Origin of the sequence: Pseudomonas sp. CCI3.1, from assembly GCF_034313985.1 — a bacterium.
Classification (GTDB): domain Bacteria; phylum Pseudomonadota; class Gammaproteobacteria; order Pseudomonadales; family Pseudomonadaceae; genus Aquipseudomonas; species Aquipseudomonas psychrophila.
Map to the genome: position 1 here is coordinate 4,843,481 of NZ_JAVIWO010000001.1, position 56,830 is coordinate 4,900,310.

Annotated in this window: 52 protein-coding genes and 2 pseudogenes (2 of these 54 cut by a window edge); 25 read left to right on the forward strand and 29 right to left on the reverse strand. The window is 57.2% G+C overall.

The window, feature by feature from the left end; genetic code table 11:
* From RGV06_RS22320 to RGV06_RS22350, 7 genes are all read right to left on the reverse strand, one after another.
* Positions 1–954 carry the 5' portion of a 2Fe-2S iron-sulfur cluster-binding protein gene (locus tag RGV06_RS22320; RefSeq protein ID WP_322151446.1) on the reverse strand. It extends 144 nt beyond the left edge of the window, so the window shows 954 of its 1,098 coding nt (coding positions 1–954); it begins with the start codon at positions 952–954; its stop codon lies beyond the left edge, outside the window.
* Between the two features lies 1 nt (position 955).
* Complete coding sequence (locus RGV06_RS22325; protein ID WP_048350845.1) at positions 956–2,023, reverse strand: aromatic ring-hydroxylating dioxygenase subunit alpha; 1,068 nt, start codon at positions 2,021–2,023, stop codon at positions 956–958.
* A gap of 240 nt (positions 2,024–2,263) precedes the next feature.
* A complete protein-coding gene (locus tag RGV06_RS22330; protein WP_322151448.1) occupies positions 2,264–3,364 on the reverse strand; it encodes a DUF2817 domain-containing protein in 1,101 nt (366 codons plus the stop codon).
* Positions 3,365–3,393: 29 nt separating this feature from the next.
* Positions 3,394–4,161: an ABC transporter ATP-binding protein gene (locus RGV06_RS22335; protein ID WP_019827608.1), complete on the reverse strand. Its 768-nt coding sequence runs from the start codon at positions 4,159–4,161 to the stop codon at positions 3,394–3,396.
* A gap of 27 nt (positions 4,162–4,188) precedes the next feature.
* Entirely contained in the window at positions 4,189–4,902 is a 714-nt protein-coding gene (locus RGV06_RS22340; RefSeq protein WP_019827609.1) for an ABC transporter permease, read from the reverse strand.
* A complete protein-coding gene (locus RGV06_RS22345) occupies positions 4,899–5,588 on the reverse strand; it encodes an ABC transporter permease (RefSeq protein ID WP_019827610.1) in 690 nt (229 codons plus the stop codon). The genes RGV06_RS22340 and RGV06_RS22345 overlap by 4 nt, the downstream gene beginning before the upstream one ends.
* 111 nt (positions 5,589–5,699) lie before the next feature.
* Positions 5,700–6,470: an ABC transporter substrate-binding protein gene (locus tag RGV06_RS22350; RefSeq protein ID WP_019827611.1), complete on the reverse strand. Its 771-nt coding sequence runs from the start codon at positions 6,468–6,470 to the stop codon at positions 5,700–5,702.
* A gap of 350 nt (positions 6,471–6,820) precedes the next feature.
* On the opposite strand from RGV06_RS22350, the gene RGV06_RS22355 reads away from it, so the two are divergent.
* The gene (locus RGV06_RS22355) at positions 6,821–7,756 is read left to right on the forward strand and encodes a LysR substrate-binding domain-containing protein (protein WP_322151450.1); all 936 of its coding nucleotides are present in this window, start codon (positions 6,821–6,823) and stop codon (positions 7,754–7,756) included.
* A gap of 51 nt (positions 7,757–7,807) precedes the next feature.
* Here the strand turns inward: RGV06_RS22355 and RGV06_RS22360 are convergent, their stop codons facing one another.
* Both RGV06_RS22360 and RGV06_RS22365 read right to left on the reverse strand, forming a co-directional pair.
* Entirely contained in the window at positions 7,808–8,884 is a 1,077-nt protein-coding gene (locus RGV06_RS22360) for a 3-deoxy-7-phosphoheptulonate synthase (protein WP_019827613.1), read from the reverse strand.
* 131 nt (positions 8,885–9,015) lie between these two features.
* Positions 9,016–9,462: a PilZ domain-containing protein gene (locus RGV06_RS22365; protein ID WP_037032650.1), complete on the reverse strand. Its 447-nt coding sequence runs from the start codon at positions 9,460–9,462 to the stop codon at positions 9,016–9,018.
* Here RGV06_RS22365 and RGV06_RS22370 point away from each other — a divergent pair.
* From RGV06_RS22370 to cysB, 4 genes and pseudogenes are all read left to right on the forward strand, one after another.
* A pseudogene (locus tag RGV06_RS22370) lies at positions 9,461–9,846 on the forward strand (thioredoxin). The gene RGV06_RS22365 and the pseudogene RGV06_RS22370 sit on opposite strands and share 2 nt — an antisense overlap.
* Positions 9,847–9,883: 37 nt before the next feature.
* The gene (locus RGV06_RS22375) at positions 9,884–10,801 is read left to right on the forward strand and encodes a 5'-nucleotidase (protein ID WP_046809564.1); all 918 of its coding nucleotides are present in this window, start codon (positions 9,884–9,886) and stop codon (positions 10,799–10,801) included.
* A gap of 94 nt (positions 10,802–10,895) precedes the next feature.
* A complete protein-coding gene (locus RGV06_RS22380; protein ID WP_019827619.1) occupies positions 10,896–11,396 on the forward strand; it encodes a universal stress protein in 501 nt (166 codons plus the stop codon).
* 113 nt (positions 11,397–11,509) lie between these two features.
* Positions 11,510–12,484: an HTH-type transcriptional regulator CysB gene (cysB, locus tag RGV06_RS22385; RefSeq protein WP_046809565.1), complete on the forward strand. Its 975-nt coding sequence runs from the start codon at positions 11,510–11,512 to the stop codon at positions 12,482–12,484.
* Positions 12,485–12,547: 63 nt separating this feature from the next.
* On the opposite strand, the gene RGV06_RS22390 is transcribed toward cysB, so the two are convergent.
* Positions 12,548–13,684, reverse strand: coding sequence for a catalase family protein (locus RGV06_RS22390; RefSeq protein ID WP_046809566.1), 1,137 nt, complete (start codon positions 13,682–13,684; stop codon positions 12,548–12,550).
* A gap of 43 nt (positions 13,685–13,727) precedes the next feature.
* Positions 13,728–15,542 carry a di-heme-cytochrome C peroxidase gene (locus tag RGV06_RS22395; RefSeq protein WP_046809567.1) on the reverse strand — a complete coding sequence of 605 codons (1,815 nt, stop codon included), beginning with the start codon at positions 15,540–15,542 and terminating at the stop codon, positions 13,728–13,730.
* 244 nt (positions 15,543–15,786) lie between these two features.
* Between RGV06_RS22395 and RGV06_RS22400 the strand changes: the two genes are divergently transcribed.
* The 4 genes from RGV06_RS22400 (at position 15,787) to RGV06_RS22415 (ending at position 18,071) form a co-directional block, all read left to right on the forward strand.
* Positions 15,787–16,506, forward strand: coding sequence for an FKBP-type peptidyl-prolyl cis-trans isomerase (locus RGV06_RS22400; RefSeq protein ID WP_019827626.1), 720 nt, complete (start codon positions 15,787–15,789; stop codon positions 16,504–16,506).
* Positions 16,507–16,920: 414 nt separating this feature from the next.
* Positions 16,921–17,262, forward strand: coding sequence for a helix-turn-helix domain-containing protein (locus RGV06_RS22405; protein WP_019827627.1), 342 nt, complete (start codon positions 16,921–16,923; stop codon positions 17,260–17,262).
* Positions 17,259–17,627, forward strand: a complete 369-nt coding sequence (locus RGV06_RS22410; RefSeq protein WP_019827628.1) for a hypothetical protein — start codon at positions 17,259–17,261, stop codon at positions 17,625–17,627. The genes RGV06_RS22405 and RGV06_RS22410 overlap by 4 nt, the downstream gene beginning before the upstream one ends.
* Positions 17,628–18,071: a tetratricopeptide repeat protein gene (locus tag RGV06_RS22415; protein ID WP_019827629.1), complete on the forward strand. Its 444-nt coding sequence runs from the start codon at positions 17,628–17,630 to the stop codon at positions 18,069–18,071.
* A gap of 58 nt (positions 18,072–18,129) precedes the next feature.
* Here RGV06_RS22415 and RGV06_RS22420 read toward each other — a convergent pair whose 3' ends face one another.
* A complete protein-coding gene (locus RGV06_RS22420; protein ID WP_173667391.1) occupies positions 18,130–20,211 on the reverse strand; it encodes a carboxy terminal-processing peptidase in 2,082 nt (693 codons plus the stop codon).
* A gap of 139 nt (positions 20,212–20,350) precedes the next feature.
* Here RGV06_RS22420 and RGV06_RS22425 point away from each other — a divergent pair, with 139 nt between their 5' ends.
* The gene (locus tag RGV06_RS22425; RefSeq protein ID WP_019827631.1) at positions 20,351–21,313 is read left to right on the forward strand and encodes an NAD(P)H-quinone oxidoreductase; all 963 of its coding nucleotides are present in this window, start codon (positions 20,351–20,353) and stop codon (positions 21,311–21,313) included.
* Positions 21,314–21,447: 134 nt separating this feature from the next.
* Here the strand turns inward: RGV06_RS22425 and RGV06_RS22430 are convergent, their stop codons facing one another.
* The 6 genes and pseudogenes from RGV06_RS22430 to RGV06_RS22455 form a co-directional block, all read right to left on the reverse strand.
* Positions 21,448–22,101, reverse strand: coding sequence for an HAD family hydrolase (locus tag RGV06_RS22430; protein ID WP_019827632.1), 654 nt, complete (start codon positions 22,099–22,101; stop codon positions 21,448–21,450).
* 34 nt (positions 22,102–22,135) lie between these two features.
* Positions 22,136–23,125: an ABC transporter ATP-binding protein gene (locus tag RGV06_RS22435; RefSeq protein WP_046809569.1), complete on the reverse strand. Its 990-nt coding sequence runs from the start codon at positions 23,123–23,125 to the stop codon at positions 22,136–22,138.
* Positions 23,122–23,922, reverse strand: a complete 801-nt coding sequence (locus RGV06_RS22440; protein ID WP_048350843.1) for an ABC transporter permease — start codon at positions 23,920–23,922, stop codon at positions 23,122–23,124. The genes RGV06_RS22435 and RGV06_RS22440 overlap by 4 nt, the downstream gene beginning before the upstream one ends.
* Positions 23,909–24,744 (reverse strand): annotated as a pseudogene (locus RGV06_RS22445) (ABC transporter permease). Before RGV06_RS22445 ends, RGV06_RS22440 begins: the two are co-directional and overlap by 14 nt.
* Positions 24,741–25,556, reverse strand: coding sequence for an alkaline phosphatase family protein (locus RGV06_RS22450; RefSeq protein ID WP_019827638.1), 816 nt, complete (start codon positions 25,554–25,556; stop codon positions 24,741–24,743). Before RGV06_RS22450 ends, RGV06_RS22445 begins: the two are co-directional and overlap by 4 nt.
* A gap of 136 nt (positions 25,557–25,692) precedes the next feature.
* On the reverse strand, positions 25,693–26,760 hold the full coding sequence (locus RGV06_RS22455) for an ABC transporter substrate-binding protein (RefSeq protein ID WP_019828582.1): 1,068 nt from the start codon (positions 26,758–26,760) through the stop codon (positions 25,693–25,695).
* A gap of 346 nt (positions 26,761–27,106) precedes the next feature.
* On the opposite strand from RGV06_RS22455, the gene RGV06_RS22460 reads away from it, so the two are divergent.
* The gene (locus tag RGV06_RS22460; RefSeq protein WP_019828581.1) at positions 27,107–27,826 is read left to right on the forward strand and encodes a UTRA domain-containing protein; all 720 of its coding nucleotides are present in this window, start codon (positions 27,107–27,109) and stop codon (positions 27,824–27,826) included.
* A 140-nt stretch (positions 27,827–27,966) separates the two neighbouring features.
* Here RGV06_RS22460 and RGV06_RS22465 read toward each other — a convergent pair whose 3' ends face one another.
* The 7 genes from RGV06_RS22465 to minC all read right to left on the reverse strand — a co-directional run bounded on the left by RGV06_RS22465 (position 27,967) and on the right by minC (position 34,878).
* Entirely contained in the window at positions 27,967–30,126 is a 2,160-nt protein-coding gene (locus tag RGV06_RS22465; RefSeq protein WP_019828580.1) for a mechanosensitive ion channel family protein, read from the reverse strand.
* Between the two features lie 118 nt (positions 30,127–30,244).
* On the reverse strand, positions 30,245–30,427 hold the full coding sequence (locus tag RGV06_RS22470) for a hypothetical protein (RefSeq protein ID WP_019828579.1): 183 nt from the start codon (positions 30,425–30,427) through the stop codon (positions 30,245–30,247).
* Positions 30,428–30,635: 208 nt separating this feature from the next.
* Complete coding sequence (locus tag RGV06_RS22475; RefSeq protein ID WP_019828578.1) at positions 30,636–31,925, reverse strand: M18 family aminopeptidase; 1,290 nt, start codon at positions 31,923–31,925, stop codon at positions 30,636–30,638.
* A gap of 230 nt (positions 31,926–32,155) precedes the next feature.
* Positions 32,156–32,791, reverse strand: coding sequence for an RluA family pseudouridine synthase (locus RGV06_RS22480; protein WP_016780153.1), 636 nt, complete (start codon positions 32,789–32,791; stop codon positions 32,156–32,158).
* A gap of 90 nt (positions 32,792–32,881) precedes the next feature.
* On the reverse strand, positions 32,882–33,136 hold the full coding sequence (minE, locus tag RGV06_RS22485; protein ID WP_019828577.1) for a cell division topological specificity factor MinE: 255 nt from the start codon (positions 33,134–33,136) through the stop codon (positions 32,882–32,884).
* 3 nt (positions 33,137–33,139) lie between these two features.
* Positions 33,140–33,952, reverse strand: coding sequence for a septum site-determining protein MinD (minD, locus tag RGV06_RS22490; RefSeq protein WP_019828576.1), 813 nt, complete (start codon positions 33,950–33,952; stop codon positions 33,140–33,142).
* A gap of 188 nt (positions 33,953–34,140) precedes the next feature.
* A complete protein-coding gene (minC, locus tag RGV06_RS22495; RefSeq protein WP_019828575.1) occupies positions 34,141–34,878 on the reverse strand; it encodes a septum site-determining protein MinC in 738 nt (245 codons plus the stop codon).
* A 119-nt stretch (positions 34,879–34,997) separates the two neighbouring features.
* On the opposite strand from minC, the gene RGV06_RS22500 reads away from it, so the two are divergent.
* Both RGV06_RS22500 and RGV06_RS22505 read left to right on the forward strand, forming a co-directional pair.
* Complete coding sequence (locus tag RGV06_RS22500; RefSeq protein WP_019828574.1) at positions 34,998–35,930, forward strand: lipid A biosynthesis lauroyl acyltransferase; 933 nt, start codon at positions 34,998–35,000, stop codon at positions 35,928–35,930.
* 27 nt (positions 35,931–35,957) lie between these two features.
* Complete coding sequence (locus RGV06_RS22505; RefSeq protein WP_048350840.1) at positions 35,958–37,103, forward strand: patatin-like phospholipase family protein; 1,146 nt, start codon at positions 35,958–35,960, stop codon at positions 37,101–37,103.
* 133 nt (positions 37,104–37,236) lie between these two features.
* Here RGV06_RS22505 and RGV06_RS22510 read toward each other — a convergent pair whose 3' ends face one another.
* Complete coding sequence (locus RGV06_RS22510; RefSeq protein ID WP_019828572.1) at positions 37,237–38,025, reverse strand: VacJ family lipoprotein; 789 nt, start codon at positions 38,023–38,025, stop codon at positions 37,237–37,239.
* Positions 38,018–39,316: a lipoprotein gene (locus RGV06_RS22515; RefSeq protein WP_019828571.1), complete on the reverse strand. Its 1,299-nt coding sequence runs from the start codon at positions 39,314–39,316 to the stop codon at positions 38,018–38,020. Before RGV06_RS22515 ends, RGV06_RS22510 begins: the two co-directional genes overlap by 8 nt.
* Before the next feature lie 227 nt (positions 39,317–39,543).
* On the opposite strand from RGV06_RS22515, the gene RGV06_RS22520 reads away from it, so the two are divergent.
* Entirely contained in the window at positions 39,544–39,906 is a 363-nt protein-coding gene (locus RGV06_RS22520; RefSeq protein ID WP_046809573.1) for a hypothetical protein, read from the forward strand.
* Positions 39,907–40,028: 122 nt separating this feature from the next.
* On the opposite strand, the gene RGV06_RS22525 is transcribed toward RGV06_RS22520, so the two are convergent.
* On the reverse strand, positions 40,029–41,579 hold the full coding sequence (locus RGV06_RS22525; protein WP_046809574.1) for a beta-1,6-glucan synthase: 1,551 nt from the start codon (positions 41,577–41,579) through the stop codon (positions 40,029–40,031).
* Between the two features lie 290 nt (positions 41,580–41,869).
* Here RGV06_RS22525 and RGV06_RS22530 point away from each other — a divergent pair, with 290 nt between their 5' ends.
* The 3 genes from RGV06_RS22530 to RGV06_RS22540 all read left to right on the forward strand — a co-directional run bounded on the left by RGV06_RS22530 (position 41,870) and on the right by RGV06_RS22540 (position 44,917).
* A complete protein-coding gene (locus RGV06_RS22530; protein ID WP_322151463.1) occupies positions 41,870–42,727 on the forward strand; it encodes a glycine betaine ABC transporter substrate-binding protein in 858 nt (285 codons plus the stop codon).
* A 223-nt stretch (positions 42,728–42,950) separates the two neighbouring features.
* The gene (locus tag RGV06_RS22535; protein ID WP_019828567.1) at positions 42,951–43,262 is read left to right on the forward strand and encodes a DUF485 domain-containing protein; all 312 of its coding nucleotides are present in this window, start codon (positions 42,951–42,953) and stop codon (positions 43,260–43,262) included.
* Entirely contained in the window at positions 43,259–44,917 is a 1,659-nt protein-coding gene (locus tag RGV06_RS22540) for a cation acetate symporter (protein ID WP_019828566.1), read from the forward strand. The genes RGV06_RS22535 and RGV06_RS22540 overlap by 4 nt, the downstream gene beginning before the upstream one ends.
* A gap of 205 nt (positions 44,918–45,122) precedes the next feature.
* On the opposite strand, the gene gltA is transcribed toward RGV06_RS22540, so the two are convergent.
* On the reverse strand, positions 45,123–46,412 hold the full coding sequence (gltA, locus tag RGV06_RS22545; RefSeq protein WP_019828565.1) for a citrate synthase: 1,290 nt from the start codon (positions 46,410–46,412) through the stop codon (positions 45,123–45,125).
* Between the two features lie 350 nt (positions 46,413–46,762).
* Between gltA and sdhC the strand changes: the two genes are divergently transcribed.
* From sdhC to sucC, 8 genes are all read left to right on the forward strand, one after another.
* Positions 46,763–47,149, forward strand: a complete 387-nt coding sequence (sdhC, locus tag RGV06_RS22550; RefSeq protein WP_019828563.1) for a succinate dehydrogenase, cytochrome b556 subunit — start codon at positions 46,763–46,765, stop codon at positions 47,147–47,149.
* The gene (gene sdhD / locus RGV06_RS22555; RefSeq protein WP_003446906.1) at positions 47,143–47,511 is read left to right on the forward strand and encodes a succinate dehydrogenase, hydrophobic membrane anchor protein; all 369 of its coding nucleotides are present in this window, start codon (positions 47,143–47,145) and stop codon (positions 47,509–47,511) included. Before sdhC ends, sdhD begins: the two co-directional genes overlap by 7 nt.
* A 3-nt stretch (positions 47,512–47,514) precedes the next feature.
* Positions 47,515–49,290 (forward strand): succinate dehydrogenase flavoprotein subunit, encoded by a 1,776-nt coding sequence (sdhA, locus tag RGV06_RS22560; RefSeq protein ID WP_019828561.1) that lies wholly within the window; start codon positions 47,515–47,517, stop codon positions 49,288–49,290.
* An 11-nt stretch (positions 49,291–49,301) separates the two neighbouring features.
* A complete protein-coding gene (locus RGV06_RS22565) occupies positions 49,302–50,006 on the forward strand; it encodes a succinate dehydrogenase iron-sulfur subunit (protein WP_019828559.1) in 705 nt (234 codons plus the stop codon).
* A 259-nt stretch (positions 50,007–50,265) separates the two neighbouring features.
* Positions 50,266–53,097: a 2-oxoglutarate dehydrogenase E1 component gene (locus tag RGV06_RS22570; RefSeq protein ID WP_019828558.1), complete on the forward strand. Its 2,832-nt coding sequence runs from the start codon at positions 50,266–50,268 to the stop codon at positions 53,095–53,097.
* Positions 53,098–53,138: 41 nt separating this feature from the next.
* Entirely contained in the window at positions 53,139–54,353 is a 1,215-nt protein-coding gene (odhB, locus tag RGV06_RS22575) for a 2-oxoglutarate dehydrogenase complex dihydrolipoyllysine-residue succinyltransferase (protein WP_019828557.1), read from the forward strand.
* Between the two features lie 159 nt (positions 54,354–54,512).
* Complete coding sequence (gene lpdA / locus RGV06_RS22580; RefSeq protein WP_019828556.1) at positions 54,513–55,949, forward strand: dihydrolipoyl dehydrogenase; 1,437 nt, start codon at positions 54,513–54,515, stop codon at positions 55,947–55,949.
* A gap of 226 nt (positions 55,950–56,175) precedes the next feature.
* A protein-coding gene (gene sucC, locus RGV06_RS22585) for an ADP-forming succinate--CoA ligase subunit beta (protein ID WP_019828555.1) crosses the window boundary here: on the forward strand, positions 56,176–56,830 show its 5' portion. 512 nt of this gene lie beyond the right edge of the window; 655 of the gene's 1,167 nt are visible here — the first part of the coding sequence; the start codon lies at positions 56,176–56,178; its stop codon lies off the right edge, out of view.

Below are 56,830 nucleotides of genomic sequence, written 5' to 3' on the forward strand. Positions count from 1 at the left end.
GCAGTTGAACGCCGGTTCAAGCCCCGCCTGTTCGGCCAACTCCAGCAGCGAGTTACAGCTTTCATTCCACATCACCCGAGTACCGGACGGCATGAAGCAGACACTCAGGGTGTCGTCATCCGTGCCCGCAGCAGTCTGGACGATGGCGGGTTCGGCAACCGCACTGGCTTCATCTTCTTCCAGCACCGCAGCGGGCCCAAAAAACTCATAGTGAATACGCTCCCTCGCCACCCCAAGGCTGCGCAACAGGCGCCAGTTTGCCTGCATGAACGGCCGGGGGCCACACAGGTAGACATCGTAATCGTCCAGTGGCAGCAGCTGTTGCAGGGTTTGACGCGTGATCAGGCCCTCACTGTGATGGCGGCCCCCGTCGTCTGCCCCGGGGTTGCGGTAGCAAAAATGCACGGCAATGCCCGAGCGCTTGTCGGCCAGGGCCAGGACCTCCTCGCGTAACGCGTGCACCGCCCCGTTCTCACAGGCATGCACAAAGTGCACGGTCCGGCCCGGCTGCTGGCTCAGGGTGTGGAGCATGCTGACCATCGGTGTCAGACCGACCCCGCCGCTGAACAGCAGCACAGGTCGTGTACTGATCTCGTCCAGTACAAACGTGCCGGACGGGCCCGCAACGTCCAGCAGGTCCCCGACCTGCACGCAGTCGTGTAGATGGCTGGAGCCCAGCCCGGATGGCAAATGGGGTTGGTCGAAGGGCGCAGGTTCGCGCTTGACCGAAATCCGCACCTGGCGCCCATTGGCAGCGCAGGCACTGAAGCTGTAATTGCGTATCACCGTGCTGCGGTCTGTCAGTGTCAGGCGCAGCGTGAGGAATTGGCCAGGGCGGAAATCAAGCTGGCTGATTCCGTCTGCGGGCGTCAGGACGAAGGACGTGATGATTGCGCTTTCAGGTTGCTTGTCGATCACCCGCCAGGCTTTAAAACCCGGTGTTTGAGTGCTCATCTCAGGCCTCCACGGTATTCGGCTTGGCGGGTACCAGCGGGATCAGCTCCTGGGGTTGTTCCAATGCAATCAGTCGCGCCAGATTGCGTCGAAACCGCAACGGCCCCGCGTCTGAAGCCAGGTCAATATTCGGGCTGCGCTTGTGGGCCATGCCCTCATGCACAGCGCTAAGTACAACCCGGTCCTCGGCAAACGCGTGGCGCACGTCTTCGTCAAACTGACGGGAAATGTCCTCGTTGTCCTGATCGAAATTACGCACTTGAAACCAGTAATAGCGCGTGTTCGAGTCGTCGATAGGGGTCATGAAATTGTAGGAGTTCATCAGGAATACCTGCTCATGCAGCGCGCCGTCATCGCTGCCTGTGCCCGCCGGGGTGAAGATGGCCTTGATGATGGCCTGGGCCGGATAGTGGACTTCGTAGTGTTGCTTGCGATCACAGTGGCCGCTGAATTTGACGAACTTGGCATAGAAGGGCGCGACTTCAACGTCACGCATCCAGCGCGAAACGATCACGCCGACATCGGTAACCGTGGTTTGCAGCGGTTCCTGGGCACAGGCAGCGTTGCCGAACGAGGACTGATGGACCCACGCCACATGGGACGGATCAAGCAGGTTGTCGGTCATGTACAGGTAGTTGCAAGGAATGATCATGCTGTCGCCACGATTCAGGCCCCAGTCAGGATCGCCCCACTCGGGTACGTGACAGATCTTGTCGGCATCGGCCAGTTCGGCGTCGCCCATCCAGATCCAGATCAGGCCGTAACGCACCTGCAGCGGGTAGCTGCGCACTTTGGCGCCTTTGGGCACATGGCTGCTGCCAGGGGCTTTTACGCAACTGCCGGAGCAGTCGAAGGTCAGGCCGTGATAGCCGCACTCGATGTCATCGCCTTTGCGTCGGCCCAACGACAGCGGCAGCTTGCGGTGCGGGCAAGCATCCTCCAGGGCTACCGGGGTGCCATCCTCCTTGCGATACAACACCACCGACTCATTGAGCAGCTTGACCGCAAGTAACTCCTCACCCAACTCGGTTTCACTGGCTGCGACATACCACGCGTTGCGCATAAACATGCGGTCTCTCCTTATTATTCTGGTGTGTGCCCTGTGCGAGGACGTGACCAGAATAAGAGGCATCGCATGAGTAAGAATAGAGGTCTAAAACTGTTGTGTGCTTTAGTTTTTCTTAACTAAAAGACATCGGATACGCAAAAAACTGTGGGAGCGGGCTTGCTCGCGATGCAAGCAACACGGCACATCCGGCACGCTGCGCTAATGCCATCGCGAGCAAGCCCGCTCCCACAGGACAAGGGGCTACTGGGTAAGGGACGCTAGCGCCCGCTCCCAAATCTGCCGTGTACGCACCCATACCAGCTCTTGCCAGTCAGGGTCGGCCGGGAAAAATTGCTCCAGCAGTTTGAGCTTGATCTGCCGGGCTTGCGGGCTGAACAGGTCGCCGTGCAGGTGCAGCCACTGGTCGTCGCGCAACACCGTATGAATCTGCTCGCCCGGATAGGTCCCGCACTCGATCACAAACGGCATCAACCGCACGCCGGGCAGGGCATTGATGATGGCTTGCGAGGTGTACCCGGTTGCCGTGGCGGCAACGCCCGTATCACTGTGGCTTCCAGCGCCGGTCATCAGGGTGAACAGCCATGGGCCAAACAGCCGTTGAGCATCCTCCAGTGCCGGATAAGGTGCTTGGGCGATGGTCATCAGCATCGGATGGCCGTAATCACCGGCACCGGTGTGCAGATCGAAACACATGACGCTGCTGGCGTGCGCCACATGCTCCTGGAGAATGCGGTGCAGGGTCCGGTTCGACCAGCTGGCGCCGTCGCCACCGTAAAACAGCCCGTCGGGATGGCGATACTGCCCCCCTTCAACAATCGACATCACCGCTGACCAACCTTCGCGTTGAACCCGCTCATTGAGCAGGGCATCGGCCTGTTCCCGTTGCGGCCCGCGCAGTTGGTCGCAGGCGTAAATCCTGTGCAACGCTTCGTACGCCTGGTTATCAGGGGGGGGCTGGTTGAAGTCCAGATAGTTGCGATTGAGGTCGATATTGTCTTCGTTGACCCGGCGCATCCAGGCCGTGCCCCACGGATTGATCAAGTGAATCAACAACACGGCCACATCATCGGGCAGGCTGCGCTCGCGCAAGGTGTGTAGCCACTGGCGCTGACTGTCCGAACCGTAAAAACCCTCTACACCGTGGGTGCCGCTCAGGGCCACCAGCAAGTGTTTTGCCTGGGGGTTTCCGAGCAGAGCGACGTCGGTGCTCAGGGCCTCGCCAAACGGGCCGCGAAGTGGATGTGGGTACTCGTAAAGCTGTGCGCCTGCCTCGTTGGCTGCAGCCAAAAACTGCTCACGCTGGCTGGCAAAACTGCGGTGCGAAGGGAAACCTGTGGTCATGCTGTGCTCCTGCTGAACTGCCTGACTGTTCACTTCAAGCGCCCTGAAAGAAACTGGGTCAAGCGCTCGCTCTTGGGGTTGACCAGCACTTCGCCCGGCGGGCCTTGCTCCTCAACCAGCCCCTGATGAAGGAACATCACATGGTTGGAAACATTGCGTGCAAAGCCCATTTCATGGGTCACCACCACCATGGTGCGGCCCTCTTCGGCCAAGGCTTGCATGACCTTGAGCACTTCACCGACCAGCTCCGGGTCCAGAGCCGAGGTGGGTTCGTCGAACAGCATGACTTCCGGCTCCATCGCCAAGGCCCGGGCAATGGCCACGCGCTGTTGTTGACCGCCGGACAGGTGGGACGGGTATTTGCTTTCGACCTCGGGTGCCAGGCCCACCTTGTGCAAGTATTGGCGTGCGCGCTCGATGGCTTCCTTGCGCTTGATGCCGAGCACATGCACCGGGGCTTCGATGATGTTTTCCAGCACGGTCATGTGCTGCCATAAATTGAAATGCTGAAACACCATTGCCAGCTTGGTACGTACTTTCTGTAATTGGCGCGGGTCAGCCACACACAGCGCCCCGTTCAGATCCTGTTTGGTGCGGATAGGCTCGTCGTTCACCGTAATGCTGCCGGCGCAGGGCTGTTCCAGAAAGTTGATGCAGCGCAAAAAGGTGCTTTTACCTGAACCGCTGGAGCCAATAATGCTGATCACGTCACCGGCCTTGGCCTTCAGGGACACGCCCTTGAGGACCTCGTGATTACCGTACTTCTTGTGCAGCCCCTCGATACTGAGTTTGTACATGCTCGATGTTCTCCAGGTGATGCCGGTTCAATGGGCCTGCGGTTGCAAGAAGGCTAGCCAGCGGTTTTCGCAGCGGCGAAACAACCAGACCAGGGTAAAGACCATCACCGCGTACAACACGGCGGCCAGGCCAAAGGCTTCAAACGAGGAGTAAGTGGCCGAGTTCACATCGCGCGCGACCTTCAACAGATCCGGAACCGTGGCGGTGAATGCCAGCGTTGTGGAGTGCAGCATCAGGATCACTTCATTGCTGTAGAACGGCAGCGAGCGGCGCAACGCAGAAGGCAGGATGATGCGTCGGTAGAGGGTAAATTCAGACATGCCATAGGCGCGTCCGGCTTCAATCTCGCCATAGGGCGTGGCGCGGATGGCTCCGGCGAAAATCTCCGTGGTGTAGGCGCAGGTGTTGAGGGCAAAGGCCAGCAGCGTGCAGTTGATGCCTTCTCGAAAGAAAGCATCCAGCGTCGGTTGGTCACGCACCACCTGCAAGCTGTAGATCCCGGTGTAGAGAATCAGCAGCTGGATGTACAAGGGGGTGCCGCGAAAAACGTAGGTGTAGAACCACACAGGAAGGCGCAGCAGTGGATTGCGCGATACACGCGCCACCGCCAGTGGCACGGCCAGGGTGCCGCCGATGGCGATGGAGGCGACCAGCAGCCATAGGGTCATGGCGACGCCCGAGAGTTGATAGCCATCGAACCACAGGTAGGACTTCCAGTATTCCTGGATGATTTCGTTCATAGCTGGGCACCTCTGACGCCGACCGAGTAGCGGCGCTCAAGCCACATCAATACACCGTTGGACACTGTGGTCAGGGCCAGATAGATCAACCCGCCGATCACGCTGAAAAAGAACAGGTCCATCGAGTTCTTGCCGGCATCCTGGGTGACTTTGACGATATCGATCAGTCCGATGATCGACACCAGGGCCGTCGCCTTGATCAGTACCTGCCAGTTATTGCCGATGCCCGGCAGCGCGAAGCGCATCATTTGCGGGAACAGCACGCGCATGAAGACCTGGCGCCGATTCATGCCGTAGGCCACGGCTGCCTCAAGCTGGCCAGCCGGTACGGCCTGAAAGGCACCGCGAAAGGTTTCAGTGAAGTACGCCCCGTAGATAAAGCCCAGAGTCAGCACCCCGGCGGCGAACGGGTTGATATCGATTTGCTCGAATTGCAGCCATTCGGTGAGGTTGTTCAGCCAGATTTGCAGGCTGAAGAACAGCAGCAACATGATGACCAGATCCGGCACGCTGCGGATCAGCGTGGTGTAGCCCGCTGCCAGGTAGCGCACTGCCGGTTGCTTGGACAGCTTGGCTGACGCGCCGATCAGTCCCAGCGTGACGGCCAGCAGCATCGACAGCAGTGCCAGCTGGATAGTCGCCAGCGTCCCATCGACAATCAGTGAGCCATAGCCCTGTAAGAACATGTTCTGTCGCTCCATGGGCAACGACGGTCCGCAGACCGGTTGCACGAAAGTGAACTGCAAGGCACCGGATCGCCTTCATGCAGGCCATCCGGCACCGTTCAGACGCGGGCTTCAGTTATAGATGTCGAAGGTGAAGTACTTTTTCTGGATCGTGTCGTAGGTGCCGTCCTGATGCATGGCAGCCAATGCCCGGTTGATGGCTTCGAGCAGTACCGGGTCGTCCTTGCGCAGGCCGATGGCGATGCCTTCGCCCAGGATCTCAGTGTTGGTAACCGCGTCGCCGGCAAAGGCGAAGCCGTTGTTTTTGCTGGTTTGCAAGAAGCCGATATCCGCCACTGCTGCATCGGTCAGGCTGGCATCAATCCGGCCGCTGACGAGGTCGGGGTATAGCAGGTCCTGGTTGGGGTAGGTGACCATGATCACCCCTTGCGGTGCCCAAATGGCCTTTACGTAAGCCTCTTGAGTGGTGCCTTGGGCGACGCCTACGCGCTTGCCTTTGAGCGACTCGGGGGTCGGCAGCAGGCCGCTGTCTTTTTTGGCGATCAATCGGTTAGGCGAGTTGTACAGACGATCCGAGAACGCGACGTTCTTTTTACGCTGCTCGTTGACGGTCATGGCCGACAGCACAGCGTCGAACTTCTTCGCCCGCAAGGCAGGGATGCTGCTGTCAAACGGGGTCTCGACCCATTTGCACTTGACCTTGAGCTCGGCACAAATGGCATTGCCCAGATCGATGTCAAAGCCTACCAGCTCGCCTTTTTCGTTTTTGGATTCAAAGGGGGCGAAGGTCGGGTCAACTCCGAAGCGAATCTCGGTCAAGTCCTTGGCCAGGATGCCGGTGGATGTCAGGGCTAAGACAGCTGCGAGGACAAGTTTTTTCATTTTTATTTTCCTTTGTCTGACGGGTTCGGCGTGAGGACCGTTCAACAGATACGTCGCGCATTGATCGTACCTGTATATACATGATGAGCAAATTACAGGCCAATTCAGCTGGATAGCGTGCCAGAGCAGTTGGCTGGATAGGTTAGGGCCAGGAATGCACTGGTTTTGTCACTCAGCAGCGGTGTGTCGTTACGTAGAGTTACATTCGTGTGGGAAATTTCCTCGACCTGTTGAGGGGGAGTGGCTCTACCAGAATACGAGGCTTTCATTTTTCTAAAAGAGGGTGAAAGCTGTGGCTTCCTATAGCTCAGCTAAAGTATCAATCCGTCAATTTGCATCAGGAGATGCTGATGAACAGCTTGCCTTCCCTGCGTGCCTTGCAGGTTTTTGAAGCCGTTGGACGCTTCGGCGGGATTGTTGAGGCGGCCAGGCGCCTCGGGATTTCGGCAGGAGCGGTGAGCCAGCAGATGAAGTTGCTGGAGGACACCCTGGGTTTGAGCCTGACCCACAAGGTCGGCAAGCGCATCCGCCTGACCGTTGCCGGGCAGCGTTACCACGAGAGTTGTGCTGCGGCGTTTGAAAGTTTGCGCGTCGCCCAGACCGAGGTCGAGCGTTCGAAAAATGCCAGCAACCTGCGCATCAGTGCGTTGCCGTCGTTGCTTTCGCAGTGGCTTGCCCCCCACATCTATGCCTGGCAGAACGAGCACCCACAGCTCAATGTATTTCTCGACGCCAGCCATGCCGAACCGTCGACAGAGGGCTATGACATCGATTTTCGTTTCACCTACGGCGATTACGTGGCGGGCGAAAACGCCATCGAGTTGTACCGCGATTGCGTGGTGCCGGTGCTGAGCCCGCACTTGTTGCGAGCCGATGCTGCGCTCAACAGTCCCGGGGATTTATTGGCGTATCCCTTGTTGTCGATTGACTGGCTGCCCAAGTTTGCCTCGCCGCCGTCCTGGCGCGACTGGTTCAAGTCACGGCAGGTGGACTGTGAAGGCCTGCGCGATGGTTACCGGGTCTATTCACTGTCGTCCATGGCGATCCATGCGGCGCTGGCGGGGCAGGGCGTGGTGCTGGCGCAGTATTCGATGGTGGCGGATGAGTTGGCGCAGGGGCGCCTGATCATGCCGTTCGCCCACGGCTTGCCATTGCCTTCGGCGTATTTTCTGGTGGGGGCAAAGGGGGCGTTTGACCGGGCGCACTGTCGCGACTTTCATCGCTGGATGGTGGCCAGGGGGCGGGAACAGATGGTGGCGAGTCAGCGGTTGCTGGAGAACACATAATCTGAAACCAACGTGGGAGCGGGCAAGCCCGTTCCCACCTGTCAGTGCGTTTTAGCCGCGATCACGCTTTGGTAGCACATCCTTGAGCTTGGCACGCATGCTGCGCAGGGTGCTTTCGGTAGATGCCCAATCGATGCAGGCATCGGTAATCGACACGCCGTACTGCAGGTCTTCGAGGTTTTTAGGGATTGCCTGGCAGCCCCAGTTCAGGTGGCTTTCGACCATCAGGCCGATAATCGACTGGTTGCCCTCGACGATCTGGTTGGCCACGTTCTCCATCACCAGCGGTTGCAGGGCCGGGTCTTTATTGGAGTTGGCGTGGCTGCAGTCGACCATGATGTTCGGGCGGATTTTCGCCTTGTTCAGTGCCTGCTCGCAGAGCGCAACGCTGACCGAATCATAGTTCGGCTTGCCGTTGCCACCGCGCAATACCACGTGGCCGTAGGCGTTACCCTTGGTGGTCACGATCGACACGCCGCCTTCCTGGTTGATACCCAGGAAGCGATGCGGGCTGGAAACCGACTGCAGGGCGTTGATCGCAACGGTCAGGCCGCCATCGGTGCCGTTTTTGAAGCCTACCGACGAAGACAGGCCAGAGGCCATTTCGCGGTGGGTCTGCGACTCGGTGGTGCGAGCGCCAATGGCCGACCAGCTGATCAGGTCCTGCAAGTACTGCGGGGAGATCGGATCGAGGGCTTCGGTGGCCGTTGGCAGGCCCATTTCAGCCAGATCCAGCAGCAGCTTACGGCCGATGTGCAGGCCATCCTCGATCTTGAACGAGTCGTCCAGGTACGGGTCGTTGATCAGGCCTTTCCAGCCTACGGTGGTGCGTGGCTTTTCAAAATAAACGCGCATGACCAGATACAGCGTATCGCTGACTTCTGCGGCGAGCACTTTCAGACGCTCGGCATACTCGTGGGCAGCCTTGATATCGTGGATCGAGCAAGGCCCGATGACAACGAACAGTCGATGGTCAGTGCCATCCAGGATGTTGCGAATCACCTCGCGTCCTTTGGTCACCGTCTGCAGAGCAGCTTCACGCAAAGGCATTTCGCGCTTGAGCTGTTCAGGTGTGATCAGGGTTTCGTTGGAGGCAACGTTTAGGTCGTCGATCGGTAAATCAGCCATCGTGTTACTCGTCAGGTCACGGGTGCCGGCCGCCAGCGATCCCCGTGCGGCGGAGCACAGCTTGATTGAGCGCATCGGGGAGCCGAACCTTAACGCGTTATCCGGTTATTCGACAATGGGCAGGCGCAGCTTTAATCCAGTACTGCCTGCGCCATCGCGTGATCCAGGGTTGCCTGAGAGAACTCGGTGGCGTGATGACTGACCCATTCCAGGGCAAGGGCTTCCAGGTCTTGCGGGCATGAGTTTTGTCGTTGCTGGAGGCGTGAATAGTGTTCGATCTGGCATACCTGTTCGCCCATGCGCGCGCCGAACAGTGTTTGTTCGTCGATCAGGGCAACGCCTATGCGGTAGCCCTTCGGCTGTTTCTCGCACCAGGCTATATAGCCCGGGTAGTGTGCGCTTTCCCCCAGGGTGGGCATGTACATGTCGACGGCGGTACCCCGTCGCCAGGCTCTATCGCTGTTGCATGACACGCCTGCGAGGCTGATAGAGTGCAGCTTGTGGCGCGAAAGTGAAGGTTGTTTGCGTCGCGTTATCTCAACGGGAATATCGTCAGGGTGAGGTAAAAAACGACCCATGAAAGCTGACTCCAAGTGCCATCAAATTAGTATTGTCTTTTGAGTATAGTGACTGAAATGGAACTGACAGACTTTGATGCCGATCAGCGCCTGCTGGCGTTGCCCGGGACTTCGCTGCTGATCTTCACCGGCGCGGGCTGTTCGGCATGCCGTACGGCCCGCCGCCTATTGCCCGATATGCAGTTGCCTGTTGATCGGTTGTGCTGGATCGATGCCGGTGACAATGGTGGCCTGGTCGAGCGTTACGAAATTTTCCATCTGCCAACCCTGTTTGTGGTGCGTGACGGGGCCTTTTACGGTGAGTTGAAGTCCCGCCTGAGCGAGGGCGAACTGGCGCACCATGTCCGACTGGCCTTGATGCATGAGCCTGACGAGCTACCGTGAACCGATGTCCGAACCCGCTTGAACCTGTGGAGGCAACATGAGCAAAGGCTTAAAGGGCAAGCTGGTGCTGGCCATTTCTTCTCGAGCCCTGTTCGATTTGAGTGATAGCCATCAGGTATATCTGAGCAAGGGGATCGAGGCGTACCGGCAATATCAGATTGAGCATGAAGATGAAGTGCTGGCGCCGGGGGATGCCTTCGCGCTGGTCAAAAAGCTCCTCAGTTTTAACGCAAGCCTGGGGCGTAACCGGGTTGAAGTGGTTCTGGTCTCGCGCAACAGTGCCGACACCGGACTGCGGGTGTTCAATTCAATCCAGCACTACGGCCTCGATATCTCCCGTGCAGCCTTCAGCGGCGGGCGCAATCCCCATCCGTATCTCAATGCCTTCGGCTGTGATCTGTTCTTGTCGACTCATGCCGAGGATGTGCGCAGCGCACTGGATGCGGGCTTTGCAGCGGCGACGATCCTGTCGGGTGGCGCGCTGCGGGCCGAGAGCAACGAGCTGCGCATTGCCTTTGATGGTGACGCGGTTTTGTTTTCCGATGAGGCGGAACGGGTTTTCCAGTCTGGCGGCCTGGAGGCTTTTCAGTCTCTAGAGCGCGAATCTGCTCGCAATCCACTGCGTGGCGGGCCGTTCAAGGGCTTTTTGGAGGCGCTTAACCTGCTGCAACGCGAGTTTCCTGACGACTCTTGCCCGATTCGAACCGCGCTTGTCACTGCTCGCTCGGCACCGGCCCATGAACGGGTTATTCGTACACTGCGCGATTGGGATATTCGTCTGGATGAGTCGCTGTTTCTCGGTGGGCTGGACAAATCGGCGTTCCTGGAAGCGTTTGCTGCCGATGTGTTTTTTGATGATCAGGCAGGCCATTGCGAACGGGCGCGTCAAGTTGTCGCTACCGGTCATGTCCCTCACGGCATCAGCAATGAATCCCGGGACTGCGCCCCTGAGTAAGCGCCACATGCAAGTTGTCGAGCGGGTCTTCGCAGTTGTCCGGGCGCTGCTAAGCTGAATCTACCTCGTCCATTAAAGCTGTCGGGAAGGTCGCATGATTCGCTCAATTCTGTACGCCACTGACCTTGGCGTTTATGCGCCCGTTGTAATGCAGCATGCGTTGGGGCTTGCCCGCAGCTTCGGCGCAGACCTGTTTGTGGTGCATGTGGTCGAACCCATGGGGTTGTTTGCCGAGTCAGTCCTGCAGAGCTACCTCGATGAACAGGCGTTGAATGAACTGCATCGCCAGGGCATGCACACCATGCTTTCGAATATAGAGTTGCGTGTGCTTGAGAATCTTCGTGAAGAGTTGGCGGGGTGGGAGCCGGAACTGGCCTTGATTCGTTCGGTCAAGGTGATTCAGGGTGAACCTTCGCAGGTCATTTTGGAACAGTCACAAAAGTTGTGCGTAGACCTGTTGATCCTGGGCAGTCACGCCCAGCCCACGGGGGGCGAGTCGCATTTGGGGCGAACCGCAACCCGGGTTATCGAGCTGGCGCAGGTGCCGGTGTATCTGGTGCCGCTGATACAGCGTCGGCGCAGCGCTGATGTGTAAGGCTGATGAATCGATAAAAACGATAAAAAGTTCTAGATTTCTTATTCCAACCTTCCATATAGTTATATATCGCCGCCGATACCCTTGGCGTCTATCAGCTTTGAGGGATGCATATGAAGCTTCAACAATTGCGCTACATCTGGGAAGTGGCGCACCACGACCTCAACGTTTCGGCTACCGCACAGAGCCTTTACACCTCACAGCCGGGTATCAGCAAACAGATCCGCCTGCTTGAAGACGAGCTGGGGGTCGAAGTCTTTGCCCGCAGTGGTAAACACCTGACCCGAGTGACGCCGGCAGGCGAGCGCATCATCACGACAGCTGGCGAGATCCTGCGCAAGGTCGAAAGCATCAAGCAGATCGCTCAAGAATTCTCCAACGAGAAGAAAGGCACGCTGTCGATTGCCACCACCCATACCCAGGCGCGTTATGCCTTGCCGCCGGTGATCAGCAACTTCATCAAGCAGTACCCGGACGTCGCGCTGCATATGCATCAGGGCTCTCCTATGCAAATTGCCGAGATGGCCGCTGATGGCACTGTCGACTTCGCCATTGCCACTGAGGCCCTGGAGCTGTTTGGCGATCTGGTCATGATGCCGTGCTACCGCTGGAATCGCTGCGTGGTCGTGCCACAAGGTCACCCGCTGACCAAGCTGCCCAAGTTGACCCTCGAAGCCCTGGCTGAATACCCGATCGTGACCTACGTGTTCGGCTTTACTGGCCGTTCCAAACTTGACGAAGCCTTCAGCCATCGCGGCCTGACCCCAAAGGTGGTGTTCACTGCGGCTGATGCTGACGTGATCAAGACCTATGTGCGTTTGGGCCTGGGTGTTGGCATCGTGGCCAAAATGGCCGTCGACACCAAACTCGACAACGACCTGGTGGTACTGGATGCCAGTGAGCTGTTCGAGTCCAGCATCACCAAGATCGGTTTCCGTCGTGGCACCTTCCTGCGCGGGTTCATGTGCGACTTCATCGAGAAATTTGCCCCGCACCTCACCCGTGAAGTGATGGCAAAGGCTATTGCCTGCCACAACAAGCAAGAGCTAGAAGACCTGTTTGCAGGCGTCGAACTGCCGGTGCATTGATCACGGGCAGCGCACAAATCCTGTGGGAGCGGGCTTGCCCGTTCCCACATTTATTTGGGCGTTTTACTGCTGCGAATTACGCGTATGCCGGTAATCGCTCACTGCGTCATACACCGCCCTGCGCAGGCGGTTGATCCCGCCAATCGGCCGATGCTCTTCGATGCCATGCCACGGACTGAACGACAGGTTGTCACACGCCAGATTCTGGCTTGGGGTGTCGAAGTCCTGAGGGGCAATTTTGACCCGCGCCACGGTCTCGAAGGGGGCGTCAGACTCTTTCCATTCAATGCTGGTGTCTTCGATCGGCATGAAGCGATTGGCGTTCTGGCGTTGAATCTGCAACACAAAACAGGCGGCAACCCGGTCTGTGGAGAGTTGCTGGTTCAAGGCATTGCGCAAGAAGTTGGGCAGCGCCTCATTTTGTTTCGGTAACGTGTAAGCCGGGCAGCTGTCAGGGTCCGGCGCTACACGGTATTTGGCATTGGCGGTGCCAAACTTGTAAGGCGATACCGAAAAATACGTGGTTTGCGTTGGGCTCGTCGGGGCGGGCGCCAGTGTGGCCAGGGCAATAAACAAATGGCGGATCTGCCAGCTGCGTGGATCCCATGACGGGAAGAAGGCCAGGGCCTTTTTGCCATCTGCCTGCGCACCGATGTTCTGGCGGTATTCGGCCACATCGCTGACGAAGAAGTTGGGGTGGTTGAACATCACAAAATCCTGTTCGCCACGGCCCTGCTGACTGGGTAGCAACTGAGTCCCCGGTACGTCCAGCAACTTGATCGCCATGCCCCGCGCATCACGGATGCTGTCGAATTGCGGGTAAGCGTTGCCATTGGACAGACGCATCACTGCTTGCCAGTGTTTCCCCGGTGTTGCGAATACCCCTTCACGTAATGCCGGATCGAGGTCGTCGAGCACCTGGACCTGCGCTTTGACGCAACCGTGAGCCTTGGCGTGTGCATCGCGCAGATAACGAGTGTTCTCGCGGTGCTGGTCAACGATCCTGATCGCTGTCTGAAGAGTGTCCTGGGTCATGGCGGCTTCACCCGCCGGGATTTGCTCCTGGGCCGAGACGGGGCCGCGATGCTGCCAAGCGTACCAGCCCGTGGCCAATCCCCAACCGAGCAACCCCAAGGCGATCAGCGCCAGTAGTAACCTGCCCAGCCATTTGCCGAGTCCAAGCCAGAAAGCGGTCAGCATGCAAACATCCTTTTAGCGAAATCTTCAGTGTATGAAGGGCCCATCATTGGTTGGGCAACTGTTGTTCCAGGGGGCCGCCAAGCACCTTCAAGTACTCCAGCAACGCCCAGCGTTCTTCGGGTTGCAGCAAGCGCCCGATTACGCCGTTACCGCCAAGGCCGGCGCGGAATTCGTGCCCGCTGTTGTGGTTGCCGCTGATACGCGTATCGAGCACAAACCCGCCGTCAAAAGCGTGTGTGCGGTAGCCCAAATGCCGCGGGTCGTACTCGAAGCTGCCGCGATAGAAAGTCTGGTCGCGCTCGGCCTGTGGCGATAGCAACTGGTACAGCGTAGGCACTGAACCGTTGTGCAGGAAGGGCGCAGTGGCCCAGATCCCGTCGAGGGGCCGCGCCTTATAGGCACGTACTTCCAGGACCCCGATCGGCAAGCCAAAACCGTTGAGGCGCGCCTGCTCTTGCGGGCCAATGTTGGCGTCATGGTAGGCGCGCTTTTCAACAAACGCAGTAACGTAGGCCAGGCCCTTGGCGACGGACAGTTGACTCATGTCCAGAGGTGTTTCGGTTTTGGGGTACAAGTCCACGTTCATACTGGCCAGTTCAACCGGGTCCCATTGCAACGCCCTGAGGTCGTATCGATTGTCGGCAATGTTGTTAGCGGTATTGGGATCGGTACCGATCACCTCGACCGGCACTATTTTCAGTTGCTTGACCAGGCGCCCGTTTTCTTCGACCACAGGCGGCACGTGACAGCCAGCGCAGTTTTCGTTGAAGAGTGCACGGCCTTTGGTTGCCAGAGGGCGATCAATCTTGCCGAACAACTCTTCGGGCCAGACCGGGGGCTTGAGTTTTTGCAGGGTTTCTTCGATCAGGTGCAAATCGTTTACCCGCACGCTGGACGGGTAGCGTGCATCGCCTTGCAGTGGTTGGCCGTGGGCATCGAAAAAGTTCAGGGTGGCGCCAACGCCAAGGGCTTCGCCAATATTGCGCGCCATCGGCTGCTTGGCTGATCCGTTCCACTGTACCCAGTCGAACGTCCACATGTCCCACAGGTGCGGATAGTCCACCGGGGCGTTGGCTACGCGGTAGTTGGCCGGGGAAATGGCATCACCGAAGCTTGCGTTGGCGATTCGCCCGAAAGCATCGGTACGGCCCGGCCCTTCAAGTGTGGGATAGAGGCCGCGATGGGTGTCATTCCAGGCCACCGCCAAAAACGTATCCAGGGAGGCCTTGAAATCCTTGCGCAACTGTTTGTGCTGCGCTGCGTATTGGTCGCCCAGGACCGTGCGTGCGAAACGCTCGAATTTCCAGGGGTTGTAGTAGGTCGCAGCGAGGCTGGCGACCAATGCTTGACCAAAACTGCCGCCGCGCAAGGTCGGTACGCTGGATGGCAGCACGTGTTGTGCCGGAGCGCCATCAATGCGCAGTGCCTGGCCTTTGAAGCGCAGTTCGCCGGTGTGGCAGGCAGCGCAGGTGATGTCCAGGTACTCAACCTTGCTGCCCGGGTTCTGGTGGCGCGTAAAGCCTACGGGCAGGTTACCCGGGTTGGCGGGGCTGGCGTGTTGCTGGGGATCGACTAAAAAACCGAAGCGCGCCAAATACTCGGGCGCTGCGAAAGGCTGTTTTGAAAAGGGCAGTTCGAGGGCGCTGAACCAGTCGTAATGCAAACCTTTAACTTGTGTGCCCTGGGGCGTGTAGTAATAGGTTTGGCGCTCGGCAGGGCTCCACTGATCCAGGTAATGCAGTTGCTGCGGGGGCTGGTAAACAGGCAGTTTCGGGTTGGCAATATAGTAGATCACCAGCCCAAGCAAGAGGATCAAAGCCAGCAGCAATCCCAGCAGAACACGGTAAAACAGACGCACAGTAACGCTCCTTGTAAAAATAATTACAGCCTTATGCCTCAGGGAGGGGCAGGCATCAAGTGACCTGTAGGCTTTGGAGGGTTTAGATAGGTGTTAATAAAAGTTGCTGTAATAGTGAATTGTTATTAATGCATGAACTTATCGGCATTTCGTCCCTCTTATGCCGGTAGCCATTGGTCGCGGCCGCCTGATAAGCTCGCGGCTTTACTCGATTGCCCATTTGGCGCATGAACAAGGAAATAGCATGAAACAGCATCGGTTGGCGGCAGCTGTGGCCCTGGTAAGCCTGGTACTGGCGGGTTGTGATTCGCAGACCAGCGTAGAGCTGAAAACCCCGGCGCAAAAAGCCTCGTACGGCATTGGCCTGAACATGGGCAAAAGCCTGGCTCAAGAAGGCATGGATGATCTGGATTCCAAGGCCGTAGCTCAAGGCATCGAAGATGCCGTCGGCAAGAAAGAGCAAAAGCTCAAGGACGACGAACTGATCGAAGCGTTTGCAGCACTGCAGAAACGTGCTGAAGAACGTCTGACCAAAATGAGCGAAGAAGCCTCTGCTACTGGCAAAAAATTCCTCGAAGAAAATGGCAAGAAAGCGGGTGTTGTCACCACCGCGTCTGGCCTGCAGTACGAAGTCATCAAAAAAGCCGATGGCCCTCAGCCTAAAGCTACCGACGTGGTGACTGTTCACTACGAAGGCAAACTGATTGATGGCAAGGTGTTCGACAGCTCGGTTGAGCGTGGCAGCCCGATCGACCTGCCGGTTAGCGGCGTGATCCCGGGTTGGGTTGAAGGTCTGCAACTGATGCATGTTGGCGAGAAGTACAAGCTGTACATCCCTAGCGAACTGGCTTACGGCGCACAAAGCCCAAGCCCGTCGATCCCGGCCAACTCGGTGCTGGTATTCGACCTGGAACTGCTGGGCATCAAAGATCCTGCCAAAGCAGAGCAAGACGCGGCCAAATAAGTAGCATTTCGTACGCGTAGCGCCCCGTCCCGACGGGGCGTTGTTGTATCTGCAGTCAGGGTTTTGTTTGCCCGGGTTGTGTCCTGCAAGGTTTCAAATCGCCCATAAGTTCCCTTGGCTAGTAGTTGCTGACTGCCAAGTCAATGAATTTATGGGTTTTTTTATGTGTGTAAAAAACGCCCGATCTGACTCCAGCCCTTATGGGGCGGGCCTTTCAGCGTTAAAAAACAGCTCTGTTCACAAGGTTATCCACAATTTGTGTGGATAACATTTTCGCCCAGCGGATCGATAAGGTCTGTTTTCACAAAAATTTCACCTCAGAGTGAAAAGCCGGGAGACCTTGGTGGCTGATAGGATTAAGCTTCAAGGGAAAGTTCTGACTCGATTTATTTAAAAGTCTGACGGGGTTTAGTAATGGATCTTCAAATCATCAAGCGTAATGGTGAGCCTGAATACGCCGTTCTTTCATGGGAAAGTTACCAGGCGCTGCTCAAGGCTGCAGGCCTCAAGGAGCGAACTGCAACGCCTGACCCTGTATTGCCGACACCCGCACCCGAGCAGGTGCACCCCGGACTCGATCAACTGCGCAGCCTGCGCGAGAACAAGGGCCTGGCCCTTGAAGTGCTGGCGCGCACAGTGGGTATCAGTCCGTCGTATCTGGGCATGATAGAAACCGGTGAGCGTCTCCCCGACCTCGCCATTCGTCGCAGCTTGGCCTGGGAGCTAGGTATCCCGGGCTGGAGGGAAGCATCATGAGCGTTCGCATCAGTCGTCAACACTGGGATGAGTTGTTGGCTGAGCTCGATCAGGCGCGTCGACAGCGCCACTTGCTGACGTACCGTGCGCTACTGGAACGGTTGCAATTACCGAGCCCTGCAATGTTGACCCTTACCGCAGCACTTGAGCACCTGGCGGCCATGGATGCCAGGGCCGAGCAGCCCTTGCGCAGTTCGCTGGTGATCAGTCAGGGCGCAAGTCGCCTGCCACGTACCGGATTTTTTGAATGCGTTGAGCGACTTGGACGCTTCCCCGGCCCGCCGGATGGCATTGCGGCCGCATCATGGCATGCCTCAGAGGTGGTGCGCGTGTTTGAGCATGCTTATGAGCACGAGGAGGCTTGAGTGCTCTGGCGGTTTAAGGCGCGCCTGAGCTACTGGCTGGCGCGCAAGTTGTTTCGCTGGTCCTGGTGCGTCCGCCAGCCGCGTATCTGGCGCTGGATGGAGGGGCAGTTTGCTCGGATGGCCAACCTTGGCGATACCCGTGCCCAAAGCTTCTATGGGCACATTCTGGCCTTTCGCGGCCAAGGCCTTGGAGCGAAGGAGGAGGGCGTACGCCTGTTGCGTCTGGCAGCATTGAGCGGCGACGCGAAGGCAGCTTATCAAGTGGGTGTTTTCAGCCTGGCGGGTTCGCTCGGCAAGACCCCGGATGCTGCAGAAGCGGCGCGCTGGTGGACGATGGCGGTAAAGGCGGGACATCCACTGGCCGCGCACAAGCTGGCGATGTTGTATCAGGAAGGTGGGCCGGGATTGCTGGCTGATCCGCAATTGGCCCGGCTTTACCAATAGCCAATAAATAAAAAGGGCGGGACGCATAACGCGGCCCGCCCTTTTTTTCAGCCTTGATTTACTTCTTTGCCACTTGCGAGCTGAGCTTGAGGTAGTCCAGCAGAATCCGCCCGGTTTCACTCAGGTAGGCGTCATCTTCCGGTTTGGTCTTTTCAGGCTCTACCGGCAACGCATCTTCGTCTTCTTTCTTCATTTCCTTGAGCGGTGCTTCGCCTTTGGCCTGACGGCGAGCGTTCTCCATCACCAATTGCTTGGCATCGATATCGGCGTGCTGTGCACGGCGCTCGGCCTCGTTCAGGCTGACGGTCTTCTCGGCCATCAGTTTTTCGGCCAGAGCCAGTTTGTCGCGGATAAAGATGAACTCCGCATCTTTTGCCGCGCGCGTGTCGTGGTTGGCTTTTAGCCGGTCGATGTAAGGCTTGAATGGATCCGACGCGGGCTTGATTGCTGGGCGGATCGTGTCCCAGGGCATGGCTTCAGGCAGTGCGCTTTCGCCGATTTCCTTGGTGTCGATAATCGACGGGAAAGCGACGTCAGGCAGTACACCCTGATGCTGGGTGCTCTGGCCGGAAACCCGGTAGAACTTGGCCAGAGTCAGTTTAAGCTCGCCGTGGTTCAGTGGCTGGATGGTTTGCACCGTCCCTTTGCCGAACGTCTGGCCGCCGATAATCAGCGCACGATGGTAGTCCTGCATGGCGCCGGCAAAAATCTCCGAGGCCGAAGCCGACAGGCGGTTGACCAGCAACGCCATCGGGCCCTTGTAGAACGCGCCCGGGTTTTCGTCTTCAAGTACGTCGACCTTACCGTCGGCGTTACGCACCAGAACCGTTGGACCCTTGTCGATAAACAGACTGGTCAGCTCGGTCGCTTCCTGCAACGAGCCGCCGCCGTTGTTGCGCAGGTCGATAATCACGCCATCGACTTTTTCTTTCTGCAACTCGGTCAGCAGTTTTTTGACGTCGCGGGTGGTGCTCTTGTAGTTCGGGTCGCCTGCACGGAACGCTTTGAAGTCCAGGTAGAAGGCCGGGATTTCAATCACGCCGAGCTTGTAGTCTTTGCCATCCTGTTTCAGGTTGAGGATCGACTTTTTGGCAGCCTGTTCTTCAAGCTTCACCGCTTCACGGGTGATGGACACAACCTTGCTGGTCTGGTCGTTCGGTGCGTTGCTGGCTGGAATCACTTCCAGGCGCACCACGGAGCCTTTAGGGCCTCGAATCAGTTTGACCACTTCGTCCAGTCGCCAGCCGATCACGTCGACCATCTCTTTGTCGCCCTGGGCAACGCCGATGATCTTGTCAGCCGGTGCGACTTGCTTGGTCTTGTCGGCCGGGCCTGCTGGCACCAGTCGAACAATTTTTACCTGGTCGTTATCGCTCTGCAACACGGCGCCGATGCCTTCCAGCGAAAGGCTCATGTTGATGTCGAAATTCTCCGCGTTATCTGGCGACAGATAATTGGTGTGCGGATCGTAAGACATGGCGAAGGTGTTGATGTAGGCCTGGAAGATGTCTTCGCTGCGGGTCTGGTCCAGGCGTGACAGCTGATTCTTGTAGCGCTTGGTCAGCAGTTCCTGGATTTTCGCAGGCTCTTTACCGGCGATCTTCAAACGCAGGACTTCGTCCTTGATGCGTTTGCGCCACAGGTCATTGAGCTCGGCTTCGGTCTTGAGCCACGGAGCGTCCTTGCGGTCGATCTGCAAGGTTTCGCGTGCCGAGAAGTCCAGCGAGTCAGGGCCTTTTTTCAGCTCTGCAAGGGCGAAGTCCAGGCGCGATTTGACCCGGTCCAGGTAGCGCTTGTAGATGATGAATCCGGGATTGAGATCGCCGCTCTTCAGGAAGTCGTCAAACTGGTACTTCCATTTGTCGAATTCGGCAATATCGCTGGCCAGGAAATAGCTGCGAGAAGGGTCGAGCAACTTCAGATAGCTGTCATAGATGATCGCGGAACGCGCGTCATTTAATGGCGGCTTGCTGTAATGATGGCGCTTGAGCAGCTCAACAACGTTAAGACTGGCAATTACCTCATCACGATCGGGCTGAAGGTTATCCCAACTGTTAGCGGCGAACGTATTGGCCGAAAACGGCAAAACGCCTAGGCCAATGAATAGGGCAAGTGCGGTGCTAGGGAATAAATGCTTCATGCTGATTCGACGCGGGGGCAATTGATAACGCATATTAGGCCGTCTTTGAAGTCGCCGGTTCCATCAAGGACCGGTCGCATAATGCAAAAAGCCCGGTGCAACAGCTCCGGGCTCAGTCCAGACTTACTATGGAGGCACTGTGAAAGCATTGCAAGGCGTTGAAGGTCAAGTGACATGGGTTGAAGAGCCAAGCCCTGCATGTGATGTGGGACAAATTCGAATTCGCGTGGCGGCTGCCGGGCTCAATCGGGCCGATCTTTTGCAGAGCGCCGGGTTGTATCCGCCGCCGCCGGGCGCCAGTCAGGTGTTGGGCCTGGAGTGCTCCGGGGTGGTCAGTGAGGTTGGGCCCGGTTCGTCCTGGCAGGTGGGCGACAGGGTCTGCGCGCTCTTGGCGGGCGGGGGCATGGCGCAAGAGGTGGTGGTCGATGCCCGTCACGCCCTGCCGGTGCCTGAAGGTCTTTCGCTGATTGAAGCGGCTGCTTTGCCAGAGGTGTACAGCACTGCGTGGCTGAACCTGTTCCAGCTGGCCGCCTTGAAGCCGGGGGAAAAAGTGCTGTTGCACGCCGGCGCAAGTGGTGTCGGTTCAGCGGCCATTCAGCTGTGCAAGGCCTTCGGAAGCCCGTGCTGGGTGACCGTTGGCTCGGATGAACGTTTGGCTTATTGCCAGGCGTTGGGTGCACAGGGCGGTGTGGTGCGTACCGAGGGGCTGGACAGCCTCAAGGCCATGGGGCCTTTTGATGTGGTGCTGGACCCTGTGGGCGCCAACTACGCCGAATCCAACCTTAAGTTGCTGGCGCTGGACGGGCGTTGGGTGTTGATCGGTTTGATGGGCGGTCGCAAGGCCGAGCTGGATCTGGCGCAGGTATTGGGCAAGCGTATCCAGCTGTTGGGTTCGACCCTGCGCAGCCGCAGCGATCAGTTCAAGGCGGACCTGCTCAGTGATCTGGGGCAACAGGTATGGCCATTGTTCACTGAGGGCCGCTTGAGCCCGCAACTGGCAAAAACCTTCCCGATTGAAGAGGCTCAGGCCGCGTTTGCCGAACTGGCCAGCAATCAGGTGTCAGGCAAGTTGGTGCTGGTGATAGACAGCAGCCTGAGCTGATCCTTTAAGAGGGAGGCAGACTGTGTAGCCGCAGCCTGCGGCAGCGGCTACAGGAAAACGGCAACTGTGGGAGCGAGCCTGCTCGCTCCCACATAGGGCTTGACCTACAACAGAGTCTCTACAGGTGTGAGGTGTTACTTCCAGTGATGGATCGGCCATCCGGCCTTTTCAGCCTGTTCGCGCAATACAGGGTCCGGATTGACAACATGGGGATGGTCAACCTTGAGCAATAACGGCAAATCGTTACGCGAGTCGGAGTAAAAGCTCGCGCCTTCGAGATTTTCTTCCTGTTCATCCAGCCACTCCAGCAAGCGCGTGATCTTGCCCTCGCGGTAAGTCAGCGTTCCCACGGTGTTGCCGGTGTAAAATCCGTGTGCAACTTCCAGCTCGATCCCCAGCACTTCATCGATACCCAATCGTTCTGCAATGGGCTTTACCAGATGGGTGCCCGAGGCCGAAATCACCAGGATCCGGTCGCCCGCCTTGCGATGTTGGGCAATGGTTTTTGTGGCGTCACTGAAGATGATCGGTTCGATAAAGTCTTCTACCCACGGCCCGACCAGATGATTAACTTCTTCGGGAGTGCGGCCTATCAACGGCTCAAGGCTGAAGGCCATGTAGTCTTCCATCGCCAGTTTGCCCTGGCTGTAGGCGTCCATCAGCTCGTTGTTGCGCTGCATGAACGACTTCGGGTCGACCCAGCCCAACCGGCCCATCTGCTCGCTCCACAGGGTGGCGCAGTCGCCATGAATCAGGGTTTCGTCCAGGTCAAAAATTGCCAAAGCCATCAGTGCAACTCTCTCTTCAGTGAATTCAAGAACATCAGGCTACCTCACAAAGGGTGCTCGAATCGATGGTCAGCGCCACGCGTTGACCATCCGCGTACAGATCACCGGGTGCACGGTTGAGCACGTCGACGATCAGTTGCACACCTCGCACCTCTACCCGGTAGCGGATGACGTTGCCCAGCAGGCTGTGGTTGAGGATTACCCCGTCGAGTTCGCCCTGCAGGCTCAGACCCACGGTTTCAGGGCGGATGGCGATACGGCTGCTGATCGGGCGTTGCAGCAAGCGGCTGGCAGTGTCGGGATCCAGCAGGTTGTAGTTGCCGATAAACCCGGCGGCGAATGCATCCACGGGTGCGGCATAGAGGGTTTGGGCATTGCCGCTTTGAACGATGTGGCCCTTGTTCATCAGGAATATCCGGTCGCTCATGACCAGCGCTTCTTCCTGGTCGTGGGTGACGAAAATCGTGGTCAGGCCCAGCTCGCGCTGAATGGTGCGGATTTGCTCGCGCAAGTGCTTGCGAATTCGCGCATCCAGCGCCGACAGTGGCTCATCCAGCAGCAGCAGGCGCGGACGCGTGACCAGCGAGCGCGCCAGGGCCACGCGCTGGCATTGGCCGCCTGACAGCTGATGCGGGTAGCGCTTGGCAAAATCATTCAACTCCACCAGTTGCAGCACCTCGGCTACCCGCTTGTTGCTGTCATCGCTACTGACCTTCTGCATGCGCAGGCCGAACGCAACGTTTTGCTCGACGGTCATGTTGGGGAACAGCGCATAGCTTTGAAACACCATGCCGATGCCACGCTTTTGCGGGCTCAGCGGCACGATGTCCTGGCCATCGAGCAGGATTTTGCCACCGTCCACGGGCGTTAACCCTGCGATGCAACGTAGCAGCGTGGATTTACCGCAACCGGATGGACCGAGCAGGGTCACGAACTCGCCCTTGGCGATGCTGCAGTTGATATCGCTGAAAATAGGGGTGCCGGAATAGGATTTTTGCAGGTGTTCGACGCTGACGAAGCTCATTGGCTTTTGTCCTTGTTCAGGAAGGTGGCAACCCAGGTCAGCACCAATACAAAGAGGAAATAGGAGATCACGAGCGCGCTGGTGAAGTGGCCACTGCTGTTACGCATGTTGTTCAAGAACACCTGCAAGGTTTCGTAGCGGGTGCCCACCAGAATGTTGGCGAACACAAACTCGCCAAACAGGAACGAGAACGACAGCAGCAGGGCAACCATCAAGCCTTTGCGCAAATTGGGCAGCACCACCAAAAACGCCGCCTGCCAGGTGCTGGCACCCAGCAGTTGGGCTGCGTCCATCAGGTCGCGCAGGTTGATTGCCTGCAGGTTGTTGGTGATCGCCCGGTACATAAAGGGCAGTGCCACGGTGAAATAACAGCCGATCAAAATCCAGGGTGTGCCGACCATTTGCAACGGGCCTGAGCCGTAGAGCTGCAGCAGGCCTACCGATGACACCACTGGCGGCACGGCGAAAGGCAGCAGGATCAGGATGTTCATCAGCGCATCGAGCCTGGGGAAGTGGTAATGCACCACAAACAGCAACGGCAGGATCAAAATCACCGACAGCACCAACGCAGCCACACAGACCAGCAGCGACTGGCCGAAGGCTGCGAGAAAGCGCGGGTCGCTCCACAACTGGCTGTACCACTTCAAGGTAAAGCCACTGGGCAGGATGGTCGCCGACCAACTGCTGGCGATGGAGTAGACAAGCGTGCCCAGCAGCGGCAGCAATAAAATCAGAAACAGCAGCCAGACAACGCTGCGATGGTAAATGCCGGGGGACCCGGATTCAGCGCGCGACATGGTAGCTCCTCTTTAACAGCCACTGATGCACCAGTGTCACCAGGGTCATCAGCCCCACCAGAATCACTGCCAGGGCACTGGCCATGTTCGGGTCCAGACTTATATCGCCCGAGACCATCGCAGCAATGCGGATTGGCAATACGTTGAAGTTGCCGGTGGTCAATGCATACACCGTGGCGTAGGCGCCAAGGGCGTTGGCCAGCAGAATCACGAACGTGCCCAGCAGTGCCGGGGTGAGGACTGGCAGGCCGATATGGCGCCAGAACTGCCAACTGCTTGCACCCAGTAACGAAGCCGACTCTCGCCAGTCTTCCCTAACCGCATCAAAGGCGGGGTAAAGCAGCAGTACGCCAAGCGGAATCTGGAAGTAGGTGTACAGGATGATCAGGCCGGTTTTTGAGTAAAGGTTGAAGTCCTCAATGATCCCCGCCTGTTTGAGCATGATCGTAATGCTGCCGTTAAAACCCAGCAGAATGATGAAGGCGAAGGCCAGGGGAACCCCGGAGAAATTGCTGGTCATGTTGGCGAACGCATTGACGAAATTGCGCAGCCGCGAATCCACCTTGCGCAACGAGTAACTGCCCAGGATGGCGATCACAATGCCGAACAGACTGGACCAGAAACTGATCTCCAGGCTGTGCTGGATGGCTTGCAAGTAGAATTTCGAGTTGAAGATCTTGATGAAGTTGGCCATGCCCCAGCCGCTTTCTTCAGATTGCACGCTGTGGATCAGCACCCACACCAGCGGGGCAATTTGAAACACGATAAAAAAACGGCGAAGGGCACCAGGCACAGCAACGCAAGCCATTTGCCACGGCTCATGGCGCTGGCCTCAGCAGGTCACGACACAACGGTTTGTCATGGGTCACACCCAGCAACTCGCAGATCGTGCCGCACAACTCGGTTTGTTTGGGGGTGACATCCGGGTTGAGGCTGAACGCATCGCCCAGTACAAACAGGGGGACTTCACGCTCTTCGGGCAGCATGCCGTTGTGTGAGCGGTCGTTGTTCATGCCGTGATCGGCCGTCACCAGCACCTGATAACCGGCCTGCAGCCAGCCTTGCAGGTAGTCGGCCAGAATGATGTCGGCCGAGCGCGCACTGTTGCGGTATTGCGGGGTGTCGAGACCGTGCTTGTGCCCGGCGTCGTCGATGTTCATGGGGTGAACCAGTAAAAAATTCGGTGTGTGCGCCACCCGCAGGCTTTCGGCGTCGGCGAACAAATGGGAATCGGGGTAGTGATCGCTCCAGTAGAAGTGCCCGTGCTGAATGGGTAAATCGGCTGCAACGGTATGGCGGTCCCGGGCGATCACAAAGGGCGAGCGGTTATACAGTTCGCTGACCCAGTGATAGGCCGCTGCCGCAGTACTCAGGCCACCGTCGCGGGCGTAATGGAACACGCTGCGCTGGTTGGACAGGCGCGACACATTGTTGTGCACGATGCCGCTTTCAATGGGCGGCACACCCGTGAGGATGCATTCGTAAAGAGGGCGCGACAGCGCGGGCAATTCGCAGGTGAGCTTGTAGAGTGCAGCACGACCCGCCCCGACGTAGGCTTGCAGATGGCCCATCGCCTGGCGGGCTACCTCGTAATTCAAACCGTCGAGGACTACCAGGATAACGTTGTGTTTCATGTCCGGCGACTCCGCAAACAGAAGTAGCATGCCAACTGCGTAGTCGCTGCCGAGGTACGAAGGCTGCGAGCCTTTCGCAATCAAAGGCTCGCAGCCTTCGTACCTCGGCAGCGACTACAGGTCTTGGTTCAGCGGGTTACTGCATATTGATAATGACTTCTTCCTGCCACAGCTGCGGCAGGGCCTTGGAGGTTTTTTCCCAGGCGTCTGCGTCCTTGATCGGGGTTACATTTTTGTATTGATCATTGGAGAGCAGCTTGGCTTGAACGTCATCAGGCAGCTTCAAGTGCTCGGCACGAATCGGCCGTGCATTGCCTCGCGCCAGGTTGGTTTGCCCTGCATCGCTGAAGATGTATTCGCGAGTCAGCTTGGCCGCGTTCGGGTGCTTGGCGTATTTGTTGATGATGGTGGTGTAACCCGAGATCACCGAACCGTCCGATGGAATCAGCACCACGTAGTCATCCGGGTTGACCATTTTGGCTTTGTAGCTCAGGCCGTTGAAATCCCAGACCACGCCCACTTCCACTTCACCTTTTTCCATGGTGGCGATGGTCGGGTTGGCCAATGACAAGCGGCCTTGCTTGGCGATGTCGGCAAACATCAGCAGGGCAGGCTGGATGTTCTTTTCACTGCCGCCATTGGCCAGTGCAGCGGCCAACACGCCATTGGTGGCTTGCGCCGCGGTGCTCACGTCGCCGATGGAAACCTTGTATTTACCTGATTTCAGATCAGCCCACTTGGTTGGGACTTCTGAGCCGTGCAGCAGCTTTTTGTTGACGATAAATGCAATGGTGCCGGTGTAGGCCAGCGCCCAGTTACCGTCCTTGTCCTTGGCCCAGTCCGGGATCTGGTCCCAGGTGGTCGGTTTGTAAGGTTGGGTCACACCTTTGGCAACCGCGATCGGGCCGAAGGCTGCTCCCACGTCACCGATGTCGGCGCTGGCGTTGTCTTTTTCAGCGGCGAACTTGGCCACTTCCTGCGCAGAGCTCATGTCGGTATCGATGTGCTTGAGCCCATAGAGCTTGTTCAGATCCGCCCAAGTGCCTTTCCAGTTGGCCCAGTCATCGGGCATGCCGACACTGTTGACCGTCCCCTCTGCCTTTGCTGCGGCTTCCAGGGCTTTTAAATCAACATCGGCGGCCATGGCCGATGTGCACAGGGCGATGCTTGAACCTAACAGTGATGCCAGGAAAAACCGTTTCATCCGAAGCTCCTTGGGCGTTTTCAACGCTGGGTTTTATTGCTCTTTTGCGGTGGGTTGGTCTAGGTCAGCAATACCTGAGCCAATTTAAGCCTGACTGATGACACTTTAATGTCGGCATTACATGTGCAGGTGATATTGCAGGCCTGTGTGAGCGTTTCGGCTAAGCGTAGACCATCGCGCAGGGCTTGATTGGCAAGGGCTGTGGCATTTTCTGATGGGTCTAGGTACAGACACTGTCATGCAACAGTCATGTGCTCTGACTAGGCTGCGGCTATCGAGGTTTGGTGTGTTTTCAGGCCGTGCCTGCCCACATTTGGTGCTGGACTAGTCCAGTCAGGTAACGTTAATGCGAGAAGGTGTACCCAAAGCGGTGACAGCGATCAGTCGCACGCTGCAAGAGCAAATTGAGCACGGCCTGTTGGTGTGCGGCAGTCAGTTGCCGGCCGAGCGCAAACTCAGTGAGTTGTTTGCCACCACTCGGGTCACGGTGCGCGAAGCGCTGTTGCAGCTCGAAGCCCAGGGGATGGTCTATCGCGAGGAGCGCCGCGGCTGGTTTATTTCGCCACCACGCCTGGCCTACAACCTAATGCAGCGCAGTCACTTTCACGCCATGGTCACGGCCCAGGGGCGAGTGCCGTCCACCGACGTGATTTCGGCGCGCCTGCTCCCGGCCACGGCGGCGGTATGCGATCGCTTGCAGTTGCCGGCGCTCTCCAGTGTGATCCAGATCTGCCGTGCCCGGCGGATTGACGGGCGGCTGGTGCTGTACGTCGAGCACTATCTGAACCCGCAGTATTTCCCACACATTCTTGAACTCGATCTCACCCAGTCGATCACCGAGCTGTATGCCCGGCATTACGATTTGCATTACGGTCGGGTGCGTTTCGAAATCGTGCCAACGGCGCTGCCGGTGCAGGCGGCGGCCACGCTCAAGGTCTCAACGGGCAGCCCGGGCTTGCAAATTGCGCGGGTCAATTACGACCAGCACGAACGGCTGATCGACTGTGACCTTGAGTATTGGCGACATGATGCGATTCATGTCGGGGTGGATGTGCAGGAGCGTTGAATTCCCCCTGGTTTTTGGAGGCAACTCACTCTGTGGGAGCGGGCTTGCTCGCGATGCATTCGGCGTGGTGTGTCAGGTAAAACGCGCTGATGTCATCGCGAGCAGGCTCGCTCCCACAAGGCGTGAGCGAACATCAAAGATCAGTCCTTTTGCAACATACCACTGCCCGCCGTCACGACTTGTACGCTCAGACGCGGGGTCGCCAGGTCAAGTCCGGCTTCATCCAGATGCCGCTTGAGGGACAGGTTGAACGCCCGCGACACTTCCCATTGCTTGATAGGCGCGGTCTTGAAACGGGCGCGCAGGATGGCGCTGCCGGACTCAAAGCTTTCGACCCCCTGGATCTCCAGCGGTGACCAGATATTGCGTCGCTGCAGTGGGTCGTTCCGCATTTTTTGTCCGACCTCACGCATCAGTTTGATCGCATCGTCGATGTCCATGTTGTAGGGGATCGCAACCCGGAAGATGGCGTAGCCGAACTCACGGGAGTAGTTCTTGATGCTTTTGATTTCGCTGAAGGGGATGGTATGCACGATGCCGTCGATATCCCGCAGGCGCACCGTACGAATCGTCAGCCCTTCAACGGTGCCCAGGTGTCCGCCGACATCGACGTAGTCGTCGATGGCCAGGGAGTCTTCAATAATGATGAACAGGCCGGTAATCAGGTCGGCGACCAGTGACTGCGCACCAAAGCCGATAGCCAGACCGATCACACCGGCACCCGCCAGCAGGGGGGTGACGTTCATGCCCATGTTGGCCAGGGCAACGATCAGCGCAATGATGAAAATCGCCACAAACAACACGTTGCGAATCAGCGGCATCATGGTCTGGGCGCGGGCATTGGCCAGGCCTTTGCGCGAGCGGGTCAGGGCGTGGTGCACGGCCGTATCGGAAAGAATCCAGATCAGCCAGGCAAACAGCAGCGTGCCGCCGAGGCTGAACAGTTTGACGCTGATTTCATGGCCTTCACCTTCGGTGAAGCTGATCAGTGACATGCCCCAGACCCGCAGTCCCAGCTCGATGAATACCAGCCACACAATCAGGTGCGCGAGGGTATAGACGAAGCTTTTCAAGCGTTCGGAATACAGGGCATGACGTTTGTGTCCACGTTGCGGTTTTTGCGAGTGACGTCGCACCAGCCCGTTGATCACCATGCACAACACCACCAGCACGGTGCAGATCAATGATTGGCGCAATGCGGTGCTGGTATCGCCCGCCGAGACAAATGTCGCGACCAGAGAAATGCCCACCAGAATCAGAGCCGGTATGAACCAGTAAGTCCCCAGGATATCGATGCTGTCGCTCAAGGCCCGTCGGGTCAGGCGCCGCGACAATGGCTGGTTGCGAATCAGGTGGGCAATGGGGCGACGGAACCGGATGATAAACAGCCCGGTGGACAGGGCGGCCATCACATTGGCAAAGGTAGCGGCCGTATGGGCCAGATGTACACCGAGGGTGGCCACCAGTCGTGGGTCACTGAGTGCTTCGCCAAAGGCGGCGAAGCTGCCGATCCACCACAGTGGACGAAACGCCTGATGCCGCAAAATATGCAGGGCACGATGGCGGTGGGGGCCATCGAGCAGTGAGAACAGGATGACGCAAATGGCCGAGAAGCAAGTGCCGATAACCAGTGCGTAAGCCAGCACCATCGCCAGGTCTTTGCCCAGCGACGAGGGCAGGGCGTAACTCATGTACACCGTGATCACTAGCGCCACCATCCACGGCCCCAGTTTGCGCAGGGCAAAGCGCAGCATGTCGACGGCCTTGGGGTGTTGAGGCAGTTCTTCGCTCAGTCCAAAGCGCACCCGGACACGGTGGCTGACCCAAATCAGCAGTGCCGCCGACAAACTCCAGATCATGATGATTAATGCAAAGCCAAAGATGATCGGCAGCCATTCGCTGGCGGGCAGCATCAGGGCCGACAGCTCTTCGTTGGCTTGGGAGATTTCTTTGGTCCAGCGAGAGGTCGGGCTGTCAGCGCCGGAGAACTGTTTTTCGAGATCTGCCAGGGTGCTGCCGATCAGCCCCAGAACACCGATCTCGGCTTCAGGCTGGGCTTTTTTGGTGGCGTCGCGCAGCTTTTTCAGGTCAGCCAACAGCTTGCTGCGCTGCTGATCGTTTTCGAGGTTTTTGATGACCTCGTCCAGCGATTGGCCCAGCGGCTCGGTGGGCTGCGCCTGGGCTTTATCCGAGCTGCCGAGCATGCCCGGCAAGCCAACGGCCTGTGCGCTCGTCATGGGCAGCAGCGTCAGCAGGCAAACCAGCAGGAAATAAGGCAAGGCAAAAAGACGGAGAAACACTGGGCGATCAACCTCGAAGGGTGCAAATTGGCCGAGTGTACGCTAGGGCCCGCGATCATTCATTTCTTGTCACCTATAAATAAATGATCGTGAATTCAGGGCGCGGGAAACAGGGTGCCTATTCGTTCAGCTTGGCGAGAATCTTGAAAACGATAGTGCCGAAAATCAGCAGCATGCCGCACCAGATCATCAGCACGCCGACGCCACTACTGCGTTCGCGAAAGTTGAAGCCAATGGTCAGCAGCAACATGCCGCAGACAATGGGAATCATCATGGAGTGGAACGCAGACATCTCGAACATGGTTATGGACCTGTAGAAAACAATGCCCCAAGTCTAGGTCGGTTTGCGCAGATGTGTGGTGATGTGTATCAAAAATGAATCAGCCCGAGCAGATGGCTTGTACGACAGTGGTAACGAGGCTGCTCGCGATGCAGGCGACGGGGGCTTGCAGTCAAACTGCGGTGCTCCAATCGCGAGCAGGCTCGCTCCCACAGGAGGGGGGTTGTGTCTACGGCAACTGGTTACTGGCGTAAAACGCGCTGAGTACTTTGACCAGATGCGCGAGGTCATGGCTGCCGGCCAGTTCGCGGATCGAGTGCATGGCGAACGTCGGCAGGCCGATATCCACGGTACGAACACCCAGATGGCTGGCGGTGATCGGGCCAATGGTTGAGCCGCAGCCCATGTCGCTGCGCACTACAAAGCTTTGCACCGGGACTTCTACGGCCATGCACAAGTGGCGGAAGAACCCGGCCGTTTCGCTGTTGGTGGCGTAACGTTGATTGCTGTTGACCTTGATCACCGGTCCGGCATTGAGCTTGGGACCATGGTTAGCATCGTGCTTGTCGGCGTAGTTGGGATGAACGCCATGGGCGTTGTCAGCCGATACCAACAACGACTTCTGGATCGTACGTACGTACTCGTCGCCTTCAGGCAGCACGCGCTGCAGGATCTGCTCCAGCATCGGGCCATCGGCGCCGCAGGCTGAACAGGAGCCGACTTCTTCGTGGTCGTTGGCCACAAACAGGCAGGTTTCTTCGGTCTCGGTGGTGAGCAGGGCTTGCAGGCCGGCGTAGCACGACAGCAGGTTGTCGAGGCGAGCGCCGGCGATGAAGTCACCGTTAAGGCCAATGACCGCAGCACTTTGGGTGTCGTAGAAACTCAGCTCGTAATCGAGCACCACGTCGGCATTGAGGCCGTGCTCGCGGGCCAGTTGGTCGGCGAGCAACGCACGAAAATCCACACGCTCGTCGCCTGCGACCTGGGCCAGAATCGGCGGCAGCTCGGTTTGCGGATTAATCGCCCAGCCTTCGTTGGCGGTGCGATTGAGGTGGATCGCCAGATTGGGAATGGTCGCAATCGGTGCCTTGAAATCGATCAGCTGGCTTTCGACCTGGCCATCGCGGCGGAAGGTCACGCGTCCGGCCAGAGACAAGTCTCGGTCAAACCATGGCGCGAGCAGGGCACCGCCGTAGACTTCTACGCCCAGTTGCCAAAAGCCCTGACGTTGCAGTTCAGGCTGAGGCTTGACGCGCAGGCACGGGCTGTCTGTATGAGCGCCGACCATGCGGATACCGCCCTGGAGCGGCGAGTGACGACCCAGCTTGAACGCAACGATAGAGGAATCATTACGGGTGACGTAATAGCGGCCGTTGGCTTCGGTGAACCATGTTTCGCGTTCGTCGAGGCGCTGGTAACCGGCAGCCTCCAGGCGCTGAACAAGACTGGCAGTGGCATGAAAGGGGGTAGGGGAGGCCTTCAGAAAGTCGATCAGGCCTTGGTTCAACTCTTCGCGCATAAGTTACTCCAGACAGCAAGGCCGCGAGTTTAGCGCATTGATCGCAGGATTTGTTGCGGTGCAATATCTGTAGCAGCTGCCGAAGGAACGAGGCTGCGTTCGATTGCAAAGCAATCGCAAAACCTGAGTGCGCGGTTTACCTGATATGACGCGAAACCTGAATTTACGACGGCTGCGCCACCGAACGCAGCCTCGTTCCTTCGGCAGCTGCTACGAAAGCGGCGCAGTGCTTAAAACGGTGCCGGGCACTCAAAGCGCAGGCGTTCGCCCGTTTGCGGGTGAGTGAAGCTCAGCATGCTGGCGTGCAAGCACAAACGTGGCCAGGCGGCCAGAGCCTGCGGGTGGGCATACAGACCATCACCGAGCAACGGGTGGCCGATAGACAGCATATGGACGCGTAACTGATGCGACCGGCCGGTGATCGGGGTCAGTTCAACGCGGCAGTAATCGCCGCAACGCTCCAGCACCTTCCAGAAGGTCAATGCGTTTTTGCCAAACTCGTGGTCGACCACGTGCCGGGGCTTGGTCGGCGGGTCGTAACGCAGGGGCAAGTCGATGCTGCCACTGTCGAGCTCGGGTTGACCCCAGGCCAGCGCGGTATAGGCCTTTTCGGTTTCACGGTCGTGAAATTGACGGGACAGTTCGCGGTGAGTGTCAGCATCACGGGCCAGCAGAATGATCCCGGAAGTTTCCCAGTCCAGACGGTGGACGATGCGCGCTTCGGGGTAGCCGTTTTCTTGCAGGCGGGTGATGAGGCAGTCCTTGTTGTCATCGGCCCGGCCGGGCACCGACAGCAACAGGGTGGGTTTGTTGACCACCAGGACGCCAGCGTCCTCGTGGATGATGTGAATATTGGACAACGGCATTAAAACAGCCTCTTAACAAACACCAACGGCGACGAGGGAACCTTCCCGGCAGGGAAGGCGCCCAAGTCGCCGCGGTGTCAGCCGGATCGATTAACGATCAGGCAGTGTGATGTTGAGTTCCAGAATCGAGCAGCTACCCTCGTTCTCCAGGGCGATCTGTACTTGATCATCCCCGATGTTGACGTATTTGCGGATCACCTCGACCAGCTCTTTTTGCAGGGCTGGCAGATAGTCCGGGGTGCTGCGTTGGCCACGCTCGTGCGCCACGATGATCTGTAGACGCTCTTTCGCGACCGACGCGGTGGATGGCGTTTTGCGGGTACGAAAGAAGTCAAAAATGTTCATTGTCTAGTTGCCTCCAAACAGGCGCTCGAAGAATCCCTTCTTCTGTACATCCAGGAATCGGTGCTCCACGGTTTTGCCCAGCAGGCGATCAACCGCATCGCTGTAGGCCTGACCGGCGTCGCTCTGATCATCAAGGATCACGGGTACGCCCTGGTTGGACGCCTTCAATACCGCTTGGGATTCAGGAATCACGCCCAGCAGGGCAACGGCCAGAATTTCCTTGACGTCTTCAACGCCGAGCATTTCGCCCTTGGAAACACGATCCGGGTTGTAGCGGGTCAGAAGCAGGTGTTCCTTGATAGGGTCCTGGTTCAGTTCGGCGCGGCGCGATTTGCTGGCCAGCAGGCCCAGCATGCGGTCGGAGTCACGTACCGAGGATACTTCCGGGTTGGTCACTACAATCGCTTCGTCTGCGAAGTACATGGCCAGGTGAGCACCGGTTTCGATGCCAGCCGGTGAATCGCAGACCACGTATTCGAAGGTTTCCTTAAGTTCCATCAGAACTTTTTCGACGCCTTCCTTGGTCAGCGCATCCTTGTCACGGGTCTGGCTGGCGGCCAGCACGTAGAGGTTTTCCAGGCGCTTGTCTTTGATCAGTGCCTGCTGCAGGTTGGCTTCGCCGTTGACCACGTTGACGAAGTCATACACCACGCGGCGCTCGCAACCCATGATCAGGTCGAGGTTACGCAAGCCAACGTCGAAGTCGACGATCACTGTTTTGTGGCCGCGCAGAGCGAGGCCGGTACCGATAGCGGCGCTGGTGGTGGTCTTACCCACACCACCCTTGCCGGATGTAACCACTAGAATCTTGGCCAAGGTGTTTCACCCCTAAGGAAAAAGGACTTTTTAGCCCCTGAATAACATCTCTATAAACGACTGCAGGCAAACAGCCTTGGCGGGTCATCATCCGAGAGCGTAAACGCTGTTTGGGTGTTGGTTGCCTACAAGGTGAAATCTGTTTTCTCTACGAATTTGAGATGCTTGGAAAATGGCGAGAGTATCCGTTAAAGACGGGTGATGTTCAACATGTCACTTGACAGACTGATCTGAACGCCTGTTCCCCACAGCGGATCTCTTCGCAGGTCTTCAGATACCTTGTACTTGCCTGCAATCGACACCAGTTCGGCGCTCAGTTGCTGACAGAAAATCCGCGCCTTGGTGTTGCCTTTATGGCCGGCAAGCGCTCGGCCACGCATTGGCCCGTAAACATGGATGTTGCCATCGGCCATAAGTTCCGCGCCCGGGCTTACAGAGGCTATAACCACCAGGTCACAACCCTCGGCATACACTGTTTGACCACCGCGTACGGGGCTGGTGATGATTTTGGTTGGTTTGATGGTCGGCTCAGGCGGTTTTTCAGGTTTTTTCGGCGCGACGACTTCGACGGGGTCAATCGGTCGTTCACGAGCCCCTGAAGGCGGAAGGACGGGCAGGTCAATGGCGATGGCCGCTGCGATGTCTTCAATACGGTTGGCGCGAACTGCCAGGGTACGCAGGCCATGCTGACGGCACACGCGCATCAGCCCCGGCAAATCGATAGCCCCTTCGCCGGCGGGCAATTTGTCCAGCGCCAGGACGAGCGGGGTGTTACTGAAAAAATTAGGCGCCTGGGCCACTTTGGCCGCCAGTTGACGGTCAAGGGCCTCAAGGTCGTTGTGCGCCAGTTCCAGCACCGTAATGGCGAGCATACTGCCCTTTAACTGGAACACAGGGGCTTGGTCTTGCGATTCGGTTTGGCTCATGGTTGCTTAACGCGACTTGTCACTTAAAGTGCTGAGACTTATAACGAGAACGCCCGCAAGCCGCAAGCCGGGTCGAACGATGTAGAATGCCCGACCCTTGTGTCTGTCCGGAATCATTAATGGATCGCCCGCGTTTTCGTGCTGCTTTTTTTCATCCGCGCTTCTGGCTGCTATGGCTGGGGCTGGGCGTGCTGTGGTTGGTTGTTCAACTGCCTTATAAAGTACAACTGTGTATCGGCCGTGGGCTGGGTGCGTTGATGTACCGGGTGGCCGGTGATCGCCGACGCATTGCGTCGCGCAACCTGGAGCTGTGTTTCCCCGAAAAAACCGCCGCCGAGCGCAAACAGTTGCTCAAGGACAACTTTGCCTCTACCGGTATCGCGTTTTTCGAGATGGCCATGAGTTGGTGGTGGTCCAAGCCTCGACTGGCGAAACTGGCCCATGTCGAAGGGCTGGAGCATCTCAAACAGGCTCAGATGGAGGGCAAGGGCGTCATCCTGATGGCCTTCCACTTCACCACCCTGGAGATTGGCGCCGCCCTGCTGGGTCAGCAGCACACCATTGATGGCATGTATCGCGAGCATAAAAACCCGTTGTTCGACTTCATTCAGCGTCGTGGGCGTGAGCGGCACAACGTCGATTCCCTGGCGGTTGAGCGCGATGACGTGCGCGGCATGCTCAAGTTGCTGCGCTCCGGCCGGGCCATCTGGTATGCACCCGATCAGGACTACGGCGCCAAGCAAAGTATCTTTGTGCCGTTGTTCGGCATTGAGGCGGCCACGGTTACCGCAACCAGCAAATTTGCCAAACTGGGCAAAGCTCAGGTTGTACCCTTTACTCAACAACGACTGGCTGATGGCAGTGGGTACAAGTTGGTCATTCATCCTCCCCTGAAGGATTTCCCCGGAGACAGCGATGAGGCTGATTGCCTGCGAATCAATCAATGGGTCGAGCGGGCGGTGCGTGAGTGCCCCGAGCAATACCTGTGGGCCCATCGCCGCTTCAAGACCCGTCCACCGGGCGAGCCCAAGCTGTACGACAAGCGCGGCTGAGGTCATTCGCTGTACGGCCTGCCCGCAGTGACGACAGTCGAGCCGGTCACGGGCCTGATCCTGTCTGGCGGTGGAGCGCGGGCGGCCTATCAGGTGGGGGTGCTGGCAGCGATTGCCGAGTTGCTGCCTGCGGGTGCGCCGAACCCGTTCCCCGTGATCGTCGGCACCTCTGCGGGGGCGATCAACGCGGTGAGCCTGGCCAGCGGTGCGATGGACTTCACCCGTGCGGTCGAGCACCTGACCGCCTTCTGGCAGGGCTTTGAAAGCCACCGGGTATTGCGTAGCGACTGGCCGGGGGTATTGCGTCAAGCCAGTCGATTCGTGGGGCACAGCCTGCTCGGGCTGGGCTCTCATGTCCCGGTGGCACTGCTCAACAGTTCGCCCCTGCGCGATCTGCTCCAGGACAAAATCAACTTTCCCGGCATTGAACAGGCGATTGCCGAGCAGCACCTGCGGGCAGTTGCGGTCACCGCGTTCGGTTATTCGTCCAGCCAGGCGGTGACCTTTTATCAAGGCAAGGGCACGATCGAGGGCTGGCTGCGGCATCGGCGCATCGGTACGCCCACGGCGTTGACGGTAGAGCATTTGTTAGCCAGTTCGGCGATTCCGCTGCTGTTTGCCCCGATCAAGATTGGCGAAGAGTACTTTGGCGACGGTGCCGTGCGCCAATCAGCCCCCATCAGCCCGGCGCTGCACTTGGGCGCCAACCGGGTGCTTGTGGTGGGGGTAAGCGGCAATCCGCGAGGGCCGGACACGCAAGAGGGTCAGCTGCGTTACTACAACGCTCAACAGCCGACCTTGGCGCAAATCGGCGGTCATATGCTCAACAGCACGTTTATCGACAGTCTGGAGAGCGATATCGAACTGCTGGAGCGCCTGAACCACTTCAGCCGCTTGCTGCCCAGACAAACCGACAACCTTGGCCTGTCACCCGTAGAGGTGTTGGTGATCGCGCCGAGCCAGCCCATAGACGAAATTGCAGCCCGCCATCGACATGAACTGCCCGCAGCGTTACGCATGTTCCTGAGAGGGCCCGGTGCGACCAAAACCAGTGGCGCAGGGGTACTGAGTTATTTGCTGTTCGAGGCTGGCTATTGCCGGGAGCTGATCGAGCTTGGACGTCGTGACGCCATGGCCAAGCGTGATGCATTGGGAGAGTTTTTGCGGGTTTAAGCGGTCGGATCTATAGCCGCTGCCGAAGGCTGCGATAAAGCCCGCAAGGGCCTTTCACGCAACATTCAGGAGAACGGGTTGCTACGCAACTCTTCGCAGCCTGCGGCAGCGACTACGGGGTTTGCATACAGGGCTACTCTGCAATCTGCAATTTACGCGCTTCGGTGTAGATGTAGCGCAGCTTGTCGTACTCAAACGGCGAGTCGAACTGGCCATAGCGGAAGCTGGTGTTGTAGCGCTTATCGATGGCGCCCAGTACCCAGATTTCCGGATGGCGGGTACTTTCGTGAGGCACATTCAGGAAGTTGATCTGCTGATTGACGCCAAAATCGACGGCAAGGCCGGTGGTGTCACGCAGGTTCGACGGCCCTAAGATCGGCAGCATCAGATAGGCGCCGCCCGGTACACCATAAAAGCCCAGGGTCTGACCAAAGTCTTCGCTCTGACGGGGCAGGCCCATGGCTGTTGCCGGGTCCCACAGGCCGCCTACGCCCAGCGTGGTGTTCAACAGCAAGCGCCCTGTGGTCTCCAGCGAGCGGTGACCCTTGAGCTGCAGCAGGCTGTTGAACAGGTTTGGCACATCGCCCAGGTTGCTGAAAAAGTTACTCACGCCAGTACGCAGAAAGCTCGGGGTGACGTAACGATAGCCATTGACCACAGGCAGGAATACCCACTGATCAAAGCGGTAGTTGAAGTGGTAAATCCGGCGGTTGAGCGGCTCCAGGGGGTCATAGATGCTCAATGCGTTCATGGTAGCGCGTTCAAACTCGCGCTGGTCCAGGCCCGGATTGAAGTTCAGCAGTTTCAACGGCTGGGTGAAGCCGTCGACATCTGGCGTGAGCTCCGTGTGAGCCTTGCTGTTATCTGCTTGGGCGAAGCCTGCGCCGAGCAGGGCGGCAAGAAGCAATAATTGTTTAGCCACGGAAGAACTCCAGCATATCGTCAGCGTTGACACGGTAGTTGAGATTGCCGCAGTGGCCACCATACGGGTAAACCGTCAGGCGGTTACCGAAGGTTTTACGCAGGAACCCAAGATCGCCAGGCCCCAGGATAATGTCGTCGGCGTTATGCATGACGGCAATTTTAGGGCTGTCTTTCAGATAATCCTTGAGCGCGTACAGACTGACTTGGTCAATCAGTTGCAGGAGGCTGCCGCCATCGGTTTTGGCGCGCCACATCGGAATCACCTGCTCAGTCAGGTAGCAGTCGAAATCACACTGCAACGAGCGCTTGAGGAACGGCGTAAGGCTGGTGCCTTCGGTAATCGGGTAATTGGGCGGTGTAATCAGGCCGCGGCGATTGATCAGGTCCGAGGTGAATACGATGTCTGCCGACGAGAAGCGGAATACGGTGCCGATCAGCATCGCCATCTGCTCGTTGGTCAGGCGCTCCTTGGAATTTTGCAGGTCGTAGACCAGGGCTGCATTGAGGTCTACGTGGCCTTTGTCCTGAAAGTAGCGGGTCAGCTTGCCCAGTACCAGTTCGTAGAACGTCGTGTTGTTGTTGATGCCCTTAACCTCTGTTTGCACCAGCTTGTCGAGGTTGCTGATGGAGGTGAAGAGGTTGACCGGGGGATTGAGCATCAACACTTTCTTGAAGTTGAAGCTCTTGCGGGTTTCATCCAGATGGCTGACGAATGCTGCATCCAGCGCTCCCAGGCTGTAACCAGCCAGGTAGTAGTCGGTCACCGGGACGTTGGCCTGCTGGGCGCGTACGGCTTGCATCACGTGATACAGGTCCTCGGCGTCGTACTGGCTAATGCCAGGTGTGGCCAGGCGCGAAGCCGCACTCATGAAGTCGTAGCTGGTCGGTGATGACAGCTGCACTACGTGATAACCCTCTTGGTAGAAGAGTTTTTTCAGGTACTCGTTGAGGCTGCTGTCGTACGCCGCCCCCGTGCCGGCAATCAGAAACATCAGCGGTGCCGGGTGATCCTGTTTGGCCATGCGGTAGGTCAGCTTTTTCACGGCCCAAAAGTTGGCGGGCAGCGTGAATTCGCGCTCGGGGCGCAGGCTGAGGGTGTAATCCGATTGTTTGATGTCCTCTTCGTCGGGCAGCAGCGGGCGCATTTGCGGCGGAGTGGTGGCAATCGTGGCTTCAAACGGATTCGTGATCGGGTAGCCATAAGTTGCGGGATCGACATCGACCGCTTGTGCGGACGCACTCAAAATAAGGCCGCCGAGTAAGGCAGCGAGGGGCAGAGAACGTAGCATGAAGACTATCCCTAAGAAGGTGCGCAAAAGATTCGCAGGCTATGACCACAGGGCTTGTGCTGAAGTGCCATACCGCGGCACTAAAAAACCCTAAAGAGTCCCGAAAAGGCGAAAAGCCACTCAAGATACACGCTGAATGACTTTAGTTAACAGATATCTGATTGCAAGGCTTGCATAGCCAAGGATGGGGATTAAGCTGAGCGCCGCTTTTGTCTATCGGAGTATTTATGCGACCTCGTTTGCCGTTAATCTTGCTGCTTATCGCCCTGCCTGTATGGCTGGCAGCCAGTTATGGGTTGCGTTACGGCTTGATGGAAGACCCGCAGTGGGTCGGGACGTGTGTTGCTGAGGCGGTGCGCTGGGAGTGCCAACTGCGCTCAAACCTGGGGTTGTTGATTCATTTCAGGGTGCTGGGTTGGGTTGCGCTGGTGCTGTCGATTATCGCGTTTTGTGTACGTGGGCGCGTCGGCAATGCGCTGGCGGTGCTGGCTTTGTTATTCGGCTTTCCGGCGCTGGCGCTCTACAACGCCAGCCTGGCAGTGTTTGCCGTGGTGATCGCCGGGTTGCGACTGGTGCGTGCAGCGAAGTAAGAAGCCGCAATGTGGGAGCAGTGAAGTGAGAGCGAACCTGCTCGCGAAGGCATCAGCGCGGTCTGCCTGACAGATCGCATCGCCAGAATCGCGGGCAAGCCCGGCTCCCACAAGGTGGGGCGTTACGCTTTTTGTCGCACGCTACGCCACAACGCAATGACCATCAGTACGCTCACCAATGCCCATGTCCAGGCTTGCTCGTTGTTCAGGCCTTCACGGTACAACTGCAGCGGTATGCCCGCGCCGATGATCAGTGCCAGCAGGCCGAATTCGCGGCGTGGCCCGCGTACAGGGCGCAGCAGGTAAACCAGTGCGGGCAGTATCAGTGCTGCACTCGGGAAGCTGCGATAGCGTGGCTCAAACACCAGTCCCAGCATCATCACAGCACCGGCAAACCCTGCCGCTGCCAACCACCAGCCAGCATGGCGCTCCAGCAAATTAAACAGGCGTTCGCGCCAGCCTTCTTTCTGGCCAAGGGCCAATGCGGCGTGGGCCATTACCATCAGGTTCAGGCCAACCAACAGGCCAGCCCAGGCCCATTCTCCGGCGTAGCGGCTGGTGACAGAGGCCAGCTCGGCCCAAGCCACGATGCTGCAACCCGCCAAGGCACCGAGTGCTGGCAGCAGCAAGGCTGAGCGTGGCGCGCGAACGCGCCCGCCCATCACCAGCGTGCTCAAGAAAACCAGTACGCCCAACCCCAGCCAGACAGGCCAGTGCGGCAGATTAGACACTGGGCCAGCCAGAATGCCTTTGTCCTGGCGGTCAGCATCAAACAAGCCCCAGTAACCACCAACAGCACCTTCGCTGCCGCGCTTCCAGGGTTGATCGAACGCTTCGATCAGGTTGTATTTCCAGCCGTTTTCTTCGGCCTGGGTGACAAAACCGCGAATGAATTTGGCTTCGTTGACCCGGCTAGGCAGGGCGGTTTCGCGTTGGCGGCCTTCGCTGGGCCAGCCGGTCTCGCCGATCAGAATGTCTTTGGGGGCAAACTTGTTACCGAACACCTGGCGAATTTGTGCGACATGGTTCACCGCCTGATCAATGCCTGCTGGGTCATCCTCCCAATAAGGCAGCAGGTGAATGGTCAGAAAGTCCACTGCCGGGGCGATTTCAGGGTGTTGTAGCCAAAATTCCCAAACGTCGGCGTAAGTCACGGGCTGCTTGATCTGGCTTTTTACCGTGTTGATCAGTTTGACCAGTTGCGGTGCGGTGACTTCTTTGCGCAGCAAGGCTTCGTTGCCGACGATGACCGAACTGACCACGTCCGGGTTGGCATTGGCCGAGGCGATCAGGGCGTCGACTTCCTGTGCGGTGGCAACCGGATCGCTGCTGACCCAGGCTCCGATCATCAATTTAAGACCGTGCTTGCGTGCAAGATCTGGCAGGCCTTCAAGGCCGGCCTGCGAATAGGTTCGAATGCACTGGAAGCGGGTGGCCAGCAATGCCAGGTCCGCGTCCATGCGTTCGGCACGAGGTACGAAAGGCTGGTCGAACGGCGATTGGTCCTTGTCGAACGGCGTGTACGACGCGCATTGCAGTTTATGGGTCGGTGTTGCGGCATCGGGCAATATCACCGGTTGGCCAAGGCCATACCAGAAGCCAGCAATGGCAAACACGCCCAGTAAGCAGGCAAGGAGATAAGGCAGCACGGGGAAGCGGGCAGTCGCAGACATGGTCAGGCCGTATGGGAGCAAAGCCGCGCATCTTACCTGCAATTGAGCGGGCCCAGCGCCTCCGTATAATTTTGACATGCAAAGTTCAGGCAGCCATCTGGACAAACTTCGCGGGTATCTAATTGGGTGTGGCCACAATGTCGCTGCTGGTTGTATGGGGGTCGTCGTCAGAGCAGGACGGCAAGCAGTCGAGGTTGATTATCGGGTGCAGGTGACTATGGGGTGTAAGCCTTGTAGGCACGTTGATGTGGTCCGGCACTCGTCGGGCCCGGCACTGTGGGGAATCAAAGATGAAGATGCGACGCCTTTTGAGCGCGGGAGCAACCTTGGTGCTAGCGATGAGTGCAGGGTTGGCATGCGCCGAGAGCAAGCCGACCCTGAATATTGGTTATGTGGATGGCTGGTCCGACAGCGTGGCGACCACTCATGTGGCGGCGCAGGTCATTAAACAGAAGCTGGGTTATGACGTGAAATTGATGCCGGTCGCCACCGGGATCATGTGGCAGGGCGTTGCTACGGGCAAGCTGGACGCCATGTTGTCTGCCTGGTTGCCGGTCACTCATGGCGAGTACTGGGCCAAGAATAAGGACAAGGTCGTTGATTACGGGCCGAACTTTAAAGACGCGAAAATTGGCCTCATCGTCCCTGATTATGTGAAAGCCCAGTCCATTGCCGACTTGAAGGGTAGCGACGAATTTAAAAATAAAATTATCGGCATTGATGCCGGGTCGGGTGTGATGCTCAAAACCGATGAGGCCATCAAGGACTACGATCTGAACGGCTACAAGTTGCAAGCCAGTTCCGGAGCTGCCATGACTTCGGAGTTGGGTCGCGCGTATGCCAAAAAAGAACCCATTGCTGTCACGGGTTGGGTGCCGCACTGGATGTTTGCCAAGTGGAAACTGCGTTTTCTAGAGGATCCTAAAGGCGTGTATGGCGCTGCAGAAACCGTCAATAGCATCGGTAGCAAAGAGTTGAGTAAAAAAGCGCCGGAAGTTGTCGCGTTTCTGGAAAAATTTTCCTGGAACTCAAAAGATGAAATTGGTGAAGTAATGTTGGCAATTCAAGAGGGGGCTAAGCCTGAAGCTGCGGCCAAAGAGTGGGTTGCCAAGCACCCAGAGCGTGTTGCCGAGTGGACCGCTAAATAATCGCGAAGCGTCTAGCTCGCAGCACACAAGACCGCTTGATGTTTTCATCAGGCGGTTTTTGCTTTTTTACAGTTTGATGCTTAGGTGCACCGTCCTTGCAGACTAGGTAACACGCGGGCTGCAGCAGATTTTGGGCTCTACTACTAAAGTCGTCTGGAATTGAATGTGCGGCGCCCTAATAGTGAAAACGTTACATCTCATCTGTGCTGCGAGGACAAAAATAATGAACGACAGCATTTACCTCTCGATTCAAAACAGCCCGCGCTTCAAGGAGCTGGTTAAAAAAAGAGAGCGGTTCGCCTGGATTCTCTCGGCAATCATGCTCGGTCTATATGCCGCCTTTATCCTGTTGATTGCTTATGGGTCACACATCATGGGGGCCAAGTTGAGTCCCGATTCTTCTATTACCTGGGGTATTCCGATTGGTGTGGGGTTGATTCTTTCAGCCTTCGTTCTGACCGGTATCTATGTGCGTCGGGCCAATGGCGAATTCGATGAGTTGAACAATGCAATTCTCAAGGAGGCTGGGCAATGATCGGGCGCCTATTGGCAACACTGGGCGTTGCAGCCCTTGCACCAGCGGTCTTGGCGGCAGAGGCCCTGACTGGCGAAGTGCAGAAACAACCGCTCAATATCTCGGCGATCATCATGTTCGTCGTGTTTGTTGGTGCGACCCTGTGCATTACATATTGGGCCTCAAAGCGTAACAAGTCTGCTGCCGACTACTATGCCGCTGGCGGCAAAATCACTGGCTTCCAGAACGGCCTGGCGATTGCGGGTGACTATATGTCTGCCGCCTCTTTCCTGGGTATTTCCGCGCTGGTTTACACCTCTGGCTACGATGGTCTGATCTATTCGATCGGCTTTCTGGTGGGGTGGCCTATCATCTTGTTCCTGATCGCAGAACGTCTGCGTAACCTGGGCAAGTACACCTTTGCTGACGTTGCCTCGTACCGTTTGGGTCAAACCCAGATCCGCTCGCTGTCGGCGTGCGGTTCGCTGGTAGTGGTGGCGTTCTACCTCATCGCGCAGATGGTAGGTGCTGGCAAGCTGATCCAGCTGCTGTTCGGCCTGGACTACCACGTTGCGGTGATTCTGGTAGGTATTCTGATGTGCATGTACGTGTTGTTCGGCGGCATGCTGGCAACCACGTGGGTACAGATCATCAAAGCGGTGATGTTGTTGTCGGGTGCGACGTTCATGGCCGTGATGGTAATGAAGCACGTTAACTTTGACTTCAATGCGTTGTTTGCCGAAGCAGTGAAAATTCACCCTAAAGGTGAAGCGATCATGAGCCCGGGCGGCCTGGTGAAAGATCCGATTTCGGCCTTCTCTCTTGGTCTGGCGCTGATGTTTGGTACTGCCGGCCTGCCTCATATCTTGATGCGCTTCTTCACCGTGAGCGATGCGAAAGAAGCACGCAAGAGCGTGTTCTACGCAACTGGCTTCATTGGTTACTTCTACATCCTGACGTTCATCATCGGTTTTGGCGCGATCATTCTGGTAAGTACCAACCCTGCCTTCAAAGACGCTGCTGGCGCCTTGCTGGGTGGTAACAACATGGCGGCCGTGCATCTGGCTGATGCGGTTGGCGGCAGTATGTTCCTGGGCTTTATCTCGGCCGTAGCCTTCGCCACTATCCTGGCGGTCGTTGCAGGTCTGACCCTGGCCGGTGCCTCGGCGGTGTCTCATGACCTTTATGCAAGCGTGATCAAGAAGGGCAAGGCCAACGACAAGGATGAGATTCGCGTTTCCAAGATCACGACCATTGCCCTGGCGGTACTGGCGATTGGCTTGGGTATCCTGTTCGAAAGCCAGAACATCGCATTCATGGTGGGCCTGGCGTTCTCCATAGCTGCGAGCTGCAACTTCCCTGTATTGCTGCTTTCCATGTACTGGAAGAATCTGACCACTCGAGGCGCCATGATTGGCGGCTGGATGGGTCTGATCAGCGCGGTTGGCTTGATGATCCTGGGCCCAACCATCTGGGTGCAGATCTTGCATCATGAAAAAGCAATCTTCCCTTACGAGTACCCAGCACTGTTCTCCATGATCATTGCGTTCGCGGGTATCTGGTTCTTCTCTATTACTGACAAGTCCAAGGCAGCAGAGAAAGAGCGTGCGTTGTTCTTCCCGCAGTTTGTGCGTTCGCAGACTGGTTTGGGGGCGAGTGGGGCGGTAGATCACTAATCCGCTGTAAACGTAATGTGTAACCTAATCCCCCTGCCGTGAGGCAGGGGGATTTTTTTTGTGCGCCCTAGCGACAGTGCGTGAAATGCGTAGCAGCTGCCTCATTCCTTCGATAGCTGCTACAAAATAGGCGTACAAAACAAAAACGGCCTCTATATATAGAGGCCGTTTTGTTTGCAGCTAAGACTATATCGTGGGATATGCCTTACTTGCGGTCTTCCAGGTTGGTCAGGTCACGCTGCTCGTAACCGGTGTACAGCTGGCGCGGACGGCCAATCTTGTACGGGCTGGAGAGCATTTCTTTCCAGTGCGAGATCCAGCCGACTGTACGCGACAGGGCGAAGATCACGGTGAACATGCTGGTTGGAATGCCGATTGCCTTGAGGATGATCCCCGAGTAGAAGTCGACGTTCGGGTACAGCGAGCGCTCGATGAAGTACGGGTCGGTCAGGGCGATCTCTTCCAGGCGCATGGCCAGTTCGAGTTGCGGATCGTTCTGGATGCCCAGTTCCTTAAGCACTTCGTCGCAGGTCTTTTTCATCACGGTGGCGCGTGGGTCGCGGTTTTTGTAAACCCGGTGACCAAAGCCCATCAGTTTGAACGGATCGTTTTTGTCCTTGGCCTTGGCGATGAACGTGTCGATGTTCGAAACATCGCCAATTTCGTCGAGCATGGTCAGCACCGCTTCGTTTGCGCCGCCGTGGGCAGGGCCCCACAGTGCGGCGATACCGGCGGCAATACAGGCGAACGGGTTGGCACCCGAAGAGCCCGCCAGGCGCACGGTAGAGGTCGAAGCATTCTGTTCGTGGTCAGCGTGCAGGATAAAGATCTTATCCATTGCCTTGGCCAGTACCGGGCTGATCGGTTTGATCTCGCACGGCGTGTTGAACATCATGTGCAGGAAGTTTTCGGCGTAGGTCAGGTCGTTACGCGGGTACATCATGGGTTGACCCATGGAGTACTTGTAAACCATCGCCGCCAGGGTAGGCATCTTGGCAACCAGACGGATCGCGGAAATTTCGCGATGCTGCGGGTTATTGATGTCCAGGGAGTCGTGGTAGAAGGCCGAGAGGGCGCCGACTACACCGCACATGACCGCCATCGGGTGGGCGTCACGACGGAAGCCGTTGAAGAAAGTCTTCAACTGCTCGTGAACCATTGTGTGGTTCTTCACGGTGCTGACAAATTGAGCCTTCTGCTCTGCGGTCGGCAGTTCGCCGTTCAGCAGCAGGTAAGCGGTCTCAAGGTAGTCAGAGTGTTCAGCCAGCTGTTCAATCGGGTAGCCGCGGTGGAGCAGGATACCGTTGTCACCATCAATATAGGTGATCTTCGACTCGCAAGATGCGGTCGACATGAAGCCAGGGTCAAATGTGAATCGGCCCGTAGCCGTTAGGCCTCGCACATCGATTACATCGGGACCCACGGTGCCAGTTAAAATGGGCAGCTCGACGGGGGCTGCGCCCTCGATGATCAACTGCGCTTTTTTGTCAGCCATGTGGCCTCCTATTTATGCTTGAAATCATCAGACAGACCCCCCACGCAGGGCCCGCACCACTATAGTGAGATAAATTTGAATGTCAATTTGCCTAAAGTCTTGCTGTACAAGGCTTTGGGGAGTCATTTTTCGCGAATATCCCTGCCGTTTACGCCTTTTATAGCCAGAGCGCAATGCGCTATTAGGGGGAGGTCTTTGCGTTGTCATTAGCGACCTAACTGTCTATACTCGGCAGCCGACCGCCAGGGGCTTTTGGGCCTGTTTAGATGGGGGTCGTCACTCCCGGGTGGTGGGTACCTGACCAGTGCGCATCCCAACAAACTTGCCCTGATTGTTAGGGGCTCTTCAGTGTGAAAAAAGCCGTGAATAGCCAACGACCTGTAAACCTAGACCTAAGGACCATCAAACTCCCCATCACCGGCGTTACGTCATTTCTGCACCGTGTATCGGGCATTATTCTTTTTCTCGGCCTGGGCATCATGCTTTATGCATTGAGCAAATCCCTGGGTTCGGAAGAAGGCTATGCCGAGGTGAAGGCATGCTTGACCAGTCCTCTGGCCAAATTCGTTGCGTGGGGCCTGCTCTCTGCCTTGCTGTATCACCTGGTTGCCGGTGTGCGCCACTTGATTATGGACATGGGCATCGGTGAGACGCTTGAAGGCGGCCGACTGGGCTCGAAAATTGTAATCGTCATTTCCGTGGTGATGATTGTTCTGGCGGGAGTTTGGATATGGTAACCAGCGTTACGAACCTGTCGCGTTCGGGCCTCTATGACTGGATGGCACAACGTGTGTCTGCGGTTGTTCTAGCGGCTTATTTCATTTTCCTGATCGGATACCTCGTTGCGAACCCTGGCATTGGCTACGCCCAATGGCATGAGCTGTTCGCAAGCAACTGGATGCGTATCTTCAGCCTGCTGGCCCTTGTTGCTCTGGGCGCACACGCCTGGGTAGGCATGTGGACCATCGCGACCGACTACCTGACGCCAATGGCGCTGGGCAAGTCCGCGACAGCAGTACGTTTCCTCTTCCAGGCAGTCTGCGGCGTTGCAATGTTCGCTTACTTCGTCTGGGGTGTGCAGATTCTTTGGGGTATCTGATTCATGGCTAACACAGTTAATACACTTTCGTTCGACGCCATCATTATTGGCGGCGGCGGTGCTGGCATGCGCGCTGCTCTGCAGCTGGCACAAGGTGGTCACAAGACTGCCGTAATCACCAAGGTTTTCCCGACTCGTTCGCACACCGTATCGGCTCAGGGCGGTATTACCTGCGCGATCGCCTCTGCAGATCCGAACGATGACTGGCGCTGGCACATGTACGATACCGTCAAGGGTTCCGACTACATCGGTGACCAAGACGCTATCGAATACATGTGTTCCGTAGGCCCAGAAGCCGTATACGAACTTGAACACATGGGTATGCCGTTCTCCCGTACCGAACAGGGCCGCATCTACCAGCGTCCGTTCGGCGGTCAGTCCAAGGACTTCGGTAAAGGCGGCCAGGCTGCCCGTACGTGCGCCGCAGCCGACCGTACCGGTCACGCGCTGTTGCACACCCTGTACCAAGCCAACCTGAAGGCCGGCACTGTATTCCTGAACGAATACTACGGTGTCGATCTGGTTAAGAACGAAGCTGGCGACTTTGTCGGCATGATCGTTATCTGCATCGAAACCGGTGAAACTTCGTACGTTCGCGCTAACGCTACTGTATTGGCGACTGGCGGTGCAGGTCGTATCTACTCTTCGACTACCAACGCCCTGATCAACACCGGTGACGGTATTGGCATGGCGCTGCGTGCTGGCGTGCCGGTACAGGACATCGAAATGTGGCAGTTCCACCCAACCGGTATTGCCGGCGCCGGTGTACTGGTTACAGAAGGTTGCCGTGGAGAAGGTGGATACCTGATCAACAAGCACGGCGAGCGTTTCATGGAGCGTTATGCTCCGAACGCCAAAGACCTTGCTGGTCGTGACGTAGTCGCTCGCTCGATGGTTAAAGAAATCATCGCGGGCAACGGTTGCGGTCCTGATGGCGACCACGTAATGCTGAAACTCGATCACTTGGGTGAAGAAGTTCTGCACAGCCGTCTGCCAGGCATCATGGAACTGTCCAAGACTTTCGCTCACGTCGACCCTGCCGTAGCGCCGATTCCGGTAGTGCCTACTTGCCACTATATGATGGGCGGCGTAGCCACCAACATTCATGGCCAGGCGATCACTCAGGACGCCGACGGCGTTGACCAGATCATCCCGGGCTTGTTCGCAGTGGGTGAAGTGGCCTGCGTATCGGTACACGGTGCCAACCGTCTGGGCGGCAACTCGTTGCTCGATCTGGTGGTATTCGGTCGCGCTGCAGGCCTGTTCCTTGAACAAACCCTGAAAGAAGGCGTTGATTACGCCCGTCCTCGCCAGTCCGACATCGATGCTGCCCTGGCACGTCTGGATGGCCTGAACTCGCGTAATGATGGCGAAGACGTAGCTACCCTGCGTAAAGAGCTGCAAAGCTGCATGCAGAACTACTTCGGTGTATTCCGTACTGGCGAATACATGCAGAAGGGTATTGCCCAGCTGGCTGATCTGCGCAAGCGCATTGCCAACGTGAAAATCAACGATAAGAGCCAGGCGTTCAACACTGCTCGTATCGAAGCCCTTGAGCTGCAAAACCTGCTCGAAGTGGCTGAAGCGACTGCAATCGCTGCTGAAGTTCGTAAAGAATCGCGCGGTGCCCACGCCCGTGAAGATTTCGAAGATCGTGACGACGTTAACTGGCTGTGCCACACCCTGTACTTCCCGGGTGAAAAGCGCGTTGCCAAGCGAGCTGTAAACTTCTCGCCAAAAACCGTCCCGACCTTTGAACCCATGATTCGGACTTACTAAGGGTGGCCGATATGTTGAAAGTCAGTGTTTATCGTTACAACCCTGATCAGGACTCTGCTCCGTTCATGCAGGAATTCGAGGTCAATACCAACGGTAAAGACCTGATGGTGCTGGACGTGCTGGCGCTGGTTAAAGAGCAGGACGAAGGTTTCTCCTATCGTCGCTCTTGCCGTGAGGGCGTTTGTGGCTCCGACGGCATGAACATCAACGGCAAAAATGCTTTGGCGTGTGTAACGCCGCTGTCCGCTGTCGTTAAAGGCAACAAGCTGATTGTTCGTCCATTGCCAGGTTTGCCGGTTATCCGTGACCTGGTCGTCGATATGAGCATCTTCTACAAGCAATACGAGAAAGTTAAGCCGTTCCTGCAGAACGATACTCCGGCTCCGGCCATTGAGCGTCTGCAATCGCCTGAAGAACGTGAAAAGCTCGACGGTCTGTACGAGTGCATCCTGTGCGCTTGCTGCTCCACCTCGTGCCCGTCCTTCTGGTGGAACCCGGACAAGTTCCTGGGCCCTGCTGCACTGTTGCAAGCCTATCGTTTCCTGGCTGACAGCCGTGACACCAAGACCAGCGAGCGTCTGGCTTCACTGGATGACCCGTTCAGCGTATTCCGCTGCCGCGGGATCATGAACTGCGTAAACGTGTGTCCGAAGGGCTTGAACCCGACTAAGGCCATCGGTCACGTGCGTAGCATGCTGCTGCAAAGCGGCGTGTGATCCAAAGCTGTACCGTAGGACCGCTGTAACCGTAAATGCTGCGGCGCAGGCTTCAACCGGCGCCGTAGTTTTAACCTGAGCAACAGCTCAAAAGCTGCGGCTCTTATTTTGAAGAAATGAGACCAGCAGGGGCATCCGGGCTGGTACCCGGACTATCAGCGTGATCCTAAGTGGCTTGTTTTAGTCGCTGTATTCGGACTTTCTCAAGCATGCTCTGGTGTTCTCGTCGATGGTGTCCCCTAACCGAGGGTGACCAAGCATGCAAGAAAGCGTGATGCAGCGCATGTGGAACAGCGGCTATCTTTCAGGTGGTAACGCTGCCTATGTGGAAGAGCTCTATGAGCTCTACCTGCACGACCCTAACGCTGTGCCAGAAGAATGGCGCACCAAATTTCAGACGTTGCCTACTGACGGCAACTCTGCCAACGATGTTTCGCACTCCACAATCCGCGATCATTTCGTGCTGCTGGCAAAGAACCAGCGCCGCGCCCAACCGGTTTCCGCCGGGAGCGTGAGCAGTGAGCACGAGAAGAAGCAGGTTGAAGTGCTGCGATTGATCCAGGCCTATCGGATGCGCGGCCACCAGGCAGCCCAGCTTGATCCGCTGGGGCTGTGGCAGCGTCCTGCACCTGCAGACCTGTCGATCAATCATTACGGCTTGACCAATGCCGATCTTGATACGACCTTCCGTGCCGGCGACCTGTACATCGGCAAAGAGGAAGCGAGCCTACGCGAAATTCTCGAAGCGTTGCAGCAGACATATTGCCGCACCATTGGCGCAGAGTTCACGCACATCGTCGATTCCGAGCAGCGCCACTGGTTTGAGCAGCGCCTCGAAAGCGTACGCGGCCGCCCGACGTATTCGGCTGAAGTCAAAGGCCATCTGCTTGAGCGTGTTACTGCAGCTGAAGGTCTGGAGAAGTACCTGGGTACCAAATACCCGGGCACCAAGCGTTTCGGCCTGGAAGGCGGCGAGAGCCTGATTCCTTTGCTGGACGAGCTGATCCAGCGTTCGGGCAACTACGGCACCAAAGAAATCGTTATCGGCATGGCCCACCGTGGCCGTCTGAACGTATTGGTGAACACCTTCGGTAAAAACCCGCGCGAGTTGTTCGACGAGTTCGAAGGCAAGAAAAAGATCGAGTTGGGTTCCGGTGACGTTAAATATCACCAGGGCTTCTCCTCCAACGTCATGACCGGTGGTGGTGAAGTCCATCTGGCAATGGCGTTTAACCCCTCCCACCTGGAAATCGTTTCTCCAGTGGTTGAAGGGTCCGTACGTGCTCGCCAGGACCGTCGTAACGACAGCACCGGCGAAAAGGTACTGCCAATTTCCATCCACGGTGATGCTGCGTTCGCAGGTCAGGGCGTGGTCATGGAAACCTTCCAGATGTCGCAAACTCGCGGCTTCAAGACGGGCGGCACCATTCATCTGGTCATCAACAACCAGGTGGGTTTCACCATCAGCAATCCGGAAGACTCGCGCTCCACCGAGTACTGCACGGACGTTGCGAAAATGATCCAGGCACCGATCCTCCATGTAAATGGTGATGATCCGGAAGCCGTTCTGTTCGTAACCCAGCTGGCTATCGACTATCGCATGCAGTTCAAGCGTGATGTCGTGATCGACCTGTTCTGCTACCGCCGTCGCGGTCACAACGAGGCCGACGAGCCAAACGGTACTCAGCCGCTGATGTATCAGCAGATCGCCAAACAGCGCACTACCCGTGAACTGTATGCCGAACGTCTGACGCAAGAAAAAGTGGTAGACGCAGAACGCGTTCAGGCCAAGATCGACGAATACCGCAACGCGCTGGACAACGGTCTGCATGTTGTGAAAAGTCTGGTCAAAGAGCCAAACAAAGAGCTGTTCGTAGACTGGCGCCCATACCTGGGTCACGCCTGGACTGCACGTCACGACACGCGCTTCGATCTCAAGACCCTGCAAGAGCTGTCTGCCAAGCTGCTGGAAATTCCGGAAGGCTTCGTGGTTCAGCGTCAGGTTGCGAAGATCTACGAAGATCGTCAAAAAATGCAAGCCGGCGGCCTGCCTATCAACTGGGGTTATGCCGAAACAATGGCATACGCAACCCTGCAGTTCGAAGGTCACCCGATTCGCATGACGGGTCAGGACATTGGCCGCGGTACGTTCTCGCACCGTCACGCCGTGTTGCACAACCAGAAAGATGCTGGCACCTACATTCCTCTGAAGCACCTGTTTGAAGGTCAGCCACGCTTTGACCTGTACGACTCGTTGCTGTCCGAAGAAGCCGTGTTGGCCTTCGAATATGGTTACTCGACCACCACGCCTAACGCGTTGGTGATCTGGGAAGCCCAGTTCGGCGACTTCGCCAACGGCGCCCAGGTTGTAATCGACCAGTTCATCACCAGTGGCGAGCACAAGTGGGGCCGTTTGTGCGGTCTGACCATGCTGCTGCCACACGGTTATGAAGGTCAGGGCCCGGAGCACTCCTCCGCACGTCTTGAGCGTTACCTGCAGCTGTGCGCCGAGCACAACATTCAGGTGTGCGTGCCGACGACTCCAGCGCAGATTTATCACCTGCTGCGTCGTCAGGTCATCCGTCCGCTGCGCAAGCCGCTGATCGTCCTGACACCGAAGTCGTTGCTGCGTCACAAATTGGCAATCTCGACCCTGGAAGATCTGGCCGAAGGTTCGTTCCAGACCGTTATTCCAGAAATCGATGCACAAGACCCGGCGAAAGTCGGTCGCATCGTGCTGTGTAGCGGCAAGGTCTACTACGACCTGCTGGAAAAACGCCGTGCCGAAGGTCGTGATGACATCGCCATCGTGCGTCTTGAGCAGCTGTACCCGTTCCCTGAGGACGACTTGATTGAAGTCCTGGCTCCGTACAAAAACGCCAAACATATTGTCTGGTGTCAGGAAGAGCCGATGAACCAGGGTGCCTGGTACTGCAGCCAGCACCACATGCGCCGCATCATCAGCGGTCACGACAAATCTCTCGTACTTGAGTACGCGGGCCGTGACGCTTCTGCTGCACCTGCTTGTGGTTACGCATCGATGCACGCTGAGCAACAGGCAAAACTGTTGCAAGACGCGTTCACTGTTTAACGCCTTCGCGCACTGAAACCGAATTTAAGGAACCAAAGAACATGGCTATCGAGATCAAAGCCCCAACATTTCCGGAATCGGTTGCCGATGGCACCGTTGCCACCTGGCACAAACAACCGGGCGACGCTGTAAAGCGCGACGACTTGATTGTTGATATCGAAACCGACAAGGTTGTGCTGGAAGTACTGGCTACAGCTGACGGCGTTCTGGGCGCTATCGTCAAGAACGAAGGCGACACCGTTCTTTCCGATGAAGTTCTGGGCTCCATCGTTGAAGGCGGCGTTGCTGCTGCCCCAGCCGCTGCTGCACCGGCCGCTCAGGCTGCTGCTCCAGCTGGCGAAGGCGAAGACGATCCGGTTGCAGCTCCTGCTGCTCGCAAGATCGCTGAAGAAAACGGTATCAACATCGCTTCCGTTGCCGGTACAGGCAAAGGCGGTCGTGTGACCAAGGAAGACGTCGTTGCCGCTGTTGCTGCTAAAAAGGCTGCTCCTGCTGCTGCGCCTGCCAAGGCTGCTGCTCCTGCCGCTGCTGCTCCGGTATTCGCTGCTGGCGACCGCGTAGAAAAACGCGTTCCGATGACCCGCGTTCGTGCCACTGTGGCCAAGCGTCTGGTTGAAGCTCAATCGAACATGGCGATGCTGACCACTTTCAACGAAGTGGACATGACTGAAATCATGGCATTGCGTTCGAAGTACAAGGACCTGTTCGAGAAGTCGCACAACGGCGTACGTCTGGGCTTCATGTCGTTCTTCGTCAAGGCTGCTACCGAAGCGCTGAAACGCTTCCCGGCAGTTAACGCTTCGATCGACGGTTCCGACATTGTTTACCACGGCTTCGCCGACATCGGTGTTGCTGTTTCTAGCGACCGTGGTCTGGTGGTTCCGGTTCTGCGTAACGCCGAACTGATGAGCCTGGCTGAAATCGAAGGCGGCATCGCTGCTTACGGTAAAAAAGCCCGTGACGGCAAACTGTCCATCGACGAAATGACCGGTGGTACGTTCACTATCACTAACGGTGGTACTTTCGGTTCGATGATGTCGACCCCGATCGTTAACCCGCCGCAAGCCGCGATCCTGGGCATGCACAACATCCTTCAGCGTCCAATGGCAATCAACGGTCAGGTCGTAATCCGCCCGATGATGTATTTGGCTCTGTCTTACGATCACCGCTTGATCGACGGCAAAGAAGCTGTAAGTTTCCTGGTAGCAATCAAAAACCTGCTGGAAGACCCAGCTCGCCTGCTGCTGGATATCTGATAGAAGCAGCTGCGAGTTTCAGGCCGCGCGTTAAAGCAACCGGCTTGAGGCTCGTATCATAGGAAACAGCTATGAGCTGCAAGTGTGAAGCTGCAAGCAATTGTGGTTTGGCCTTGTAGCTTGCAGCTTGAAGCTTGTAGCTAAAGAGGACTTTTTTACATGTCTCAGAAATTTGACGTTGTAGTGATTGGTGCGGGCCCTGGTGGCTACGTTGCTGCCATCAAGGCTGCTCAACTGGGCCTTTCGACTGCTTGCATCGAAAAATACACCGACAAGGAAGGCAAACTGGCGCTGGGCGGCACTTGCCTGAACGTTGGCTGCATTCCATCCAAGGCGCTGCTGGACAGCTCCTGGAAGTATCACGAAGCCAAGGATGCATTTGCTATCCACGGCATCACCACCGGTGAAGTGAAGATGGACGTTGCTGCGATGGTTGGCCGTAAAGCCAACATCGTTAAAGGTCTGACTTCCGGCGTTGCGACCCTGTTCAAGGCTAACGGCGTTACTTCCCTGCAAGGCCACGGCAAACTGCTGGCCGGCAAGCGAGTTGAACTGACCAAGCCAGACGGCACCGTCGAAATCATCGAAGCCGAGAACGTGATTCTGGCTTCGGGCTCGCGCCCAATCGACATTCCACCTGCTCCAGTTGATAACAACGTCATCGTTGATTCGACCGGCGCACTGGAATTCCAGTCCGTACCCAAGCGTCTGGGCGTTATCGGCGCTGGCGTTATCGGTCTGGAACTGGGTTCGGTATGGTCCCGTCTGGGTGCTGAAGTAACTGTCCTGGAAGCCCTGGACACGTTCCTGATGGCTGCAGACGCTGCCGTATCCAAAGAAGCCTACAAAACCCTGACCAAACAAGGTCTGGACATCAAGCTGGGCGCTCGCGTTACCGGTTCCAAGGTTAACGGCGAAGAAGTCGTTGTGACCTACACCGACGCCAACGGCGAACAGACCATCACGTTTGACAAGCTGATCGTAGCCGTTGGTCGCCGTCCGGTGACTACCGAGCTGTTGGCAGCTGACAGCGGCGTGACCATCGACGAGCGCGGTTTCGTGTTTGTTGACGATCATTGCGCGACCAGCGTACCGGGCGTATTCGCCATTGGTGACGTGGTACGTGGCATGATGCTGGCTCACAAGGCTTCGGAAGAAGGCATCATGGTTGTTGAGCGCATCAAAGGTCACAAGACCGAGATGAACTACGACCTGATTCCATCGGTTATTTACACTCACCCGGAGATCGCGTGGGTCGGTAAAACCGAACAGGCCTTGAAAGCTGAAGGCGTTGAAGTTAACGTCGGCACCTTCCCGTTCGCAGCCAGTGGCCGTGCCATGGCAGCAAACGATACCGGTGGCTTTGTTAAAGTCATTGCTGATGCCAAAACTGACCGCGTACTGGGCGTCCACGTGATTGGCCCGAGCGCAGCAGAGCTGGTACAGCAGGGCGCGATCGGTATGGAATTCGGCACCAGCGCTGAAGATCTGGGCATGATGGTTTTCTCCCATCCAACCCTGTCTGAAGCCTTGCACGAAGCAGCACTGGCAGTGAATGGCGGCGCCATCCACATTGCCAACCGCAAAAAACGTTAATACCAGACAATAAGAAACCACGGCGGTTTGCCCGTCGTGAGCCTTGCTAGCAAGCCTCACCGCGGAACTTCCGCCGGACGCAGTCTTGTCTTGTTTTACTCGGGGCCGACTCCGCTTACGCGGATGTCGGGCTTGAACAGGCAGCACAAGCAGCAGTCACAGGTGGTGCGGCACTAATAAAAGTGCAGCGCCGAATGCGCAGTACCTAACGAAGACGGTAAAAAGCATGAATCTTCACGAGTATCAGGGTAAGCAGCTGTTCGCTGAATACGGCCTGCCAGTATCCAAGGGTTATGCAGTAGACACCCCGGAAGCAGCCGCAGAAGCTTGCGACAAAATCGGCGGGACCGAGTGGGTTGTTAAAGCCCAGGTTCACGCAGGTGGTCGCGGTAAAGCGGGCGGCGTTAAGCTGGTTCGCAGCAAAGAAGACGCTAAAGCATTCGCACAACAGTGGTTGGGCAAGCGTCTGGTGACTTACCAGACTGATGCCAATGGTCAGCCGGTCACCAAGATCCTGGTTGAATCGTGCACTGATATCGCTAAAGAGCTGTACCTGGGCGCTGTCGTTGACCGTTCCAGCCGTCGTATCGTGTTCATGGCTTCCACCGAAGGTGGCGTGGACATCGAGAAGATCGCTCACGACACTCCAGAAAAAATTCTGAAAGCTACTATCGATCCACTGGTTGGCGCTCAGCCATTCCAGGGTCGCGAGTTGGCTTTCCAGCTGGGTCTGGAAGGCAAGCAAGTCACTCAGTTCGCCAAGATCTTCGTAGGTCTGGCCAAACTGTTCAAGGATCACGACCTGGCTCTGCTGGAAGTGAACCCGCTGGTTATCAAGACTGACGGCGATCTGCACTGCCTCGATGCAAAAATCAACATCG

What these genes read in the sequence shown, in the direction of transcription:
- sdhD (WP_003446906.1), top strand. Translation starts at nt 47,143, where the DNA reads ATGGTAACCAGCGTTACGAACCTGTCGCGTTCGGGCCTCTATGACTGG.
- RGV06_RS22570 (WP_019828558.1), top strand. Translation starts at nt 50,266, where the DNA reads ATGCAAGAAAGCGTGATGCAGCGCATGTGGAACAGCGGCTATCTTTCA.
- RGV06_RS22460 (WP_019828581.1), top strand. Translation starts at nt 27,107, where the DNA reads ATGCGAGAAGGTGTACCCAAAGCGGTGACAGCGATCAGTCGCACGCTG.
- RGV06_RS22350 (WP_019827611.1), bottom strand. Translation starts at nt 6,470, where the DNA reads ATGAAAAAACTTGTCCTCGCAGCTGTCTTAGCCCTGACATCCACCGGC.
- gltA (WP_019828565.1), bottom strand. Translation starts at nt 46,412, where the DNA reads ATGGCTGACAAAAAAGCGCAGTTGATCATCGAGGGCGCAGCCCCCGTC.
- RGV06_RS22455 (WP_019828582.1), bottom strand. Translation starts at nt 26,760, where the DNA reads ATGAAACGGTTTTTCCTGGCATCACTGTTAGGTTCAAGCATCGCCCTG.
- RGV06_RS22405 (WP_019827627.1), top strand. Translation starts at nt 16,921, where the DNA reads ATGGATCTTCAAATCATCAAGCGTAATGGTGAGCCTGAATACGCCGTT.
- RGV06_RS22475 (WP_019828578.1), bottom strand. Translation starts at nt 31,925, where the DNA reads ATGCGCGAAGAGTTGAACCAAGGCCTGATCGACTTTCTGAAGGCCTCC.
- RGV06_RS22530 (WP_322151463.1), top strand. Translation starts at nt 41,870, where the DNA reads ATGAAGATGCGACGCCTTTTGAGCGCGGGAGCAACCTTGGTGCTAGCG.
- RGV06_RS22480 (WP_016780153.1), bottom strand. Translation starts at nt 32,791, where the DNA reads ATGCCGTTGTCCAATATTCACATCATCCACGAGGACGCTGGCGTCCTG.
- RGV06_RS22325 (WP_048350845.1), bottom strand. Translation starts at nt 2,023, where the DNA reads ATGTTTATGCGCAACGCGTGGTATGTCGCAGCCAGTGAAACCGAGTTG.
- odhB (WP_019828557.1), top strand. Translation starts at nt 53,139, where the DNA reads ATGGCTATCGAGATCAAAGCCCCAACATTTCCGGAATCGGTTGCCGAT.
- RGV06_RS22525 (WP_046809574.1), bottom strand. Translation starts at nt 41,579, where the DNA reads ATGTCTGCGACTGCCCGCTTCCCCGTGCTGCCTTATCTCCTTGCCTGC.
- RGV06_RS22535 (WP_019828567.1), top strand. Translation starts at nt 42,951, where the DNA reads ATGAACGACAGCATTTACCTCTCGATTCAAAACAGCCCGCGCTTCAAG.
- RGV06_RS22380 (WP_019827619.1), top strand. Translation starts at nt 10,896, where the DNA reads ATGATTCGCTCAATTCTGTACGCCACTGACCTTGGCGTTTATGCGCCC.
- RGV06_RS22330 (WP_322151448.1), bottom strand. Translation starts at nt 3,364, where the DNA reads ATGACCACAGGTTTCCCTTCGCACCGCAGTTTTGCCAGCCAGCGTGAG.
- RGV06_RS22410 (WP_019827628.1), top strand. Translation starts at nt 17,259, where the DNA reads ATGAGCGTTCGCATCAGTCGTCAACACTGGGATGAGTTGTTGGCTGAG.
- RGV06_RS22440 (WP_048350843.1), bottom strand. Translation starts at nt 23,922, where the DNA reads ATGTCGCGCGCTGAATCCGGGTCCCCCGGCATTTACCATCGCAGCGTT.
- RGV06_RS22355 (WP_322151450.1), top strand. Translation starts at nt 6,821, where the DNA reads ATGAACAGCTTGCCTTCCCTGCGTGCCTTGCAGGTTTTTGAAGCCGTT.
- RGV06_RS22500 (WP_019828574.1), top strand. Translation starts at nt 34,998, where the DNA reads ATGGATCGCCCGCGTTTTCGTGCTGCTTTTTTTCATCCGCGCTTCTGG.
- RGV06_RS22360 (WP_019827613.1), bottom strand. Translation starts at nt 8,884, where the DNA reads ATGGCTGATTTACCGATCGACGACCTAAACGTTGCCTCCAACGAAACC.
- RGV06_RS22430 (WP_019827632.1), bottom strand. Translation starts at nt 22,101, where the DNA reads ATGGCTTTGGCAATTTTTGACCTGGACGAAACCCTGATTCATGGCGAC.
- RGV06_RS22540 (WP_019828566.1), top strand. Translation starts at nt 43,259, where the DNA reads ATGATCGGGCGCCTATTGGCAACACTGGGCGTTGCAGCCCTTGCACCA.
- RGV06_RS22420 (WP_173667391.1), bottom strand. Translation starts at nt 20,211, where the DNA reads ATGAAGCATTTATTCCCTAGCACCGCACTTGCCCTATTCATTGGCCTA.
- RGV06_RS22375 (WP_046809564.1), top strand. Translation starts at nt 9,884, where the DNA reads ATGAGCAAAGGCTTAAAGGGCAAGCTGGTGCTGGCCATTTCTTCTCGA.
- minE (WP_019828577.1), bottom strand. Translation starts at nt 33,136, where the DNA reads ATGAACATTTTTGACTTCTTTCGTACCCGCAAAACGCCATCCACCGCG.
- minC (WP_019828575.1), bottom strand. Translation starts at nt 34,878, where the DNA reads ATGAGCCAAACCGAATCGCAAGACCAAGCCCCTGTGTTCCAGTTAAAG.
- RGV06_RS22365 (WP_037032650.1), bottom strand. Translation starts at nt 9,462, where the DNA reads ATGGGTCGTTTTTTACCTCACCCTGACGATATTCCCGTTGAGATAACG.
- RGV06_RS22400 (WP_019827626.1), top strand. Translation starts at nt 15,787, where the DNA reads ATGAAACAGCATCGGTTGGCGGCAGCTGTGGCCCTGGTAAGCCTGGTA.
- RGV06_RS22515 (WP_019828571.1), bottom strand. Translation starts at nt 39,316, where the DNA reads ATGCTACGTTCTCTGCCCCTCGCTGCCTTACTCGGCGGCCTTATTTTG.
- lpdA (WP_019828556.1), top strand. Translation starts at nt 54,513, where the DNA reads ATGTCTCAGAAATTTGACGTTGTAGTGATTGGTGCGGGCCCTGGTGGC.
- RGV06_RS22520 (WP_046809573.1), top strand. Translation starts at nt 39,544, where the DNA reads ATGCGACCTCGTTTGCCGTTAATCTTGCTGCTTATCGCCCTGCCTGTA.
- RGV06_RS22335 (WP_019827608.1), bottom strand. Translation starts at nt 4,161, where the DNA reads ATGTACAAACTCAGTATCGAGGGGCTGCACAAGAAGTACGGTAATCAC.
- RGV06_RS22345 (WP_019827610.1), bottom strand. Translation starts at nt 5,588, where the DNA reads ATGTTCTTACAGGGCTATGGCTCACTGATTGTCGATGGGACGCTGGCG.
- RGV06_RS22470 (WP_019828579.1), bottom strand. Translation starts at nt 30,427, where the DNA reads ATGTTCGAGATGTCTGCGTTCCACTCCATGATGATTCCCATTGTCTGC.
- RGV06_RS22390 (WP_046809566.1), bottom strand. Translation starts at nt 13,684, where the DNA reads ATGCTGACCGCTTTCTGGCTTGGACTCGGCAAATGGCTGGGCAGGTTA.
- RGV06_RS22435 (WP_046809569.1), bottom strand. Translation starts at nt 23,125, where the DNA reads ATGAGCTTCGTCAGCGTCGAACACCTGCAAAAATCCTATTCCGGCACC.
- cysB (WP_046809565.1), top strand. Translation starts at nt 11,510, where the DNA reads ATGAAGCTTCAACAATTGCGCTACATCTGGGAAGTGGCGCACCACGAC.
- RGV06_RS22340 (WP_019827609.1), bottom strand. Translation starts at nt 4,902, where the DNA reads ATGAACGAAATCATCCAGGAATACTGGAAGTCCTACCTGTGGTTCGAT.
- sdhA (WP_019828561.1), top strand. Translation starts at nt 47,515, where the DNA reads ATGGCTAACACAGTTAATACACTTTCGTTCGACGCCATCATTATTGGC.
- RGV06_RS22450 (WP_019827638.1), bottom strand. Translation starts at nt 25,556, where the DNA reads ATGAAACACAACGTTATCCTGGTAGTCCTCGACGGTTTGAATTACGAG.
- RGV06_RS22565 (WP_019828559.1), top strand. Translation starts at nt 49,302, where the DNA reads ATGTTGAAAGTCAGTGTTTATCGTTACAACCCTGATCAGGACTCTGCT.